Here is a 55,613-nt window from a genome sequence, read left to right on the forward strand (position 1 = left end):
GGGGCCGTTCCGGTCCGGGACCGCGTCCCCTGTCGGCCGACGTACACGGATACCGGCCGACGGATACAGACACCGGCCGGCGAACAGAACGACCGTGCAGGGGTCTGGACCACTCGCGTCGTATCACGCGAGGGTAACGGGTCTGGGCCCAGTCCGGCTCCGGCTCAACCCCCTCCATCCCCACAGGAGTTACGACGTGAGACGAGGAATACCCCGGCGCTCCGTCCTCATCGGCGCCGCCACCGTCCCCCTGGCCGCGACAGGACTCGCGGGCACGGCGACCGGGCACGCGGGTGCGGCGACGGCGGCCACCGGCACAGCGAGCCCCGCGACCCCAGCGGCGAAGAGACCGAAAGTGCTGGTCATCGGCCTGGACGGGGCGATGCTGCATCGCATCAGGGACGCCGAGGCGCCGCATCTGAAGCGGCTCATGGCCGACGGGCTCGCCGCGCCCTCCAGCCTGTACACCGCGCCCATGGCCAGGACCGAGTCGGGGCCCGGCTGGTCGACGGTCCTCACCGGTGTCTGGCCCGACAAGCACAAGGTGCGGGACAACAGCTTCAGCGGTGCCGACCTCGGTACCTACCCGGACTTCCTCACCTATGTGGAGCGGGAGAAGCCCGCGCTGCGCACCTACGCCGTCGCCTCCTGGGGCCCCATCCCCGACACGATCATCTCCGGCGAGGTGGACGACAAGGTCGCCACACCCGGCGAGGAGTACGACGCGGGCACCACGGAGCGAGCCGTCGCACAGCTCAGGGACGGGCAGCCGGACGCGCTCTTCCTCCAGCTCGACAACGTCGATCACGCGGGCCACGAGAGCGGCGGCGCCAGCCAGGAGTACCTGGACGCGCTCGCGGGCGTCGACGCACAGGTCGGCGAGCTTCTGGCCGCCGTCGAAGGCCGCCCCTCCTACGGCGAGGAGGACTGGCTGATCATGGTCACGGCCGACCACGGGCACACCGACGCCGGCGGTCACGGCGGCTCCGACTGGAACGAGCGCCAGACGTTCGTGATCGCCAACGGGCCCGGAATCGCCGCGGGTTCGGAGCGCGACGACGTACGCCTCGTGGATGTCGCCGCCACCGCGCTCGCGCACCTCGGTATCGAGGCCGATCCCGCGTGGAAGCTCGACGGCGTACCGCTCGGCGAGAAGGTGGCCGACGCCTTCGACAGCGTGCGCGGCGAGCTGGAGAAGGCCGTGGACGAGACCGGTATCGCCCCCTCCGTGCTCGGCTGGACCCATACGGCGCCCGACGGGTGGAAGGTCGACAACGCGCGGATGGGAGGCGGCGGTGTCACCGAGTGGCGCGGCTGGTCCTTCACCACCGACGCGTTCTGGACACGTACCCAGGCCGACCAGCGGCGCGAGTTGAATGTCCGCTCCCGCGGCGTCTTCGCCGTCGCCGACCCGGACGAGTGGGCCGACGGGCAAGACACCGAAGGCACGTTCGACTCGACCCTGGTCAGCCCCGCGTGGAAGGTCACGGGCGGCACCACCGCCACCCTCAGCTTCGTCTCCCACTACCTCCACGACCCGGGCCAGACGGCGCAGGTCCTCGTCGCGTACGACGACGGCGAGCCGCGGACCGTCAAGACCTACGGCGCCGACGCGGTCGCACGGCACGAGAAGCTCACGCTGGATGTGCCGGCCGGCGCGTCCAGCGCCAGGGTCAGCTTCCGCTGCGCGGGCGACAACACCTGGTTCTGGGCACTGGACGCTGTACGCCTCGGCTGACCCCACCGGCCGCTGCGGTTACGCTGAACGCGGCGGCCGGTTCCGTACACGGTTCCGAACAACTCCTCCGCCGACACCCACGACGACCTGGCAGGAGCTGTCACGTGGCAGAGCGCAAGCCCATCGAGTCCTGGCTCACCGATATGGACGGCGTGCTGATGCACGAGGGCATTCCCGTCCCCGGAGCCGACTCCTTCCTCAAGCGGTTGAAGGAGTCAGGTCGGCCCTTCCTGGTGCTGACCAACAACTCGATGTTCACCCCCAGGGACCTCCACGCGCGCCTGTCCCGTATCGGCCTGGCCGTGCCGACGGAGAACATCTGGACCTCGGCGCTCGCCACGGCGCAGTTCCTCGACGACCAGCGGCCCGGCGGCACCGCCTACGTCATAGGAGAGGCCGGGCTGACCACGGCGCTCCACGACATCGGCTACGTCCTCTCCGACGCCGACCCCGACTACGTCGTGCTCGGTGAGACCCGCACCTACAGCTTCGAGGCGCTGACCAGGGCCATCCGGCTCATCAACGACGGGGCCAGGTTCATCGCCACCAACCCCGACGAGACAGGACCCTCGGCCGAGGGCGCCCTGCCCGCGACGGGTTCCGTGGCCGCGCTCATTACCACGGCCACCGGGCAGAAGCCGTACTTCGTCGGCAAGCCCAACCCGCTGATGATGCGCGCGGGACTCAACGCCATCGGGGCGCACTCCGAGACCAGCGCCATGATCGGCGACCGGATGGACACCGACGTGCGCGCCGGCATGGAGGCAGGTCTGGAGACCTTCCTCGTGCTGACCGGGCTGACCAGGCCCGACGAGATCGAGCGCTACCCGTACCGCCCGTCGAGCGTCGTGGACTCCATCGCGGACCTGGTCGACAAGGTCTGAGCGCACCCGGCCCAGGTCCTCAGGGCCCCGAGCCCGGCGCCCCGGCAGCACCGCACCGCCCGGCGCCCCGGTATCACCACATTGCCCGACTCCCGGGCACCACAACGGAGTAACCCGCACCCTCTCCGGATGCGGCGGCGCGCCCGCGCGTGGACCGTCGGATTACCGATCCGGAGGTTCGCCATGCCACCAACCCGCAGTCAGGCACGCCGTACAGCGGTGCCGCTCGCATTGCTCGCCGCCGCCGCGCTCGCCGCGGCGTCCCCGCAGACCGCTGAGAGCAAGGAGAGCGAAGAGACGGTCGTGGGCACCGTCACCGTCGATCCCGACTCGGTGCGCGCGGGCAGCCACGTCGAACTGCGTGTGAACGTGTGCGCCGGGGGAACCGCCGTCGCACACGCCGGCCCGTTCGAGAGCGACGTGAAGCTGCTGCCCGAGGCGGGCGGCGGGCTCTTCGGACGCGCCACCGTGAGCGCCAACGCCGCGCCCGGCCCGTACTCGGTCGTCGCCGACTGCCAGGGCAGGCCGGAGGCGGCGCGCGGGAGCTTCACCGTCGTGGGCGGCCACCCCCCGGCCTCACCCTCGGCGCCCGTACGGGCAGGAGGCGGCGGCATGGCGGGCGAGGCCGGCGGCTCCGGGTTCGGCGCGGGCGGTGGGGCCGTGCTGGGCCTCGCAGCCGCCGCGCTGCTCGGCTACGCCGTACTCCGCAGGCGCCGTGCCTCAGCGCCGGGAGGCAGCACCGACGGCCCCGGCGACGCGTAGCGGGAACGGCGCACGATGGCGGGCAGGAGCGGCGGCCACGTCCGGGACAGGGACCGGCCCCGGGGCAGGGCGAGGCCCAGGCCCAGGCCCAGGACTACGGGCAGGCCGGGCGACCGGAACCGGCACCGGCACCCGGTCCAGGACCAGGACGGGAGCGGGCACCCGGACGAGGACGCGCGTGAGGCCGGAGGGCGTGGCGCAGGCAAGGGGCGGCTGCTCACGGGTGCCGCCTGGGTGATGGTGCTGCTCGCACTGTGGATGTGGGGGAGGGGACTGTCCGACGGGGCGGGGGGAGGCCCCCTGCTCGGGGACGTGTCCCAGGCGGGCCGCCTCGCCGCGGGGGTGCCGGCGCTGCCGCCCGCACACGCCCCGCTGGACGGCGGAGCGCGGCCCGTACGGGTCGACATCGACGGTATCGGGGTGCACGCACCCGTCATGAAGCGCGGCGTGGAGCCCGACGGCGGCATCGCGCCGCCGCCGTACTCACGCCCAGGCAGCGTCGGCTGGTACGCGCGGGGCCCGGCGCCCGGCGAGGCGGGCGCCGCGCTCCTCGTCGGGCACGTGGACACCGAGCGGCGCAAGGCCGTCTTCTACGCGCTCAGCACCCTCAAGCCCGGTGCCCGCGTCGCCGTGCGCAGGTCCGACGGCAGCACGGCCGAGTTCACGGTGGAGCGGTCCCGCGTGGTGGGGCGCGAGGACTTCGACGCGCACCGCGCGTACGGGCCGGAACGCCAGGGCAGGGCCGAGCTGCGCCTGATCACCTGCGGCGGCACCTTCGACCGCGCCCGCCGCGTCTACTCCTCCAACGTGATCGTCTCGGCCTACCTCACCGGATCACGCTGAACGCCCTCACCGCGCGCCTGCCGTGCGGCCAGGGTGGCGAAGACCGTGCCGAGCACGGTCCACAGCAGCACATGCGCGGCCAGGGACAGCACCCTGAAGTCCCACAGCAGCGCCGCCGGTACGGGAACGGCGTCGGGGTTGTCGGGCAGCAGGAACAGGGCGGCGAGCGTTGCCACCACCACGCCTGCCGCCGTCAACTGCCGGGCGGGCAGCCCGTGTCCTGCCCGCTCGCCCCGTACGTACAGGTGCCGCGCGAGCACCAGCCCGAGTACGCCGATCACCAGCGCCGCCAGCCACAGCCCCTGGCGCTCGGTCACGGTGCCGCCGTCGCCGACGCCCGGCGGGTTGGCCGGGTAGCGCAGCCCCGGGAGCAGCGACAGCGCGAGGAAGCCCGCGCAGGCCAGGCCCGTACCGCGCTTCCACGTCGACGCGGGCCCGTGGCGTGGGGCGCGGTAGAGGAGGACGTAGGCGAGCGTGAAGAAGACGCCGAGGGCGAGGCCGACCACGACGGCCGTCACCACGAGGCCGAGGTGCTGGGTGCCGCGGGTGAACAGTTCCTCGGCCTCGGCGGCGTGGGCGTGCCCGCCGCCGCTCGCCGCCGCCGCGCGCTTCTCCTCCAGGCCGATCGCCCTGTCCATCAGCGGCTCGGCCAGCAGCAGTGAGAAGAGCCCGGAGGCCAGCCCCGCCAGGCCGCCGGCGGCGAGGCCGCGGCCGAGAAGGGGCAGCAGGGGGTAGGGAGTTGTCTCAGCTGAGACGGTCATGTGTGCGCCCCGATCAGTGGCAGGGGGCGCCGAAGAGATGGCGTCCGTCGTGGGAGAACTCGTGCAGGTAGCCGCCTGTGGCGGAGACGAGATTGCCGTTGTCGACGAAGACGGCGTACAGCGCGATCAGCGCGAGGACCGCGGCGGCGGCCACGATCATCCAGTCGCGCGTCCTGACGGTCGCGGGGTGGGACGGCGCCTGCGGGGCAGCCGTCGTACCGGCGGTGTGCGGGGACATCCGCTTGCCTCCTCCTGGGGTTTCCACGCCCCATCGGTGGAGAAGCGACGGGTCAGTTCCTGACTCCCGTGCGCACGGCCGCCGTTGGGCGGTGCGCTGACGGACACAGTGGCGGGACCGTCCCGGATTCGCACCGGGTTCCTGCGCACCGTCGCCTCACTATGAAAATGTTCCGCCTGAGAGTCCCAGCCTTGGTCGTGCTCTGTCAATAAGGCCGCAGGTCAGCCGCGTGGGTAACAGGTGTTCGACAGATTTCACTGCTCCTGAAAGCCATATGACACGATGGAGCGACGTTTTGTCCCAGGGGGATCCGGGCGAGGGCCCGGAGTACAGCCAAGGGGGAGTGGATGTACGGCAGTCACGACGGCCGCGGGCATCGTTCGCGTGTCCGGCTCGTCGCGGGCAGCGCGACACTGGGGGCGATGCTGCTGCTGGCCGGCTGTTTCTCGTCCTCGGACGGTGGGTCGGGGGACGGCGGCGCGGAAGGGGGCGGGGCCGTCGAGCAGCGGCCCAAGTCGGTCTCTCCGTACTGGGTGGACCCCGAGGGGAACGCGGCCAAACAGCTCAAGACGTACCAGAGCGACGGCAAGGACGACAAGGCCGAGCTCATCAAGAAGATCGCGGAGCAGCCGGTCGCCGACTGGCCCGTGAGGCCCGATCCGCGCGGCCAGGTCGAGCGCGTGACGAAGGCGGCGGAGAAGGCGGACCGCAGCGCGCTGCTCGTCGTCTACAACGTTCCGCACCGCGACTGCGGGCAGTACAGCCAGGGCGGCGCCAAGAACGCCGACGAATACCGCGCGTGGCTGGACGAGATCGCCAAGGGCATCGGCGACCGCGAGGCCACCGTCGTGGTGGAGCCGGACGCCATCCCGCACCTGCTCGCCGAGGGATGTACGCCGCAGAAGTTCCACGACGAGCGCTACCAACTGCTCAACGAGGCGGTCACCAAGCTCAAGGGCCTGGAGAACACCAAGGTCTACCTCGACGCCGGCAACCCGGACTGGGTGCGCGACCCCGGCGGTCTCGTCGAGCCGCTGCGGCGCGCGGGCATCGACAAGGCGGACGGCTTCGCGCTGAACGTCTCCAACTTCCAGAGCACCAAGTCGAACGTGGCCTACGGCAAGAAGCTCTCGCCGATGATCGGCAACAAGCCGTTCGTCGTCGACACCAGCCGCAACGGCAACGGCCCCGTCGAGGGCGCCGGCGCCGACGAAGAGGCGTGGTGCAACCCCTCGGGCCGCGCGCTGGGCGAGACGCCGACAACGAAGACCGGCGACAAGCAGGTGGACGCCTACCTGTGGATCAAGCGCATCGGCGAGTCGGACGGCGAGTGCAAGGGCGGGCCCAAGGCGGGCCAGTGGTGGCCCAAGTACGCGCTGGACCTGGCACGTAACGCCAAGGGCTGAGCGTTCCCCGAAGTACACACGAAGTACACACGAGAGAGGCCCCGGGCTGAGTGCCCGGGGCCTCTCTTCTCGTGCTTCTCGTGCGGGGTGGGTCAGGGAGCCGGCTTGGGCTCGCTCGTGGTGATGCTGGTGTGCGGGGCCGTGGGGTCGACGTTGACCTTGACCCACTTGGCCTTGGAGGGGACGCCGTCCTTGTCGACGCCGTAGACCATCCACCAGCCCGGGGTGACCAGCGAGGGGTCGTCGGGGATGGAGGTGTTCACGGTGCCGTCCGCCGACTTCCGCATCTTCAGCGCCACGGACGACTGCTCGACGTTGGTGACGTGGGTGAAGGAGCTGGGGCGCACCAGCCGCAGCTTCTTCAGCCGTGCGGCGTCCTTGCTCTTGAAGGAGACCTTGTCGCCCAGGGACAGGGTCTTGCGGCTCTTGCCGACGTCCTGGAGATCGGGCTGCTTCTTGCCCTTGTTCAGGTACGGCGGCGTGTAGATCTCGATGCGCTGGTCGAACTCGCCCGGCTTGGTGTTGGCCTTGTCGGCGTAGAGCGAGTCCGAACCGAAGGTGACCACGCGGCCGTCGGGCAGCAGCAGCCCGCCGGAGTGGTAGTTACGGCCCACCAGCGGCTCGGCCGCTTCGTTGAAGGTGTTCTTCTTCGGGTCGTAGATCCCGGCCTTGAGGATGTTGCTGTCGCTCTTGCCGCGGTACTGGCCGGAGCCGTTGGTGGTCAGCACGGTGTCGTTCGGCAGGATCACGCTGCTGGGGTAGCGGACCTTGTCGTAGAGCTTGGGGCCGTCCTGGAAGCGGGGGCTGTCCGACTTGAGGTCCACGATGCGGGTCTTGTCCGTGCTCTTGGGGGACTCGCCGACCCCGCCGCCGCCCTCGACCATGAACTTGCGCGACTGCGTGGGCGGCAGCGGCACCGACATCGAGGTTTCCAGGGTGTCCGGGTCGCTCATGCCCGGGATCTTGCTGAACTTGTTGGTCTCCAGGTCCCAGACGCCCGGCACGCGGCCCTTGGTCGCGGGGCCGTATCCGGCGGTGGTGCCGCTGTAGAAGATGCGGTTGTTCCCGATGAGGTGCAGCCCCGGGTACGTCGGGAAGAAGCGGGACTTGGGAAGGTAGTTCCACTTCTTGGTGTCCGGGTTGTAGATCTCGTTCTTGCCCGGGACGACCTGGCCGATGTCGTCGAGCCCGGAGACGGTGAGCACCCTGCCGTCCTGGAGCGTGACCTGCGTGGGATACCAGCGGGCCTCGTTCATCGGGTCGACGGTGATGTAGCGCTCGGCGACCGGGTCGAACTCGTAGGCGTCCTTGATGCCCTGGAAGTCCTTCTTGTCGAAGGACATCTTCTGGGCGATGCCGTAGATGTTCTTCTTCTCGGCGCCGACCAGGCCGCTCACCTGGTACTTGTCCTCCGAGCCCGTCTGGTGCTTCTTGCCCTTCTTGGCCGCTTCGGCGTAGACGCGGCCCAGGCTGGGGGTGGTCTTCACCTGGCCCGTGGCGGGGTCCACGATCTTCTTGGCCTTCTTGACGATCACGTTGTTCTGGGCGATGAACGTCTTGCCGTTCGTCTTCCCCGTGAACCGGGTGCCCTTCTTGATCGTCTTGGCCTTGTCCGGGTTCTCGTTGTAGACGAACATCAGCCCGCCGGCCTTCTTCACGTCACCCTGGAGCGTCTCGTAGCGCTGGGTGCCGCCCGCGACCAGCAGCTTGCCGTCCGGGAGCTGGTTGTGCCCGGAGCAGAACAGGTCGTTGGGGGTCGGGATGTTCTTGAACGAGTTCTTCACCGGGTCCCACAGGACCGTGCGGAAGCTCTTCGCCTTGAAGTTCTTCGCGTCGTTGCCCGAGCCCGCCACCAGCAGCACCTTGCCGGTGTGCAGGAGCGCCGCGTGAATGGTGTTGATGCGGTACTTCGACGGGATGTCGACGACCTGCCAGTGGCCCTTCTCCGCCTTGTACTCGGGCTGATTGATCTTGTAGTTGTGGTACTTCTCCGAAGCGAAGCCGTACAGCGCGGGCCCGTTGAACCCGGCGATCACGAGCACGACCGCCGTGCCGATGGCTATTCGCCTGGCCCGGCGGCTCGGTCGGTAACTCATTCTTTCCGTCCCCCAAGGGCGATCTGCATGGTCTCGTCAGGCGAGGCGGCCCAGCTGGGGCGCTGCTCGGGCAGGGAGCCGCCCGGGAGCGGGGGCTGCCCGCCGCCGCCCTGGCCCGGCTCCGGGGAATCCTGATCGGGACCCTGCCGGTGTTTCCTCTGCTGCTGGCGGTTCTTCTTCTTCGTGGCGCGCACGGTCACGCGCCATCCGATGATCGGCGCCGCGGTGATGAGCATCGCGAGCGTGGCCCAGGTGAGCATCGCCGGATGGTCATGGCCCAGGTAGAGCGAGCCCACGAGCGAGCCGCCGAAGATCAGGATGAAGAACAGGTGCACCCGGAAGGTGCCGAAGAGAGTGTCCGGGCTCGACGAGTCGCCCTTCGGCGTGACCACGAACTTGCTCTTGCGTCGCAGCACGGTGTCGAACAGGGAACGGGCGTAGATCGGAGCCGAGAGTGCGGACATGAGCATTCCGGCGAGACCGCCGGAGCCCTCGGGCTCGTGGGGGGAGACGTTGTGGCGCCGGTTCCAGATGTAGAGGCCGATCTGGAGCGCGGTGGCGTTGCCGTAGAGCGCCATCCAGATGGTGGGGTCGATCTGGACACCGGAGGCGCCCATGCCGAGGAAGAGGGCACAGGAGAGCGCGGCGAGGATCCAGTTCAGTGCCGAGATCGGGTAGAAGATCATCAGCATCGTGTAGTTGAAGAGCTTCGGCAGGGGCATCGTTCCGATGCCGCGCCAGAACTGCTTGAGGATCGTCTCGTAGGTGCCGCGCGACCAGCGGAGCTGCTGGGTGAAGAAGTCCGTCCAGGCGTTGGGGCCCTCGCCGACCGCCAGCACGTCGGGCGTGTAGACCGAGCGCCACTTGTTGCCTGTGGCGGGGTTCTTGTGGCGGTGCATCTCGAAGCCGGTGGCCATGTCCTCCGTGATGGAGTCGTAGAGGCCGCCGATGGCCTTGATGGCCTTGATGCGTACGGCGTTGCTGGTGCCGACGAACATCGGCGCGTCGTACCGGTTGCCCGCGCGCTGGATGAGCGCGTGGAACAGGAACTGCTGGCTCTCGGCCGCCTTGGTGACGAAGTTGTCGTAGTTGCCGTAGACCTGGGGGCCGATGACGAAGCCCACGTCCGGGTCGCGGAAGTAACCGAGCATGCGCTCCAGGTAGTTGGGGAGCGGCACATGGTCGGTGTCGACGCCGGCGAAGTAGTCGTAGTTGTCGCCGTGCGCGTCGAGCCAGGCGTTGTAGTTGCCGTGCTTGGTCTTGGCGCGGAAGGCACCCTTGGAGGTGTTCCACTTCGCCACGCCCTTGCGGGAGAAGTGGTACACGCCGAGGCGTTCGCAGACGGCCTTCACATCCGGGTCGTCGCCCTCGTCCAGCAGCCAGACGTGCATGGTGCCGCGATGCCGGATCTTCACGGCCGCTTCCAGGGTCTTGGTGACCATCTCGATCGGCTCCTTGCCGGGCACGAACGAGGTGAGGAAGGCGACGCGGGTGCCGGTCTCGGGCACCACGGGTATCGGGTCGCGCGCGACCAGGGTCGCGTGCGAGTTGGAGATGACGTTCAGCGTACGGAACAGCTCGATCAGGCCGATCGCGACCAGCATGACGATGTCGAGCTTGAGCACGAGGTCGGAGACCTCGCCCGAGTCGCGCTTGGTCCAGTGGTTCGGCTGCATCAGCCACACGAGCAGCCCGGCGGAGAGCAGCGGTGCGAGACAGAGCAGGAAGGCCGCGCGTATTCGGTGCGGTTCGTCCGCCAGCAGACTGCGGTAGGTGACGCGGTAGGGCTTGTTCGGGTCGGGCTGGGAGAGCGGCCCCGCCAGTCGGCTGTAGTGCTCGTAGTCGTAACGGGGCAGCGCCTTACGGGTCCAGCGTGTGCCCCGGCCCGACGTACCGCGCTGCCTGTGCTGACGCTGAGGGATCCGGAGCTGCGTCGTCTGCGTCGGATCCTGGCCCGGCTGCGGTTGTGGCTGCTGCTGCCCGGCGCCGGTCGGCGGCGTCGACGTCATGAGTCCATCCCCCCGCACGCAGCGAACTGCGTGACTTGTGCTGACCCGCGTCCTTGGCCCCCTCGACTCGGGCGCGGCATGCTTCGGCCGCCGAGTCCTGAGACTGAGACGAGCCGACTTACGGTTCCATGATGGCGGTCACGTGTTCCTCACGCTGCCGTGCCCCCCGCGACACCTGGCGCGAACTTCTCTCACACGGCCCTCACCTGGGCGTCTGAGCAGAGTTCCCCGATTCGCAAACGGTTCCGTAGAACAGTGACCCCACGTTAGGTTCCCCGACTCCCCGCGTGATCGCAAGACGGATTAGGAGCTGTTTACCTGGGTTGTGGTGATATGGCCGTGACGGATGTGACAGATGAGTCATCGAACTGTGGCCTGTTCGCGCATGCTTCGGCCGTGGCGGAACGCAGCCGTTCCCTGATGTGCCCGAAGTGGTCGCGTACGGCCCGCTCCGCGCGGCCCGCGTCGCCGGCCCGCACGGCAGCGAGGATCTCCGCATGCTGCCGCCAGGTCACCATCGGGTCCTGCGGCAGCTCGGCCAGATCCGTGCGCACCCGGTGGAAGGCGTCCCAGAAGGCGTCCAGCACCTCGCTCAGCAGAGAGTTGCCCAGTCCGCCGTAGAGCGCGGAGTGGAAGGCGCGGTCGGTCTCGGCCCGTACGCCGCCTGCCCGCGCCTCTTCGCCCATCCGCGCGACCAGTTCCTCCAGTGCCCCGGAGCCCGTGCGGGACCCGGCCGCCTTGCCGGCTCCCTCGGTGACGAGCCGCGCCATCAGCCCGGTCTCGACCGCCTCCCGCAGCTCCAGGAGCTGCAGCAGGCTGTCCTCGCCCCGGTAGTGCCCGGCGACCGTACGGAAGGAGAGGCCCTCGGTCATCGGCGCCATCGACATCGCGCCGACATAGGTACCGAAGCCGTGCCTGATCTCCACGATGCCCATCGCCTGGAGCGCCTTGAGCGCTTCCCTTACCGAGTTACGGCTCACCTCCAGGAGTTCCATCAGCTCGGTCTCCGTGGGAAGCGGCGCTCCGGACGGCAGCCTTCTGTCGATGATCAGCTTCTTGATCTGTTCCTGGATCTCCCGCGACCTGCCCTGTGCGCGCACCCTGCCCCCTCATGCCGCCGTGGTGAAGACGATCCGGTGCGGCCCCGGCGCCCCGTCCGTGGCGAACGCCAGCAGCGCCTGCCCCTCCTTCTCCAGCGCGTCCCGGTCCTCGCCGGAGAGCGCGCCGAAACAGGTGAGGGTGAGCGTGGCCGACTTCTGCCCGGTTTCGGCCTTCCATGTGCCGTGCACCCTGCCGTCCACCAGGAAGGTCCCGGGCACCTGCCCGTTCTTGCCGGCCAGGGCGCGGCGCACCTCCTCGTCCATGATCCGGGTGCGGTCGGCGTGCGAGAGGATCGCGTTGTCGTACTCCGCCAGGAAGCGCACGGGCAGCGGGAGTTCGGGGTCGGGACGGGGCGCGTCCGGCAGGTCGAACAGCTCGCGTCCCGCCTCGTCGGTGAAGACCCGCAGCTGTGGCCGCAGCCGTTCGACGACCTCGCCGAGCCGGGTCAGCCCCGACCAGGTCTGCACATCGCGTACGGAGGCGGGCCCGAAGGCGCCCATGTACCGCAGCACCATCGTCTCCAGCGACGGTTCCACCGCCAGCGGCCGGTCCAGCCAGGACTCGACGGTGGCGAGGACGGGCCGGCCCGAGCGGCCCCACAGCCCGCGCGGCGGCAGCTGGACGAGGGGCAGCAGGTAGCGCGCCGCCATGCCCAGCGAACGCTCCTCCGCCTCGGGCCAGCGCCGGTGCAGGGACGGTCCGAAGTCGGCAGCGGCCATGGGCCCCTCCTTCAGCAGCTCGCGCGCCGCCTCGACGACCGCGGCGGGGTCGGCGCCGCCGAGCCGCTTGCCGTGCCCCGAGGCGAAGGCACGCTCGTGCGCGCTCCGGGTGAGGGGGTAGAGCTGGACGGCGTCGCGGTCGCTGACGAGGTGGACGGTGCCGCGCATGACGCAGATCCGGACCACGCGGCGTTCCTGGAGCAGCGTGGACAGCTCCCCGGCGTCGAACCCGGCGACCCGCGTCCACAGGCCGAAGTAGGGCGGCCTGGGCGCCTGGGCCTGGAGGCCGACCAGGTGCTCGACTGCTTCCAGCGGGGTCGTCCGGGCGCGCTCGGCGAGGAGTTGGCGCGCGAGGAACGCGCGGCCGAGAGCCCTGGGGGTCAGGGGTGCGGGCAGCATGGCCATGAGTCTCGCCCAATCACGCGCACCGCGCGAGGGTCCCGCGCGGTGCGCGCGTGGCACGTGCGAGGGCCGGACCCCGTGTGCGGTCCGGCCCTCGACGGTGTGGGGGGTGGCGCCTCGGTCCCGCCTGTGCGGGAAGGTCTGCCCGTGCGAGGGCGCTGCCCGCGCGGAAGGGCCCTAACAGTACGGAACGGTCAGAACTCGACGTCGGCGCAGGAGTAGAAGGCGTTGGCCGTGTCCGCGATCGTCCACACGCCCAGGATCACGTGCTTGCCGGACTTGCCCTCGGGCAGCTTGCCGTCGGCGGTCCACTCGGCGGGCGGCTGCTCGCCGTTCATGGGCACGGTCAGGAAGGGCTTGGACTCCAGGTCGGCGCGGGTGAGCGGCTTGCTCGGGTCCCAGCCGTCCTTGGTGATGTAGTAGCTGAAGTCCGTGGTGGAGTGCATGGCGGTCAGATTCCACTTGAACGTGAAGTTCTGTCCCGCCTGGAGCTTGGTCGTCGGCCACTCGCCACCGCGCGGGTCGTCGAGCTGCTTGAAGCCCTCGTTGCCGCCCGAGCAGATGGCGCCGTCCTTCGGCCCGGCCCCGGGGAAGCCCTTGGGGCCCTCGACGCTCTGCGGCTCGTGCTGGATGGGCCCGCAGTCCGCCACGTCGCCGTTGGCGCAGTGCGCCTGACGGCTCGTGGGGTCCTGGCTGTAACCGTGGCCCTGTGCGGAGCCGCCGGTGAACAGCATGGCCGCCCCGCCGAGGCCGAGTCCGACGACGGCTGCGGCGATCTTCTTGCGCATGCTTGCTCCTGGTGGATCGTGGGGGGTGCGGAGTGCTGCGGTCTAGACCATGCAGGAATCTACTGAGGGCGCGGACGTCATGTCCAGACCAATGCAAGGGGAACTTCTGATTCCCGGGGTCTCCGCTGCCGTGGATAAACGGGGCGATGGGGTATGGATGGAAAAAATCATCCATAAGGGATACATACGGGAATCACCACCAAGGGATTGGGATCATGCACAACTCCACCCCCGACGCCGGAGTCCGCGGCACCCTCACCCCCGGCGCCGTCGTACTCGTCGTCGGCGTGCTCTGCGTCCAACTCGGCTTCCTGCTCTCCTACATCGGCGCCTTCCACCACCCCGACCCCCAGCGCATCCCCGTCGCCGTCGTCGCGCCGGAACAGGCGGCCGACAAGCTCGACGCGCTTCCCGGACGCCCCATCGAGACCACCGTCGTCAAGAACGAGAAGGCCGCCCGCGACCGCATCATGGAGCGCGACGCCGAGGGTGCCTATCTGATGGACCCGCGCGGCAAACAGGACACCGTCCTCGTCGCCTCGGGGGGCGGCGGTTCGCAGGCCGACGCCGTACGCAAAACCGGCGAGAAGGCGGCGGCGCAGGAGGGGCGCCAGGCGAAGGTGGAGGACATCGCCTCGTCGGGCGACGAGGACTTCAACAGCCTCACCGCCTTCTACCTCATCGTCGGCTGGCTCGTCGGCGGCTATTTGATGGCCTCGCTGCTGGGCATCACCGACGGCACCCGCCCCTCGCGGCCGGGACACGCGGTGCTGCGGCTCGCGGGCGTCGCCGTCTACTCCGTGCTGTCCGGACTGGGCGGCGCGATCATCGTGGACCCGGCGCTGCACGCGCTGCCGGGGCACTTCGCCGCGCTGTGGTGGCTGGGCGCGCTGCTCGTGTTCGGCACGGCTGCCTTCACCATGGCGCTCCAGGCGTTCTTCGGCGTCGTCGGTATCGGCCTGGCCGTCGTCGTCTTCGTGGTGCTCGGCAATCCCAGCGCGGGCGGCGCCTTCCAGCGGTACATGATCCCGCCGTTCTGGCGTGCCATCGGCGACTGGATCCCGACGGGAGCCGGTACGACGGCCGTACGCAACATCGTCTACTTCTCGGGCAACGCGCTGGCCACCCCGCTCGTCGTGCTCGCCGCCTGGGCCGTTGCGGGGGTGGTGCTGCTGCTCCTGGGCTCCATCCGGCGCAGGGAACCCGGACTGGCCCTCCCGATCTGACGCCACGTCAGCTATGGTGCCCGGCCATGAGCGCTTCGGGACACCCTGGAAGCTCCGGGACCGCGCACACCCTCGCCGAACTCGTACGGGCCCAATGGGACGACCACAGCCCCGGCGGGCTCCGCTCCACCGACCTGCACCTCACCCACCACGCCACGGCCGCCGCGGCAGCCGCACGTGCGGCGCTGCTCACCGAACTGCTGCCCTCCGGCGCCGAACCCCACGTCGGCCTGCTCCTCGACAACACCCCCGAATACCCGCTCTGGCTCGCCGCCACCGCACTCGCGGGAGCCACGGCTGTCGGCCTCAACCCCACCAGGCGCGGCGCCGAACTCGCCCGCGACCTCACCCACACCGAGTGCGCCCTCCTCGTCACCGAGACAGCCCACCTCCCCCTTCTGCGCGCCCTGGAGGAAGAGGGCCTCGCACTGCCGCGCACCCTTGTCACCGACGACCCCGGCTACGCCGCGCTGCTGCGCCCCTACGAGGGTGCCAAGCCCGGCGAATCGACCGTGCGCACCCCGGCGCCCGACCGCCGGATGCTGCTCACCTTCACCTCGGGATCGACGGGAGCACCCAAGGCCGTCGTCGTCACCCAGGGTCGCCTCGCCGCGGCGGGACACGCGCTGGCCCGCCAGTTCGGCGTGCGCCGCGAGGACGTCCACTACCTGTGCATGCCGCTCTTCCACGGCAACGCCGTGATCGCCGGATGGGCACCCGCGCTCGCGGGCGGTGCGGGGGTCGCGCTGGCCCGCCGGTTCTCGGCGACCCGCTTCCTGGACGACGTGCGTGCCTACGGCGCCACATACTTCACCTACGTAGGCCGCGCCGTGCAGTACCTCCTGGCCACCCCCGAACAGCCGGACGACACCGACAACCCGCTGCGCCTCGGCTTCGGTACCGAGGCCGGGCCCGTGGACGCGGCCCGCTTCTCGGCCCGCTTCGGTGTACGGCTCGTCGAGGGGTACGGCTCCTCCGAGGGCGGCGCCGCACTCCAGCACTCCGAGGGCGCCCCGCGCGGCGCCGTCGGCCGCCCCGCGCCCGGCACCGACCTCGCGGTGGTCGATCCCGCCACGGGCGAGGAACGCCCGCGCGCCCGCCTCGGCCCCGACGGGCGGCTGCGCAACGGCGCCGAGGCCATCGGCGAACTCGTCAACCGGGGCACCTCACTCTTCGAGGGCTACTGGAAGAACGAGGCGGCGGACGCCGACCGTACCCGCGACGGCTGGTACTGGACCGGTGATCTCTTCTTCCGGGACGAGGACGGCTGGTTCCACTTCGCGGGGCGCGCGGAGGACCGGCTGCGGGTGGACAGCGAGAACCTCGCCGCCGCCGTCATCGAGAACATCCTCGCCCGCTGTCCCGGCGTCACCTCGGCCGCCGTCTACGCCGTGCCCGACCCCGTCTCCGGCGATCAGGTCATGGCGGCGCTCGCCCTTGAGCGCCCCTTCGATCCGGGCGGGTTCGCGGCCTTCCTCGCCGCGCAGCCCGATCTGTCCACCAAGGCCGCGCCCCGTTTCGTGCGCGTACTGGAGCGGATGCCGGTCACCGCCACCAACAAGATCGAGCGCGCTGCGCTGCGCCGTACCGGATTCCGCTGCGACGAACCCGTGTGGTGGACGCCCTACGAGGGCGAGGCACGCGCCGGCGGCACCTACCGGCGCCTGACCGCTGACGACATCGCCGGACTCCTCGCCGGCTACCGCGCACACGGCCGCGAGGACCTGCTCGGACGCTGAGGACGGGCTCGGACACCGGGGTGCGGACGGCCGGGGTGCGGCGACGGGGTGCGGACGGACGGGGTGCGGACACGCGTCGGGCTCCGTACACAGAAAGACCGTGGCCCTCCGGATTTCTCCGGAGGGCCACGGTCTGTGAGGTACGCCGTCAGGGACTCGAACCCCGGACCCGCTGATTAAGAGTCAGCTGCTCTAACCAACTGAGCTAACGGCGCCTGTCGTGCCGTCTTCCGGCCGACGGGGAGAAATACTACCCCCTCTCCGAGGGTGCTTCCCACCTGCTGCCGGGCCGGGCAGCCGTGCACGGAGCTGCTCAGAGCGACAGGGACAGCATCACGGGCGCCGCCCGCCTGCTGAGGGTCTCGGCGGCCCTGCGCAGCCGGTGTGCCTGCGCCACGGGGAGTGACAGCGCCAGGCAGCTCACCGACGAACCTGCCGTCACAGGCACCGCGGCGCAGACCGTGCCCACCGCGTACTCCTGCAGATCCAGCATGGGCACGGTCGGCGGCTGGCGGTCGAGCGCGTTGAGCAGCAGCCGCTCGTCGGTGATCGTGCGCGAGGTGAGCCGGGCCGTCTTGTGGCGCGAGAGATGGTCCTTGCGGCCGTCGTGGTCGAGCTGGCTGAGCAGGCACTTGCCGATCGCCGTCGCGTGCACGGCCGACCTGAAGTCCACCCACTGGTTGACGGCGGGGGTCTGCGGACCGTCCGCGACCTGCGTCGTCTCCAGCTCTCCGTCGTGGTACCTGCTGAAGTAGATCGCCGCGCCCAGCGTGTCCCGCAGGTCCGTCAGCGTCCGCTGGAGCTGCTCGCGCAGGGCGCGTGCCCGGTCGACGCCGGAGCCGAGGAGCACCAGCGACTCGCCCACGACGAACGAACCGTCGTCCAACTGCTCCAGATACGCCTCGCCGCGCAGCATCCGCAGCAGGTGGGCCAGATGTCCGGGCGGCAGCTCCGTCTCGCGCGCGATGACCTCCTCCGAGACGCCGTCCCTGTGCCGGGCGACCGACTCCAGGACGCGCAGCGCGTACTGCACCGAGTGGAACGGCGCCGTCGGCTCCCGCCTGGGCTCCGGAGGCTGGCCCCCGGATGGTGGTTGGAGTAGCGCCACGGTGTCCCCCTGGAGGTTGTGACCGTTTGCTCTGTGCCAGTGCCCTGACCACTTCCGTGCGTCACGGCAGTACGTCTTCACGATAGCGGTCAACGACCCACCGGAAAGGCGTTGTTGCTGCTATCGGCATATGCCGCGTGCGCGCGTACGCGGAATGCGCGCGAGCCCGCGCCGGGTGGCGCGGGCTCGCGGGTGCGGGGTGTCCGTGCGGCACTCTCAGAGCACGGCGCTCAGGAATTCCCTGGTGCGCTCGTGCTCGGGGTCGCTGAAGATCTTCTCCGGCGCCCCTGACTCGATGACCCGGCCCGCGTCGAACATCAGCACGTCGTCGGAGATGTCCCGCGCGAAGTTCATCTCGTGCGTGACACAGAGCATGGTGATGTCCGTGGTGTGGGCGATGTCGCGCAGGACGTCCAGCACTCCGGCCACCAGCTCAGGGTCGAGCGCCGAGGTGACCTCGTCCAGGAGCAGCACCTGCGGGCGCATCGCCAGCGCGCGGGCGATGGCGACACGCTGCTGCTGGCCGCCGGAGAGCTGGCTGGGGTACTTGTCGATGTGCTCGGTCAGGCCCACCAGTTCCAGCAGCTCACGGGCGCGCTGCTCCGCCTCGTCCTTCTGGAGTCCCAGCACGTGCACGGGTGCCTCGGTGATGTTCCGCAGCACCTTCATGTTGGGGAAGAGGTTGAACTGCTGGAAGACCATGCCGATGTTCTTGCGGACCTCGCGGCTGTACCTCTCGCTCGCCGGGACGAGCTTGCCGCCCCTGTCCTCGTGCGTGAGGTAGTCGCCCGCGACCTTGATGGTGCCCTCGTCCGGCTTCACCAGCGTCATCAGCAGCCGCAGAATCGTGGTCTTGCCGGAGCCCGAGGGGCCGATGAGGGTCACATGCTTGCCCGACGCCACGTCGAAGCAGAGGTTGTCGAGCACCACGTTGCTGCCGAACCGCTTGGTGACGTTGTCGAACTTGATCAGTTCGCTGCCGTCGACGGCCGGGTTGCCGGCCTCGTTCGTGGTCGTACCGGGGGTGTTCGGGGTCTCAGCGGACAAGACGACGCTCCAGGGCTCGCATCAGCAGGGATGCCGGGTAGGCGATGAGGATGAAGGCGACACCGATCACCGTGATCGGCTCGGTCGGCTGGAAGGTGACGGCGCTGAACTGCCGTGCCTGTCCCAGCAGTTCGAGCGCGCCGATGGTGGCGATCATCGGCGAGTCCTTCAGCATCGCGATGACGTAGTTGCCCAGTGCGGGCACGACGCGGCGGATGGCCTGCGGCAGGATCACGGCGCCCCAGACGCGGGTGCGCGGCAGGCTGAGCGCGGTGCACGCCTCCCACTGGCCCTCGGGAACGCCGTCGATACCGGCGCGGTAGACCTCGGCCGTGTACGTCGAGTAATGCAGACCCAGGCCGACGATGCCGGTGGTGAGCGCGGAGAAGGTGATGTTCCACTCCGGCAGCACGAAGTACAGGAAGAACAGCTGCACCAGCAGCGGGGTGTTACGGATGAACTCGGTGACGGCCGTGACCGGCCAGCGCACCACCCTGAGCGTCGAGCGCTGCGCCAGCGCCCACACCAGGCCGAGTGCGAAGGCGATCAGCGAGCCGAGTACCAGCGCCTGGAGCGTGACGAGCACGCCGTCCCAGAAGCGCGGCATGAAGTCGCCGACGGCGGACCAGTCCCACGTCATGCGCCACCTCCGGCGCTGCTACGCGAGATGGCGTCCTGCCGTCGGATACTGAGCTTGCCGCGCACGCCCGCGCCCTTCTCGGGAGTCTGGCCTATACCCGCCTTCGCCTGCCGCTCCAGCGCGCGCATGCCGCGCGTGAGCAGGAAGGCCAGGACGAAGTACATGACCAGGATGATCGTGTAGACGGGGGCGCTGTCGCCGAGCGCGTTGCGCACCAGCGAGGCCCCGAAGGTGATGTCGCCGACGCCCAGTACGGACACCAGCGCCGTCCCCTTGAGCAGCTCGATGAGCAGGTTGTTGGCCGGAGGGATCATCTCGGGCCACGCCTGCGGCAGCGTGATCTTGGTCAGCCGCTGCCAGGGCGAGAAGCTGAGCGCGATGCCCGCCTCGTGCTGGGCCGGGGCGACGGCCGCGATGGCTCCCCGCACGATCTCGGAGCCGTACGCGCCGTAGGACAGGCCGAGCGCCAGCACGGCTGCCCAGAGCGGTACGAGCTGCCAGCCGAACGCGACCGGAAGCACGAAGAACATCCAGAACATCAGGACCAGGGCTGAGGTGCCCCGGAAAATCTCCATGTAGAGGCCGGAGACGAACCGCACGATCCACAGGCGATTGGTCCTCGCGACGCCCACCACGAAGGCGACAAAGGCGCCCAGCGCCGCGCTGTAGACCGTGAGTTGCACCGTGACCCAGAGGCCCTGGAGAAGGAGCTCCCACAAACCAGCTGTGAGGTCCGTCATTTGCAGCGCTCCTTCGCGGTCAGGGTTGTCATCTCCGCCTCCAGGAACCCGTAGGGCTTCATGACGCGGAGAAGCTCACCGCTCTTCTTCATCTTCCGCAGTTCGCGGTTGAAGGCGTCGCGCAGGTTTTCCTCGTCCTTACGGAAGGCGAAGGCTCCCGTACCCAGTTCCGGCTTGCCGTCCAGCTTCGGGATGACGTTCTCGGTGGCCTCGGCCCTCGTGCTCTTCGTCTGCTTGACGACATTGCGCACGGTGACGGCCGTACCGGCGAAGACATCGGCCCTGCCCTGCTCAACGGCGAGCAGACCGGCCAACTGGTCGGGCAGGAGCAGCATGTCCTTCTCCTTGATGCCCTCCTCCTCGGCATACCCGATCTCGGCATATCCGGTACCCGTTGCCATCTTGGCCCCGGCCTTCTTGATGTCCGCGTATGAGCGAAGGTTCTTGGGGTTTCCCTTACGCACGATAAAGGCGTCCGGCATCTGGTACTCGGGATCGGCGAAGAGCACCTGCTTGCACCGGTCGGGGTCGATGTACATTCCCGCCGCAACGACGTCGAACTGCATCGAATTCAGGCCCGCGATCAACGAGTTGAACTCGGTCGGGAACGGCTGGACCTTGGGCACACCCAGCCGTTTGAAGATGATGCGTGCGATAGCGGGGCTACTGCCCGTCAGTTCGCCGTTCTTGTCGATATAGCTGTAGGGCTGTTCACCGGCGAGACCCAGGCGCACGGTGCCCTGAGCCTTCAGCCGTTCCAGCAGATCGCCCCCGTCTCCGGTGCCCGCACTGGACACCCGGCTGCATGCGGTCGTCGCCCCGAGTGCACTCACCGCGCCCAAAGACGCCGCGCCCGCGAGCAACGTGCGTCGGCTGAAACGTCTTCCGGCACTTCCGGTGTTGTTCCTTTGTGGTGGAGCCATGGGCGCGCGGCTACCCAAGCTCGCACGAGATATGCGGACCGTTTCCAGCCCTTGATGGGGTCGCGTCGAACCTGACGCTTGCGCCACCATTGACACGGAAATGACCAACCGCGGTGCGGAGGCACGATGACTGATCGTTTCATTGAAGTCTCGTTGGACAAGCGGGGGGTGAGCTGCACGGCAAAGCTGCTCGACGACCGCGCACCGATCACCTGTGCGGCCGTGTGGGACGCACTGCCGCTGGGCGGCGATGTGTATCACGCGAAGTATGCGCGCAACGAGATCTACGCCCTCATTCCGCCCTTTGCGCCCCAGGAGCCCCCCCTGGAAAATCCCACCATCACGCCCATTCCCGGTGACCTCTGCTATTTCACCTTCTCCGACACCCAGTTGAGTACGTCCTCCTACGGCTACGAGGCCGCGGCCGAACAGCGCGGCGCCGAGGCGGCGCACGCGCAGCGCGCCACCGTGGTCGACCTCGCGCTCTTCTACGAGCGGAACAATCTGCTGATCAACGGTGACGCGGGATGGGTGCCCGGGATCGTCTGGGGCTCGATCGTCGAGGGCCTCGACGAGATGGCGGAGGCGTGCCAGGACCTGTGGCGGGCCGGCGCGTTGGGGGAGACCCTGAACTTCCGGCGCGCGTAGCCGCCTTCGACGGCGGCCGGGCGTGTGGCCCGTGGCCGGGCGCTGTTTTGGCTGCCCCGCCGTCCCGGTATGCCGCCCGCGCTCGCGCCCGCGCTCGTCCTCACGTGCCGGACGGGCTGAAGAGCCAGCCCGTCCGGCACCCGGGACCGGGAGAGCGGGGGACGTGGAGCCCCGTCAGCCGGGCGGTGGCTGGATGGCCAGGCTGGCCTCGTACAGGGCGTGGGAGGCCGCGAGTACCAGGGCGTCCGCGTGGCGGGGGCCCACCAGTTGCACGCCTACCGGCAGCCCGTCCGCGTCCACCCCGCAGGGGACCGATGCGGCGGGCTGCTGCGTCAGGTTGAAGGGGTAGGAGAACGGCGTCCACTCGGTCCACCGCGTCAGCCCTGAGCCCTCGGGCACCTCAACCCCCGCCGAGAAGGCGGTGATCGGCATGGTGGGCGTCACCAGCAGATCGTAGGCCGAGTGGCTGTGCTTGCTGCTTCCCTCGCCGCCGCTCAAGAAGACCCCCATCGACTTCCCCAGCGCCATCCGTACGTCGACGGCGGCGAGATAGTCCAGCGCGCTGCGCTGCGCCCCCTCCTCGCACACCTCCCGCAGCCCGGGATCCAGACGCGCGCGCGTCTCGGGGCCGAAGCTCTGCGCCACGCGTGCGGCGCCGCTGAACCAGAGGGTGTGGAACGCCTCGATCGGGTCCTCGAACCCGGGGTCGGCCTCCTCCACGTGCGCGCCCAGCTCCTCCAGGAGCGCCACAGCGCTCCGTACGGCGGAGGCGACCCCGGGTTCGACGGCGACCCGGCCGCCGAAGTCGGGCGAGTAGGCGATCCGCAGGCCCCGCACGCCCTCGGCTCCGGCCGCGAGCGCGCCGCGGAAGCTGTGCGTGACGGGCCCGAGTTGGGACCAGTCGCGTGCGTCGGGTCCCGTGATGACATCCATGAGCAGCGCCGCGTCCTCCGCGTCCCGCGTCATCGGCCCGACGTGCGCCAGCGTCCCGAAGGCGCTGGCCGGGTAGATCGGCACGCGCCCGTACGTCGGCTTCATCGCGAAGATCCCGCAGAAGGAGGCGGGGATACGGACCGAGCCGCCGCCGTCCGTGCCGAGCGACAGCGGCCCGGCGCCCATGGCGACGGCCGCCGCGCTGCCCCCGCTGGAGCCGCCGGCCGTACGCGAGGGCGCGTACGGGTTGCCCGTGACCCCGTGCCTGGGGCTGTCGGTGACGCCTTTCCAGCCGAACTCGGGGGTCGTCGTCTTGCCGAGGAAGACGGCGCCGCTCTCGCGCAGCCGCCCGACGGCGGGTGCGTCCTCGTCCCACGGGCCCTCGGTCTCCACCGACCACGAGCCCCTGAGGGTCGGTTCGCCGCGCTGGAGCAGGATGTCCTTCACGGTCACGGGCACCCCGTCGACGGGCCCGGCCGGCTCGCCGCGGCGCCAGCGTTCCGTCGCTGCTTCCGCGCCCCGCAGCGCGGACTCGGCGTCGATACGGACGAAAGCGTTGACCCGCTCCTGCGCCTCGACCGCCTGTTCCAGCGCGGCATGGGTGACGTCCAGCGGTGTGAAGGCCCCTGTCTCGTAGCCGGCGACGAGCTGGGTCGCGGTGAGTGCGGTGAGATCGGACATGACGAAACCTCCCGAGGAGAGTCCGGACTGCGTCCGGGAAGGACCGGAGGGGCCGGGGTCAGGGTGCCGGGCTCTCCGGCTTCGTCGGCACGTAGCCCAGCTCCGTGTCCACGACGTTGAGCAGGGGCTCGCCCGCCTCCCAGCGGTCGAAATTGTCCAGGAACTGTTCGGAGAGGTCGTCGCGCCAGCCGACCGTGTCGCCGCTCATGTGCGGGGAGATGAGCAGGCCAGGCACGTCCCACAGCCCGCTGTCGGCGGGCAGCGGTTCCTCGCCGAAGACGTCCAGCGCCGCGCCCTTGATGCGGTGCCGCAGCAGCGCGTCCACGAGGTCGTCCTCGACGACGTGCTGACCGCGGCCGACATTGAGAAAATGGGCCTCGGGCTTCATGAGCGCGAAGGTGCCCGCGTCGAACATCCCCTTCGATTCCTCGGTGAGCGGAGCGACGCAGATGACCCAGTCAGCCTGGCCGAGCAGAGTGCGCATCGCGCCGGTTCCATGAACCCGGCCGAATTCCGCGTCGCTGTTTCGCGGAGTCCGTCCGACGAGGTCCACCTTGACACCCAGTGCCATGAGTGAGCGACCGATTTCCCGGCCGATTGGACCGGACCCTACGACCGTCGCGCGAGTTCCGCTCAAGCGGAATGTCTCGCGGTGCCGCCACCTTCGTTGTCGTTGCAATTCCCAAGTGCCACGGAAATCCTTGGCCATGGCTAGGACAAGGCCAAGGACGTATTCGGCAATGGGCCGGTCAAAGATGCCTCGCGCATTCGTGATGACCGTTCCCCGGCCGTCGGCGAGTTCCGGAAGCAACCGGTCCACTCCGGCGCTCGGGGTGTGCACCCAGCGCGGCCTCGGGCCCTCGCCAGGCCACGCATCGCGCACCGCGTCGGACAGGAAGTCCCAGACCAACAGTACGTCGGCGTGGGGAAGTTGATCAGCGAGCCTCTTCTCGTCGACGTGCACCACGCGAGCGCGCCCCGCCAGCCGGTCGAGCCGCGGCAGCGGCTCGTCGTCGAGCACAAGCAGGCATGTTTCGGACATAGGCAGGAAACCGTTTCGCAACGTCGGGACGGTTGGCTGTACGGGTGACCCGAGGAAGACGGGCGGATCCCTCAGATGGGAGGATTGACCACGGTAGGGAGCAGAAACTACCTTCGTCAACAAAGGCTCTACCCTCGGCGTACCGGCGTCCCGGCTTCAGACCGGCTTTGCTATTCCTCTCACTTCCCTCTGACTCAGGGGCCTTCTGGCCATGAGCCACCCCTCCGTTCTTTTGGGGCCCGAAAATGGACGTCTCCTTCCTCGGCGGACCGACGCCGCAACGCGGCGTGGGAATCGTCGCGCCCTTCGACTTCGCGCTCGACCGCGAGCTGTGGCGCTGGGTGCCGGACGATGTGTCCCTGCACCTCACACGTACCCCGTTCGTACCCGTCGAGGTCAGCCTCGACCTCGCACGGCTCGTCAGTGAGCACGAGACACTGCGCGAAGCCGTACGGGCCCTGTGCGCCGTGGCCCCCGAAGTGGTGGCCTACGCCTGTACGTCCGGCAGTTTCGTCGGCGGCACCGCGGGCGAGCGGGCCATGGCCGCTGCCATGACCCAGGCCGGCGAAGTCCCGTCCCTGACCACTTCGGGAGCGCTGCTCGAAGCGCTCCTGGAGATCGACGCACGGCGCATCGCGATCGTCACCCCGTACACCAAGTCGGTGACCGACTCGCTGGAGGAGTACCTCGACGAGGCGGGCATCGCCATCACGGGACGCAGCTACCTCGGCCTCACCCGTGAGATCTGGCGGGTGCCCTACCGCGACGTCGTGGACATGGCCAGGGAAGCGGTGGTGGACGCGCCCGACGCGCTGTTCATCTCCTGCACCAACCTCCCCACCTACGACGTGATCCCGCAGCTCGAAGCCGAACTGCGCATGCCCGTACTCTCCGCCAACCAGGTCACCATGTGGTCGGCGCTGCGCGGGATCGGCAAAGAGGCGGTCGGCCCGTACCAGGCGCTCCTCGACCCCGTGGCGCGGCGCGGCCCCGCGGCCATGACGCCCTCACCGCCGGCCCTCCACGACGCCGACGGCCTCGACGATCCCGCCGACACCCTCCAGGGCCACGGTCACCACGGCCACGGACACCATGAGCCGGAAGCCGCTTTCGCCGGGGCCGGCACCGAGTCCTCCGACCCGATGGAGGCCACCGACCTCGGATTCCCGCAGTCAGGGCACACCGATGAGTGGGGCGGCGGAGCGCAGCCCCCCGTCTGAGCCCCGCGCTCCGTACGCGTTCCCCGTACGAGCCCTCTCGTACGGTCCTGCGCGCACGACCTCGCACGCACCACATGCAGCACATGCACCACGCCACGGACCGACGCACCACAGGAGGCGTAGATGGCACACGCGGTGGGATTCCTCTACCCGGGGTACTCGGCCGAGGACGACTATCCCCGCCTGGAGCGGATCCTCGCGCAAGCGGGCGCCGACGTACGGCTCCCCCTCGTGCACACCGACATCGGCGAGGACGCCCACCGCGTCGACGCCCTCCTGGAGATGGGCTCGGCAGCGCGGCTCGCCGCGAAGGTGGAGGAGGCCAAGGGCCACGGCATCCAGGCCGTCGTGTGGGCCTGCACCAGCGCCAGCTTCGTCTTCGGCTGGGAGGGCGCGCAGGCACAGGTGCGCGAGCTGTCCGCCACGGCGGGGCTGCCCGCCTCCAGCACGTCCTTCGCCTTCGCGCGGGCCGTGCGGGACCTGGGCGTCGAACGGGTCAGCGTCGCGGCGACGTATCCCGAGGACGTCGCCGAGCTGTTCACCGGCTTCCTCAAGGCGGCGGGCGCCGAGGTCGTCGCCATGCGGGGCAGTGGCATCATCACGGCGGCCGAGGTCGGTACGTGGGGCGAGGACGAGGTCCTCGCGCTGGCGCGCGGGGGCGACCACCCCGAGGCGCAGGCCGTGCTGCTGCCCGACACGGCCCTGCACACCGCGGCCTACCTCCCCGCGCTGGAGGCGGCGCTGGGCAAGCCCGTTCTCACCGCGAACCAGGTCACCGTGAAGGAGGGGCTGCGGCTCCTCGACCTCTCCGTGCGCTGCCCCGAGCTGGGCGCCCTGTTCACCTGAGCCGGGCACCCGCTGGAAGAAACGGCGGACCGCCCGCGTTGTTCCTTGCCGTAGGCAACCAAAGCAAGGAAGGCGAGGGCCATCGTGGGCGACGGCGGAGTAGCGAGCGGGGTACGGGGCGAGGCACAGGGGAACGCACCCGTTCCGCTGTCCATCCTCGACCTGGCGAACGTGGGCAAGGGCCACACAGCGGCGGAAGCGCTCACCGCGTCCAAGGAGGCGGCACGCCTCGCCGACGCCAGGGGCTTCACCCGCTACTGGGTGGCTGAGCACCACTCCATGCCGGGGGTGGCCAGCTCCTCGCCGGCCGTCATCCTCGCGCACCTGGCGGCGCACACCACCCGCGTCCGGCTGGGCTCCGGCGGTGTGATGCTCCCGAACCACGCACCCCTGGTGATCGCCGAGCAGTTCGGCACCCTGGAGGCGTTCGCGCCGGGCCGCGTGGACGTGGGCCTGGGCAGGGCGCCGGGCACGGACGGTGCGACGGCCGCGGCGCTGCGCCGTACGGAGCGGCTGCGCGAGGGCGCGGAGGACTTCCCCCAGCAGCTCGCCGAGCTGCTGCACTTCCTGGACGACGACTTCCCCGACGGGCACAGGTACGCGCGCATCCACGCCGTGCCAGGACCCGTGCAGTCCGAGGACAGCGCGAGCGCGGCGCGTCCGCCGGTGTGGCTGCTGGGCTCCTCCGGGTTCAGCGCGCAGCTCGCGGGCAGCCTCGGTCTCCCGTTCGCCTTCGCGCACCACTTCTCGGCGGCCAACACGGTGCCCGCGCTCGACCTGTACCGCGACTCCTTCCGCCCCTCGGCCCTGCTGGACGAGCCCTACGCGATGATCGGCGCAGCGGCGCTGGCGGCCGAGGACGAGCGCGAGGCGTACCGCCAGGTGCTGACGGGGGCGCTCTCGATGGTGCGGCTGCGCACGGGGCGGCCCGGGCTGATCCCGACGCCCGAGGAGGCGGAGGCGTACGAATTCAGCGCCGTGGAGCGGGACTTCGTGGACAGCTGGCTGGGGAACGTCACGCACGGAACGCCCGACGCCGTACGCGAAGGGCTGGACGCGCTGGTGAAGCGGACCGGCGCCGACGAGCTGATGCTCACCGCCAACGCGCACTCCCCGGACGTCCGGGTCCGCTCCTACGGGCTGATCGCCGACGCCTACGCGCTGCCGACGTCGTGCGAGGACCAGGCCAGCAGCTCGGAGATCCGGTCGGCCTCCATCGGCTTGGCGTAGTGCCAGCCCTGGCCGGTGTCACAGCCGATCCTGCGCAGCCGTTCGGCCTGCGCCGGGCCCTCCACGCACTCGGCCGTCACGGTCAGGCCCAGCTTGTGCGCGAGCTGCACCAGCGCGGTGACGATGGTCTCGTCCGCCGGGTTCTGGTGCCGCGCCGTGCGGAAGCCGCGTACGAACGTGCCGTCGAGCTTCAGCGCGCGTACGGGGAGGCGGCTGAGGTAGGCCAGGTTGGAGTACCCGGTCCCGAAGTCGTCGATGGCGATACGGACGCCCATCTCCGAGAGCGCCTGGAGCGCCTGGAGGGGGCGTCCCGCCGAGCCCATGACGGCTGATTCGGTCAGCTCCAGCTGGAGCAGCCCCGAGGGCAGCCCCGTCTCCTCCAGGATGTCGGCCACGTCCCTGACGAGATCGGAGTCCCACACCTGGCGCACCGCGACGTTCACGCTGACGTAGAGCGGCGGCCCCGGATGCTCCCGCATCCAGCGCCGCGCCTGGCGGCAGGACTCCTCCAGCACCCAGCGGCCGAGCGGGACGATGGCGCCGTTCTCCTCGGCGAGGCCGATGAATCTGTCGGGGCTGAGCGTCCCGAACTGCGGGTGCCGCCAGCGCACCAGCGCCTCGACACCGCGCAGCGCGTCGTCGGCGAAGCCCACGATCGGCTGGTACTCCAGCACGAACTCCCCGCGTTCCACCGCTCTGCGCAGGGTGCTGGAGAGCGCCTGCCGCGTCATGCGGTGCGCGTTGCGCTCGGGATCGAAGAGCGTCCAGCGTGCCTTTCCGTCCGCCTTGGCCCAGTAGAGCGTGGTGTCGGCCGCCTGCATGAGTTCGGTGGGGCTGGTCCCCGCCGTCTCGCGTTCGACGACACCGATGCTGGCCGACACCGAGAGCCGCTGACCCGCCAGGTCGAACGGCCGTTGGAGCGCGGCGAGCACGGACTGTGCGAGCTGGGTCAACTGCTCCGTCCCTGTTGAGGATTCGACCAGCAGCGCGAACTCGTCGCCGCCCAGCCGCGCCACCAGGTGCCCGCCGCACTCCTCGCCCGCAGGGTCGCCGGCGCACAGGCTGAGGCGCTGTGCGACCGCGTCGAGCAGGCTGTCGCCGACCCGGTGTCCGAGGGTGTCGTTGACGGCCTTGAAGCCGTCCAGGTCGATGTAGCACAGCCCGGTCCTGCCGGTCGCCGAGTCGGCGAGCGCGCCGGCCAGCCGTTCGAAGAACAGCGTGCGGTTGGGGAGCCGGGTGACCGGGTCGTGCATCTGGAGGTGCCGCAGCCGTTCCTGGAGGTCGCGGCGTTCGCTGATGTCGGAGATCGACAGCAGCGCCTCACCCCCGCGCGAGGTGGGGGTCACGGTGATCTCGGCCCACAGGGTGTGCCCGTCGGCGTGCTTGAGCCTGCGGGTGCAGGACATCCGGTCGGTGCGTCCCTGGAGCGCCTCGTTGTAGGCGCTCCGTACGCGCCCGTCGAGGCCGAGGCCCGCGAGGTCGGCGAGGGGCCGCGAGGTGAGCCTGCGCGGGTCGGCGCCGAGCAGGGTGCCGAGGGCGCGGTTGGCCGTGAGCACACGGCCGTCGCGGTCGACGATGGCCATGGGGAGTTGTGCCGCGTGGAACGCGGCCTGGAAGTCGCTCTCGTGGTGCCCGTTGTGCGCCCGGCGTCGCCAGCGCTTGTGGTTACTTTCGGTGAGGATCTGCGGTGCCGTTCCGAGGGTGTCGCCGGAGTCTTTGCCCGGTCCTTCGAGGGGTCCGTTCACCGATCGCTCCGCGGGGGGTTCGTCTCGTGCGGATCGGACGGGGGGCTGCCCGTGGGCATCCCAGAGGAGGATCCGCGCTGGAAATGTGCCGATCATAGAGGTTGCCGCAAGAGTGGAGCCAGTGTCTCCGGGGCGGACACCGGTCGCTGTGACACCTGGGACAAAAGTGCGGGCGCGGGGGTGACCGTTTCTGCTCCGGCACTGAGAGCGCCCTGACCGCTTACGACCGAGCATTACAAAGAGTAGTCATATTGTGGTTGACTCGACCGGGCTACCGGAACGGGACATAGGGCCCCATACGGGGACAGTGTGGGGAGGGTCCGCATTCCTGTTCCGGTGAGGTCGAGACGTGGCGCAGCCGCATATACCCGAGGGGGTGGCCGCGTGGCGCGCTGGGCGTGTCACACGGCCTACCGGTCCCCGGAAGCGGCACCGCGTGGGCGCCGTCCTCATGGCGCTGACCGCGTTCATGGGCATGGCTCTTGTCGCGGGGCCCGTGAAGCCCGCCGCGGCGGTCACGTCGTGCGCGCTGCCGCGCACCGACGCGCACCACTCGCTGGGTCTGGACACTTGGAACGCCTCCTATCCGCGTCCCCGCGGGACGCTCGACGCCGCCCTTCTCTTTCTCTCTTTCCCCGATGCGCCACCCATGGCTACTACCAAGGAGCTGACGGCTGACCATTTCCCTTCCACTTCGGACTTCTTCGCCCGTGCCTCGTACGGGAAGTTCCGCCTACGGCCGCACCCGGAGAACCGCTGGATCAAGATGCCGTCGGCGTCCACCTCGTACGGCATACAGCGCGACTGGGACGCCGGGCTGCGCTCCACGTACCTGCATGACGCGGTCGCGGCTGCCGACCGGTACGTGGACTTCTCCCGCTACGACATCGTGTACCTGGTGGCCGATCCGGACGCTCCCGGCGTGAACTCGGACGCGACGAAGGTCGTCAACTTCGACGAGCCCATCGCCGTCGACGGCACCGAACTGAGCCGCCTGGTGGCCGTGTTCGAGCAGAGCCCGCCCGACCGCAATGTGCTGGCACACGAGACGGGGCACGTCTTCGACCTGCCTGACCTGTACTCGCGGCCCGCCGACGGCAAGGCGGACTGGGACACGCGGGTGGGGGACTGGGACCTGATGGGCAGCCAGTTCGGGCTCGCGCCCGAGCCGTTCGGCTGGCACAAGTGGAAGCTGGGCTGGCTCGACGACTCCCACGTCGACTGCGTTCCGGCCGAAAGAGGCCCCACGCTCCACACCCTGCGCCCCCTCGCCGCTTCGCCGCGCGACGGCGCCGTGCCGGGCGGCGGCACGCGCGGCACCCGTGCCCGCGGTCCAGGCGGCAAGCGGCTCGCCGTCGTGCGTACGGGCGACAACGAGGTCCTGGTCATGGAGGCGCGCGCCCGGCAGGGCAACGACCAGGGGCTGTGCTCCGAGGGCGTGCTGCTCTACCGCGTGCACGGCGACAAGCCCTCGACACAGGGCCCCGTCGAGGTGGTGGACGGGCACCCCGGCACCAGCGCGTGCGGCAGCGGATCCGTCCACCCGGCGCTCGCGGACGCGCCCCTGGGAGTGGGCGAGAGCTACGCCGACCCGCGCGACGGTGTGCGGGTCGAGGTCACGGGGCGTACGTCCGGCGGGGAGTGGGAGGTCAAGGTCACCCGGGGGTAGCGGGGGCCGTGGAGCGGACGAGGGCCAGGAGGGCGCGGCTGAGGGCCGTTTCCTGGTCGCGCAGGTCCAGGATCACGTCGTAGTGGTTCCGGCCGGGGATCACCAGCGGTCCTGTGTCGGCGGAGTCGGCACCGGCCTCCGCCCTCGCACCGGCCTCCGTTCGCGCCGCGGACTCGGCCCTCGCCGCGGACTCGGCTTCCGCTTCCGCTTCCGGTTCCGTTTCCGGTCCTGGTCCCGCTTCCGGTTCCGCACCTTCTGGCCGCCCTGCCCACAGCGCGGCGAACCTCCGCGACTGCTCCAGGAAGCCGCCGCCGTCGTGTTCGGCCACGGTCATCAGCGCCGGGAACCGGCGCCGCGCCAGCAGCAGGAGCGGGCTCAGCGCGGCGGCGCGCGGTACGTCCAGGCCCAGCCACGCGTTCACGTACACGCGGGAGAGCGGGCGCAGGTCGAACAGGCCGCTGATGGGCAGGGCGGCCTTCACCACGTCGCGGGGCAGGCCCAGTTCGCGCTGCCAGCCGTCGAGCATGAGCATCCCGGTCAGATGTCCGCCGGCCGAACTTCCGCCCACCACGATCCGGTCGGGGTCCAGCCCGTGCGCACGCCCGTTCCCGTGCACCCAGGCGATCGCGGCCCGCACCTGGCGCACGATCTCCTCCAGGGAGGCGGCAGGCGCCAGCGTGTAGTCCGGCACGACCGTGGCCACGCCGTTCTCGTGCAGCATCCGGGCCATGAAGGCGGAGTCGTCCCGCGAGAGGGCTCGCCAGTAGCCACCGTGCAGGAAGACGAACACGGGGCGCGGACGCGCCGGCTCGCCGGGGCCCCACACATCCAGCCGTTCGCCGCCGACCGCGTCGTACACCAGGCCCCTGTGTCCTGGCAGCCCGCGCACGGCGCGCTCGGACTCGCTCCTGTACTCCGCGAGAAGCTCGTGGAAGCGCTCGTCGCCCACCGTCTTCTGCACGTTGTACAGCTCGTCCAGCTCCGCGTCCTCAAGCGTGTCGCCCGGCCAGCGCGACGCGGAGGTCATCGGGTCTCCGCCGCGGCGAAGGTGAGCACGCACTCGGCGACGGTGCCCGGGTTCTCCAGCGTCGGGAAGTGGGTCTCACCGGCGATCCTGTGCGGCTCGAACCACGGGTGCTCGGCGGCGAAGGCGCGCTGCGCCTGGTGGTAGGACTCCTCGGCGGGCTGCGAGAACAGGTGTGCCACGGGCCGCGGCTCCTTCAGCGCCGCCATCCGCTCCAGCGGCGAGCCCCAGGTGGCGTACGCGTTCTCGATGACGCGGCACGAGCGCGCCCACATCTCGAAGCCGAACGAGGCCATCTCCCGGTCGAGATGGCGTGCGACGGCGGGGGAGTCGGCCATGGCCAGCCAGATGTCGAACAGCTCCTGGCGGCCCTCGCGCCAGGTGTCCGGGTCCTGGCTCCTGCGGAGGCTGGCAACGAACCCGGGTTCGGCGCGCGGCATCAGCCAGTCGACGACCATCGTGCGCGGCACCCGCGCGGCGCCGAGGCGGTCGGTGACCTCCAGGTTGGCCCAGCCGCCGTGCGAGGTGGAGACGGGGACGACCCGTTCGATCTCCAGCGCGTCCAGGAGTGCCACGGTGTCGTCGGCCATCTCGGCGACCCCGAAGTCCCCCGCGACGGCGCGCTCCGTGCCGTGCCCGCGCCAGTCGGCGCGTACCACCCGGTGCCGGGCGGCCAGCAGCGGCAGCACCGGGTCGAAGAGCCTGTGGTCCTGGCACCAGCCGCTGACCAGCAGCAGTGTCGCTGCTCCCGCGGGGGCGCCACCGTCGGGCTCGGTGATGTCGTAGTCGATCGTGTGGCCGTTGAGCTGTGCGGACTGCATGGTTCCTCCCTCTCGCCGGGTTCAGACTGGCGCGGTGAGGAATAGCGAGCAAATACCCTAACGGGTCGCTCCTATAACCGTCTTGGTATGTCTCAGTGCGCGGTGCCCCGCGCGCCGTCCACCCGCCGTCGCCGTATACCCGCCCAGCTATACCCCACGGGGGAACCGGTATTGGTCCGCAGGTGCCCCGACCACCAGCATCGGGGGCACGCGGCGCGCCGAGCAGCGCACCGTACGCCACCGAGGGAGGACCACCGTATGAGCACCGACCGCAAACTGGTGACCAACGGGCACGTGATCACCATGGACCCCGCACACGGCGAACTGCCCTCGGGCGCCGTCCTGATCGAGGGCGACACCATCGCCGCCGTCGGGCCTTCGGCCGAGGCGTTCGCGGGGGTCGAAGCGGAACGGATCGACGCCCACGGCGGCTACGTACTCCCCGGAATGATCGACAGCCACCGGCACACCTGGCTGTCCCTGCTGCGCGCCGTCTCGGCCGACCAGTCGCTCCTGGAGTTCCTGGCGACCACCTTCAACGGCATCGGCGCGCTCATGACGGCCGACGACCTCGCCGCCGCCTCCCTCACCGGCGCACTGGACGCGCTGGACTCCGGCATCACCACCGTCCTGGACTGCTGCGACTGCGTGGACAGCCCCGCGCACGCCGACGCGGCCGTCGGCTCGCTCAAGGCGTCCGGCATCCGCTTCGTCTACGCCTACGGGATGCAGGAGTACGACGTACAGCCGCCGGTCTTCACCTCCCACGCACAGCGCCTCGCCGACGCCGCACGGCTGCGCGGGGAACAGTTCGCCTCCGACGACGCGCTCGGCCGCATGGGCATGCTCCACAGCGACTTCGGCCTGCTCCCCTTCGAGCGGACCGCCGACGAGATACGCGCGGCGCGCGAACTCGGGCTCCTCGGTGCCTCCCACACCGGCGCCGCCACCGGCTCCGTCCTGCTGCGCGGGCTGCGCGAGCTGGACGACCACGGCCTGCTGCTCCCCGGCCATCTGCACATCCACTGCCCGGCGCTCAACGACCAGGAATGGCAGCTCGTGGCGCGGACCGGCGGCAAGGTCACCATCGCGCCGGAGACCGAGATGCAGATGGGCATGGGCCACCCGCCCTTCCGCGCCGCGCTCGACCACGGTCTCGCGCCGGGGCTCAGCACCGACATCGTCTGCGTGGGTTCCGGCGACCTGTTCTCACAGATGCGGCTCGCGCTCCAGTTCCAGCGCTGCCTGGACCACGACCGCGTACACCGCACGGGCACCATGCCCGTCGATGTCGGGCTGACCGTGCGGGACGCGCTGGAGTGGGGCACCCGCAACAACGCCGACGCGCTCGGCCTCGGCTCCGTGACGGGTTCGCTCACCGAGGGCAAGAAGGCCGACCTGATCGTCGTCGAGCCCCGCATGGACCTCGTACGCTCCAGCAACCCCGCCGGCACCGTCGTACTGCAGTCCACGGCGGCCGACGTCGCGACCGTGCTGGTCGGCGGCGCCTGGCGGAAGCGGGACGGCAAGCTGGTGGGCCACGACCTGACCGCCGTACGGGAGCGCGCCAACGCGGCGCTGGACCGCGTCCAGCAGGCCGCTTCCGCCCTGCCCGTCCCCGGCAGGGAAGGCATCCACGACTGGTTCACCGGCGCCGAACGCACCGCCTCGGCGCACTTCGCCCGCGCCTACGCGCCCACGGGGGCCTGACGTACACGCACGAAGAAGGCCCTCCGCTCGCGCGGAGGGCCTTCGACTGTCTGTGCGCCGTCAGGGACTCGAACCCCGGACCCGCTGATTAAGAGTCAGCTGCTCTAACCAACTGAGCTAACGGCGCCTGCTGACGTCGTAGACCTTAACACCACGATCGGCGGGAGCGGAAATCGATATTCCGAACAGCACCCTTCCGACCTGCGCCGTCGCGCTCCGTCCACGGTCCGTGACCGGGGCGGTCGGCACGGTCTAGGGGCGGGCGGGCGGCTGTTCGCCCGGGACGCGCTCCTTCAGGAGGTCCTGGCCGAACTCGATCATCTTGCGCGCGTACTCCTCGGTCCAGCTGGCGCGGTCGGCGATGGCCGCGTCAGCCAGCATGTCGAAGCGCTTCGGGTCCGCGAGCTGCGCCGCCGCCACCGCCTGGTACTCCATCGCACGGTCGGCCGCCGCGCGGAACGCCACCACCAGCTCCGTCGAGCGCTCCAGCAGCTCGCGGGGATCGGTGAGGGACTCCAGGCCGAAGAAGTGCTCGTCGTCGGCCGTTGCCTCGGACGGTTCGAACAGCAGGGGTGCGGGACGGCGGTACCGGGGACCACCGCCCTCGGCGCTCCCCCCGGTTGAGGAGCGGGAAGGGTCCGGAGCCGAGTGCGGCTCAGACATGTACATACCTCCAGGGTCGTGGGCCGCTCCCCATTGTGCGCCCGACCGCGCCCCGTCCGCACGGCTCGCGCGTATCGGCCCGCGTTGGCGGCGTTCAGCGCGAGGGGACCGCGTGCGCCGCCAGGTGCGCCAGCACCGCCTGGTGGGCCTCCCAGCCGTCGGGCGCCTTGAGGGTGGCACCGAGCCGCACGGGTTCGGTGGCCGGATGGTCGTCCAGCAGTTCCGGTACGCCCGCGCGGCACACCACCACGCACGCGTGCCGGTGCCGTGAGGTCAGCACGCACAGGCGGCCCGTCTCCAGGTGGAACTCGGTCGCGTCAGGCCGCCCCGACAGGGGGTGCAGCACGACCGTCACATCGAACTCGCGCCCCTGGAGCCGGTTCGCCGTGTCCACGGTGACGCCCTCCACGTCCATGTACGCCAGCGCCGCGCGTACCGCCGCCGCCTGGTCGCGGTGCGCCGTGCCCACGGCGATCCGGCCGGCCGACAGCGCGACCGGCTCTTCAGCGCGCTCGCTGTGCGCGACCCCCTCGCGGTCGAGCATCCGGCGCACCACCTGTGCCACGGCGCTGACCGCTTCCGGGTCCGTGCGGGGCGTACGCGCGGCGGGCAGCTCCAGCAGGCCCCAGCCGGACCCGGCCGCCTCGTCCAGTACCCGGTCGACCGGCGAGCCGTCGGGGCGCGCGGTGAACGCGAGGCGCCGGTCGCCGTGTCCCGTGCCGCTGCGGAACGGCGTGTACGGGTAGAAGGCGTCCGAGACGAGCGGTGCGGCCGAGGCCGGCAGCCGCCAGGAGACCGGCAGTCTGTGCTGCGGCAGCTCCGGGTTGTGGGACAGCAGCGTGTCCACGGCGCTGGCCGACGGGTCGTGCGAGAAACCGGCCCACTGCTCGGCGCCGACCTGGCTGAACGGGTCGAGCTGGCCCGGGTCGCCCACGAACAGCGCCCGCTCGAACAGCCCGGCGACGGCCAGCAGCGCGTCCGAACGCATCTGGTACGCCTCGTCCACGATCGCGTGCCGCCACGGCTCCTCGGGCTTCACCCAGGCCCACTTGGCGGCCGTGGACACCACGATGTCCAGCCCGGCCAGGTCAGCGGGCTTCGCCGACTTCCGTACGGAGGGATGCCGGTCCAGCGCCGGGTCGTACGGCTTCGGCTCGCTGCTGTGCAGCCGGCCGACAGGCAGCTCGGGGTCGGCCGATGCCAGCCGGTCCACGAGGTCGTCGACCTGCGCGTTCGTCTGCGCGATCACCATCAACGGGTGGCCTGCCGCGGCCAGTTCGCGTGCCGCGCGTACGACGAGGGTGGACTTTCCCGCGCCGGGCGGTGAGTCCACGACCACGCCCTTGTACGCGCCGTGCAGCGTGTCGGCGAGGATCGCCTCGGTGGCGCGCGCCGCCGCCTCACCGGGCGCGAAGCCGCCGTTCCCGTCCGCCGGTACGTCCGCAGGGCGCGCGAAGGGGGGCACGGCGGCGGTCACAGCACGTCCTCCGGGGTCAGCGGGTCGGGGTCCTCGGCCGTCTGTTCGCCCGGCGGGCCGCCGTGGGTCCAGGGGGTCTCCTCCGGTTCGGGCAGCCCGGGGCCACCGCGCGGGGAGTGCTCGAAGAGCGTCCAGCACAACAGGTCGCCCGGCTCGGGCACCGTTCCCTGAGCGGGTTCCTTGCCGCGCCCCATGCCGCTGAGCAGCCGCAGCACGAGGACGCCGGGCTCGGGCTCCGCGACCAGCTCGGCGCGCTGCTGTGCGCCCTCGGGCAGTTGCCTGTGCACCTTGTCGCCCTCGGCCAGCAGCGGGGTGTCCTCCGTGCGGAGCGTCACCAGAGGGCGCGGTGTGGGGCGCTTGCCCTCCGAGTACGCCATCTCCACATCCGTCACCGCGGCGGTGAACGCCTCGCCCGCCAGCCGCCGTACGGCCATCACCAGCGGGTCGTCCAGCGCCTCCTGCGCCTCCAGTTCGGCCTGGCGCTGCTCGCGCATGGCCAGCTTGCGCGCTGCCGTGACGGCGTCGTCCCGCCGGGGCTGCGGCGGCTCGCCCGCGCGCAGCCGGTCGCGGTGGTGGGTGTAGGACTGCCGGTCGCGGCGCCAGCGGTCGGGCACGTGCGCGCCTTCCGGGAGCGCGCGCAACAGGTCGACGCCCTGCCACATGGCCTCCCACGTGGGCCGCAACTGGGACGCGATCAGCTCCCGCAGCTCCTCGGCAGCGCCGGGAACCCCCGCGTCGTAGCGCGCGACGGCCGGTGCGAGCAGCCTGTTGTCGAATGCCGGATCGGTCGCGGGCCCTGCCGGTGGCCGTACGAGCTGGCCCGTGCCGTCCCGCTCCAGCTCGGCCCTGCGCGCCGCTTCGGCGCCGCTCTCGCCGTCCGGGGGCGCGATCCACGCGAGCAGCGTGCCGAGGTGCTGGTCCTCCAGGTGGCTCTGGCCCGTCGCCCAGTGCCGGGTCAGCAGTCCCGTCAGCGGCAGCAGCAGCGAGGACCCCGGCACCCGCGAACGCTCGGCGTAGTGCGTCAGCCAGCGGCCGAGCAGCGGGACCCTGGGCGGCGCGGGGTAGGGCGTGCCGGGGTCCTCCTCGGCCGTGCGCCGGAACCGCATCGAGCGGCCCAGCAGGCGTACGAAGTCGACGCCCGGCGCGGTCGGCACGAGGAGCTGCGGCGCGTCGGCGCACAGTTCGGCCTCGACGGTGACGCGCTTGCCGCTCTCGGGGTCGGTCTCCTTGCGCTCGATCGTCTCCACCTCGTCCTGGCAGGACTCCAGGTGCGGCAGCAGCGCCTCGGCGAGCCTGCCCAGGAAGGCGAACCGCAGATCGCGGTCGCGCGGCTGCGCGACGGTGAACACCTGGGGCGCCCCCCTGTCGGTCCCCACCATCGCGCCCAGCGGGGCACCCGTCTCGCCCGCGGTGGTCAACGGAACGAGCACGAGCGGCCGTTCGGCCAGATGCCGGTGGCGTACGGTCGCCACCGGCTCGGCCCTGCCCGAGGCCGCCGCCTCCATCCGGGCCAGCGCGGAGATCAGCGACATGCCGCGCCTCCCGGCTCCGCGTCACAGGTCCCGCTCGCACGGAGCGCTTCGGCCCGGGCTCTGCTCGCGCCGAGCGCCTCGGTACGCAGGGCCGCCGCACGGCGCAGCGCGGCAGCGGCCGGCTCGTCGGTGCCGGGGCCCTCGGGGGAGGCCGCAGCGAGTACCTGGTCCACCGTCGCGAGCCCGCCCAGCTCGCCCCGTACGGAGCGGCCGAGGGCCTCCACGGCTCCCCCGTCGCGTGCCCGGTCCCGGCAGTGGAACGCCAGCTCACAGGTGGCCAGGCACTCGGGCGCGTAAGCGGCGGGCACGGATTCGACGGCGGCGGTCAGCGTGCCGGGGTCCTGCCCGGGCGAGAAGCTCGCGCCGGGCGGCAGCTCGGCCGCGATCTCGTCCACGCGGGTCAGCCGCGCCAACTGGCGCTTCGTGGTGGCCACTTGCTTGCGCAGCGGGAGCAGCGAAGCGGCCGGGTGGTTGGAGAAGTCCTTCGGGCACACGAGCAGTGCCTGCTCCCGCACGGCCCACGCGGCCGTGGCGCCGGGCCCCGCGAGTGCCAGTGCGTACACCGCCGCCTGGCGTGCGGCGGCGCCGACCTTGGCCGGGTCGGCCGAACCGTCCAGGATCGGAAAGGACTTGATCTCGATGACCGTCACCCCGCCGTCCGGGTGCAGGGCCAGCGCGTCAGGTTCCAGATAGGCCGTCGTCCCCGCGACCTCCAGCGTCAGGATCGGATGGTCGAGCAGCGCCCAGCCGCCGTACGCCTCGTCCAGTGCCAGCCGGGTGCGCGCGGCACGTCCGGCGGGGCCGTCGGCCGTCAGGTCGGGCAGCGCGACCTCGGACGTGTCAGGGCAGTCCTCGCCCGTGTGCGCGCACAGCAGCGCGAGCAGCGCCGCCCCGCCGTCGGCCTTCACCCGCGCCTCGAACGCGTTGCCGCGCACGAAGGCGAACTGGGACTGCCCGAACGGTGCGGGGGAGCCCAGCGCCTGCGCCACGGCGCCCTTGTCCACGCCCGCGCCGTCCAGCAGCGCGCGGCGGCGGCAGCCGGGGTTCGCCGCGAGCGCCGCCAGGGCTCGCGCGTCAAGGGGGCGCTGCGGCACGTCGGGCCCGCCGCGCAGCTCGGCGAGCCGCTGCTGCGGTGTCCGTTCCGCCTGGTGCGGCAGGGTGGCCTTCTGGCCTTCCGTGCCGCCGAGGGTGGGAGTCATCGGCTGTGGCCTCTGAGGAGGGTGCAGTATCCGCCGCAGTCTGGCATCCCCCGCCGACAGCGGCTCCCCGAGACCCCGTACGACCCCGAGACCCCCGTACGACCCCGAGTCCCCGTACGGCCCTCGTACGTCTCCCGCGCGGCTACCGGGCGGGCCGTCGGCCCCCGAGCAGCCCGTCAAGGCCCCGGGCAGGTGCTCGGCGGGCGCGTGAGCGAAACTGGGAGGTGGAGATTCCGCCAGTGTCGTCGGACCGGAAGAGTTCAGTTCCAGAGTCGAGAGGTCCCCATGGCAGCGCGCATTCTGTTGGTCCGGCACGGTCAGACCGAGTGGTCCACGACGGGGCAGCACACGGGTCGCACGGATATTCCGCTGCTCGATGAGGGGCGCAGCGCGGCCAAGGTGCTGGGGGAGCGGCTGCACCGCGAGCCCTGGAACGGGCTGCCCGGCGTCGAGGTGCGCACCAGCCCGCTGTCACGGGCGCGCGACACCTGTGAGCTGGCGGGATTCGGCGGTGCCCAGGAGTGGGACGCGCTGATGGAGTGGGACTACGGCGCGTACGAGGGCCTGACGTCCGAGCAGATCAGGGAGCGGAACGGCCCCGACTGGTTCATCTGGCACGACGGTGTCGTGGACGGCGAGAAGCTGTCCGAGGTCGCGGCGCGCGCTGACGAGGTGGTGCGCTGGGCGCGCTCCGCCGAGCGCGACGTACTGGTTTTCGCGCACGGTCACATCCTGCGGGTGCTGGGTGCGCGCTGGCTCGACTACGACCCGGCCTTCGCGGCGCAGTTGAAGCTGGATCCCGCTTCGCTGTCGATCCTGGGCTGGGCGTACGGCCTGCCGGCCATTGAGCGCTGGAACGACACGGGGCACCTTGGGTGAGCCTGCGCCTGCCCTTGGGCCTGCGCTCTCCCGTGCTGTGAGCCCGTGGTCGGTTGCCGGGTACGGGGTGCCCCTGTCCGTGTCCTGCGGGCCGCTGGTGCTCTGTGACTGGTCGCGCAGTTCCCCGCGCCCCTTTCGGGCGCCCCGTTTCAGGCCAGGGCTGCCGTGTGGGCGTGGCGGGCCAGGAAGCCCGCTACTGAGGGTTCGCGGCGGAAGGCGCGCAGGCGGCCGGCTGCCGTCTCCAGCATCGAGCTGATGCGGGTGGACTGTACGGGGCCGAGGAAGTCCAGGGCACGGGAGCCGGCCGCCGCTGCCTCTTCGGCCTCGCCCTGAGCGGCCAGGTCTCCGGCGAGTTCGGCGGTGAACAGGGCGCGGTTGCGGGTGAAGTGCGGGTCTTGGAGCTGGACGGCGCGCTCCGCGTGCTCGGCGGCACGCTCCCAGTCGTGCAGCGCGGACCAGCACTGGGCCTCCAGGCCCTCCAGCTCGGCCTCGCCGAAGAAGGTCATCCACTCGGGATCGGCCTCCGACCTGCCGCGCGCGAAGAGGTGCTGGGCGCGTGCCAGAGCCTGTTGGCAGCCGGGCCTGTCGCCGAGCCCGGCCCAGCCGCCCGCCTCGCGCAGCGAGAGCAGCGACATCAGGTGGTCGGAACCGAGGCCCCTGGCCGCCTGAAGTCCGGCCTGCGCCGCGCGTACGGCCTCGCGGGGGCGCCCCGCGTCGCGGGCGAGGAAGGCGGTGTTGCAGAAGGCGTGCGCCTCCAGCGCCGCGTCCCCCGCGACCCGTGCGGTGGCCAGCGCCTCGGCGTAGTGCGAACGCGCGTCGTGGTAGCGGCCCGAGTCGTGGGCCAACCAGCCTACGGAGATGGCGAGTTCACCGGCGCCGGTGTGGAGCCGGTCGGTGACGGACTGGCGCCGGGTGCCCGCGTCGAGCAACTCGTAGGCCGCGCGCAGGGATTCACCGGCGCGGCGGTAGATCCCGGCACCGCCGTGCCGGTCGTCGAGCAGCCGGATCTGGCGCACGGCCTGTTCGACGGCGCGGGCTTCGGCGTCGCCCGCGTACGCCTTCGCCGCCGAGCGGGGTGCGGCGGAGGCGGGGGGTGCGGCCCCGGGGAAGGTGCCGCCGAGGGTGGCGGCGAGGGCGGTGGGGCCGCCGGTCATGAACGCGCGACGTAGCACGTCGCTCTCCTCGTCGTGCTCGGGACAGTGGGGAAATTCGATGAGATCGAGGCTGTCGGGGCGGTCGGTGGCGAAGGGGTGTCCGGGGTGGCCGTACTCGGTGTGTGCGAAATGGCCGTAGGGGACGGGGGTTTCGGGGTCGGAGGGCTGGGAGGGGAAGAGGCGGGCAGTGAGGTGGTCGGGGCGCTCGGTCGGCCCCGCCGGATCCTGGGGCCCGCGCGGGGCCCTGGGCTCCGCGCAGCGCATCGTGGATTGCGGGGGCGCTTCCGGGGACCCGTACGCCCCGCGAACGCGCGCCGAGCGACCGCGGACGGACTCCCGCGGAGCGAAGCCCATGTCGGTCAGCGAGTAGCCGGGGAACATGTGCAGAAACACGCGCTCGTAGGCGTAGTTGGGGCACCTGATCTCGCCCGACTCGACGCGGCCGACGTACCGCGCGTCGCAGGAGACCTGTTCGCCGATTTCGCGCGCCGAACGGCGCACTGCGGCGGCGAACTCGCCGGGTGAGAGGAGCCCTCTGAGCGCTCTGAAAGCGGTGTTGGGGCTGCACTGCGGACTTGGTGACGTTGAGGGTGACGACGCCATGGCGGAAACGTACCGGCTGTAATGGGGTCGCCACCCTGGGTTTGGCTACAAACCGGATATCTCACCCGCCTTCTGCCATGAACCGCCATCCAATGCGACGGTCCGCCGCCGTAGCCGTGGACAGGAAAGGGCGTTGGACCGTGCACAGCGACCGCGAGGAGGGGTCCCCTTGTTGGACACCGGAGCAGGTATCGGCGTCCCAGCCAGCGGCACGCGGGAGGCCGCCCAGGAGGCGGCGACCGCGCACCACACGACCCACGCGACCATCCCGTGCCCCCCACCGGAGGCGGCGTCCTCCGGTGCGGGTGAGGCCCCCTGCGATCTGGTGACCGTGCCCGCGCTGCACGGACTTGAGGCCGTCGACATCCTGCGCCTGCGTGACGGTGTGGGCCCCGTGCTGCACGACAGGGCGGGGGACACTCTCGGCTTCCTCGTACCCCCGGGCACGGCCGACTGCTGGGACCTGCCCGGCAGCGCGTGTACGCAGACCCTCGCGCACGCACGCGCCGCGGCGGCCGAGCCCCCTGTGGCCGGCGCCGGTTGGCTCGTGCCCCCCGAGGGCGCCTACATGGGAACCACCGAACCCGCCGAACTGCGCGCCGCGCTCGGCGAGGCCGCCCGCACCATCGCGGCGGCCGGGCACCGTCTGTAGCCCGCCGCGCGCCTTCCCCGTGCCCTGACCGATACTGGACGGGTGGCACGGGACAGGCAGCGGCGCGGCGGCAGAAGAACCAGGGAGCCCGTGACCACGCAGGTCGCGGGCGGGACGGCGTGTCTGGAGCCGGACCAGGACCGCGCACGGGCCTGGACCCTGCTGCTCGACGGCGCCCCCCAGTCCCATGTCGACCTCGACGACCCCACGTATCTGTCCTTCGCCTACCAGCGCAGGCTCGGCCACATCGCCGATCTCGCCGCACCGCCGGGCAGGCCGCTCCAGGTCCTGCACCTCGGCGGGGGAGCGCTCACCCTCGCGCGGTACGTCGCCGCCACCAGGCCGCGCTCGCTCCAGCAGGTCATCGAGGTGGACGGCGCCCTCACCCAACTGGTGCGCAGCGAACTGCCGTTGGAGCGCGGCTGGCGGATTCGGGTCCGCGAGGGCGACGCGCGTGCCGGGCTGGCGAAGCTCCCCGACGGCTGGGCCGATCTCGTGCTGGCCGACGTCTTCAGCGGTGCCCGTACTCCCGCCCACCTGACCAGCGTGGAGTTCCTCACCGAGGTGCGCAGGGTGCTGCGGCCCGCCGGCTGGTACGCGGCCAACATCGCCGACGGTCCGCCGCTGCGCCACCTGCGGGGCCAGATCGCCACCGCTGCGGCCGTCTTCTCCGAGCGCTGCCTGGTCGCGGATCCCGCCGTGCTGCGGGCCCGCCGCTTCGGCAACGGCGTGCTCCTGGCCGCCGACGGCGAGCTGCCCGTCGCCGAACTCACCCGGCGCAGCGCGGGTGACCCGCACGCGGGGAGGGTCGAGGCGGGGCGCTCACTGGACGCTTTCACCGGCGGTGCCAGGCCGGTGACCGACGCCACGGCGGCGGCTTCCCCGGCGCCGCCGGAGGGCACGTTCGACTGAAGGCCCGCTCGGGGTGCGGTAGTTGGGCCTGCCAGCAGTGAACCAGCGGGCGGCGGCACCGAGTCAGCGGGCGGCGGACCGGGGTGGGGGCGCTCCCGTGGGGGTTCCGTTCAGCCTCTGAAGGTTTCGATGCGGGGGTGTGCGCTGTCGTCCCAGCGGCAGAAGACCGAGGAGGACGCGTCCCCGTTGGTGAAGGTCACGCGGATCCAGGTCGAGGAGTTCCAGACCTTCATGTCCCAGCCCGAGTCGGGCGTCGCCGAGACCAGCGTCGCCGAGTCGCCGCCCATGTCGAAGACGGCACGGCCGCCCGGCACCGTGGTGCCCTTGACCGCTCCCGTCGAGGGAGCTTTCGCGGGTGGCGCGGGGTTGCCGGGTGTTGCGCGGGAGCGCTCGGGTGCCGGTTCGCGTGGTGCCTGGCTCTTCCCGTTCTCGCGCGTGGGGGACGTGGAGGGCTTGCGCGACGGGGAGGCGGACGGCGAGGGCGGCTTGGGGCGGTGGGTCGAGGACGCCTGCGGATCGGCCACCCCGGAGTGCTGGTCCTTGAGAGGGAGGGCGCGCGGCGGGTCGTACGAGGTGCCCGAGAGCACCGTGTGCACGCCGAACCATGAGAGCGTCACGGCGGCGCCGGTGGCCAGAGTCCAGGCCCCCGCGTGCACCAGCCGCAGTCGGAGGAGGCGTCGCATCCCCGCAGCCTAAGTGCTGCACCGGGAGTGCCGCGCCGGACCGTGGATCACATGCGGCGCCTCCCCCAAGCTCTTCGAGCAGGGAGGTACCCCCATGGCTGGTCGCGCGGCTCCCTCCCCGTGCCCCTCCGGAATGCGCCTGTGCCGCAGCAGCCTCACCGGAGCCGTTGGCCGCCGGGCGCATGACGTACGGTTCCGCCCATGGCACGAGTGCTCGTGGTCGAGGACGACCAGTTCGTACGGTCAGCGCTCATCCGGCACCTCACCGAAGCGGCACACACGGTCCGTAGCGTGGGCACGGCGCTGGAGGCGTTGCGTGAGGTCGCGCAGGTGGGCTTCGACGTGGTCATTCTCGACCTGGGGCTGCCCGACCTCGACGGCGCCGAGGCGCTGAAGATGCTGCGCGGCATCACCGACGTACCTGTGATCATCGCCACCGCGCGGGACGACGAGACGGAGATCGTCAGGCTGCTCAACGCGGGCGCCGACGACTACCTGGTCAAGCCCTTCTCCGTGGAGCACCTTTCGGCACGGATGGCGGCCGTGCTGCGGCGCGCGCGTACGAGCGGTGCGGGCGAGGACGGCGAGGAGCGGGTCATCCGGGTCGGTGGCCTCGCGATAGACCCGTTGCGCCGCCAGGCGGAGCTGGACGGGGCACTTCTCGACCTCACCCGCAGGGAGTTCGACCTGCTGGCCTTCCTCGCGCGGCGGCCCGGTGTGGTCGTTCCGCGCAGGGAGCTGCTGGCCGAGGTGTGGCAGCAGTCCTACGGTGACGACCAGACCATCGACGTTCACTTGTCGTGGCTGCGCCGGAAGTTGGGTGAGACGGCGGCCAGCCCGCGCTATCTGCACACCCTGCGCGGTGTCGGTGTGAAGCTGGAGCCGCCACAGCGGCAGCGGCCGGACGCCCCGCGATGAGATGGGCGCTGGTCAAGGTCTGCCTCGCCGTGACGGTGATGGTGGTCGTGGCCTTCGCCATCCCGCTGGCGCTCGTGGTCAAGGAGACGGCGCGGGACCGCGCGTTCTCCAACGCCGAGCGGCAGGCGTCCACCGTGGGCCCCGCGCTCGCGATCACCACCGACCGGCGCGAGCTGCAACGGGCCATCGCCATCACCCAGGCGGGCGCCGACGGCAGGATCGCCGTCCATGTGCCCGCCGCACGCAAGCGCACGGGGCCGGCCCGGGGCGCGAAGGGGGCCGCGCCGCACGGCGAGATGCGGGTCGGGCACTCGCGGGCGCCGAGGGAGCGGCTGGAGGCGGCGCAGCGGCTGGGGCGGGCCTCGACCGTCGCTGTCGAGGGCGGGTTCGCGCTGCTCAGGCCGACGGCGGTGGCGGGCGGCAGGGTCGCCGTCGTGGAGATCTTCGTGCCCGACGACGAGGTCACCAACGGCGTCGCGACCTCTTGGATCGTGCTCGCCGGGGTCGGCATCGCGCTGATCGTCGGCTCGGTCGCGGTCGCCGACCGGCTCGGCACCCGCATGGTGCGCCCCGCCGAACGGCTCGCCGGAGCGGCGCACGACCTGGGCGAGGGCAAGCTCGGGGTGCGCGTCCCCGAGGAGGGGCCGACCGAACTGCGGTCGGCCGCCGTCGCGTTCAACTCCATGGCCGATCAGGTCGTACGGCTCCTGGCCAACGAACGGGAGCTGGCGGCCGACCTCTCGCACCGGCTGCGCACCCCGCTGACGGTGCTCCGCCTCAACGCGGCCTCCCTGGGCGAGGGCGACGCGGCCGACCAGACCCGCGAGGCGGTCGCGCAGCTGGAGGGCGAGGTGGACACGATCATCCGTACGGCGCGGCAGCAGAAGGCGCAGTCGCCCGGTGCGGCCGTGACCTCGGCCTCCGACGCCGCCGAAGTCATACGCGAGCGGATGGGTTTCTGGTCGGCGCTGGCCGAGGACGAGGGCCGCGAGGCGCGGCTCGCCGGCGTGGACAGGCCCGTACGGGTGCCGGTGGCGCGGGGCGAACTGGCCGCGGCCGTCGACGCGATGCTCGGCAACGTCTTCCGGCACACGCCCGAGGGCACCGCCTTCTCCGTCGATGTGCACAGCGCCGAGGACGCGGTGATCGTGCTCGTCTCCGACGCGGGCCCCGGTATCGCGGACCCGGAGGCGGCGCTGCGGCGCGGGCACGGCGACGGTGGCCCAGGATCGACGGGCCTCGGCCTGGACATCGTGCGCCGGGTGGCCGAGTCGACGGGCGGGGACGTGCGGCTGGGCCGCTCGGTGCTCGGGGGCACGGAGATACGGGTGTGGCTGGCGCTGCATCACGGTGCCGGAGTGCGAGGTGGGGGGCGGGTAAGCCACCGTCTGCGCCGTAGACGGCGCGGTGCGTGACACCGTGCGGGCTCCGCCTCAGCGGGCCCTTTCGCCTTCCTTAAGCGAGCCATAAGGAGCCCAACGCCCGTCTGTTTTACGGGTTTTGCCCGGTTCACCGGCAGTACCGTGCTTCCGTTCCCTCCCGTAGACCCCCACAGATCGAGGCACCCGCACGATGACGAACCCCCAGGGACCCGGCAGCCACCGCCGCCGTACGAGCCGCAGGGCGAAGATGATCACAGGCGCGACGGCAGCGGCGCTCGTGGTCGGCGGTGGCTTCCTGCTCGCAGGCAACGCCACGGCGGGCGAGGAGCCGGCCGCCGCGCCGGAGGCCAAGGGCACGCCCTTCACGCCGTACGTCGACACCTCCCTGCAGCCCTCCTACGACCTGCTCAAGAGCGCGCGGAAGACCGGGGTCAAGGAGTACAACCTGGCCTTCGTCACCAGCGCGAACGGCGCCTGCGTACCCAAGTGGGGCGGCACCCAGGACCTGAAGGCGAACCCTGTGGCCCAGCAGATTTCCAAGCTGCGCGCCGAGGGCGGCGACGTGCGGGTCTCCTTCGGCGGCGCCAACGGTTCCGAACTCGGCCTGGCCTGCGACTCGGCGGCCGATCTCGCCAAGGCGTACGGGAAGGTCATCGACACCTTCGACCTGAAGAAGATCGACCTGGACATCGAGGGCGCGGCGCTCCCCGACACCAAGGCCAACAACCTGCGCGCCAAGGCCGTCGCCTCGCTCCAGAAGAGCCACAAGAGCCTGGACGTCTCCTACACGCTCCCCGTGATGCCGGAGGGCCTCACCCAGCCCGGCGTCGCGCTGCTGGAGAACGCGAAGAAGAACGGTGTGAAGGTCTCGGCCGTGAACATCATGGCCATGGACTACGGCCCGTCCTACGACGGCGACATGGGCACCTACGCCACCAAGGCGGCCACCGCGACCCACAAGCAGGTCAAGAAGTCGCTCGGCCTCAGCGAAGCCAAGGCGTGGAAGGCCGTGGCGCTCACCCCCATGATCGGCGTCAACGATGTCGTCGTGGAGGTCTTCACGCCCTCGGACGCCAAGCAGGTCAAGAAGTTCGCCGACAGCAAGGGCATGGGCTGGGTCTCGATGTGGTCGGGCACCCGCGACAAGGCGTGCCCCGGCGGGCCCAAGAAGGAGGCCGATCCCACCTGTTCCAGCATCGACCAGAGCGCCTACGCGTTCAGCAAGGCGTTCGCCGGATGACGCCGCCGGGCACCCGACCGGGCGCCCCACCCGGCACCCCGCACTGACCGCCAGAACCACGGCGGCCCGGTAGCAGCCACCGGGCAGCCCTCCCGGCCGGGGGTCACCCCCGCACCCCCGGCCAGGCGGGCGGGGCGCGACGGCCTTCCAACCCCCCACACCCGCCGCGCCCCGCCTCAGCCGAGCCCCCGTCCCAGAGGCCCCGTCCCAGAGGCCCCGCCCCAGAGGCCCTGTCCCCGAGGCCCCGTCCCCGAGAGGACCGAGGCCCGAGGGGCACCCCCCCCGGGCCCCTCCCCAAGGGCCCCGCTGAAGCGGTCAGGCCGCGTCCGGTATCCGTCCGCTCGCCGCGACCCGCGCGTACCACAGCGCACTGGACTTGGGCGTGCGCCGCTGGGTGCCGAAGTCCACGTGCACGGCGCCGAAGCGGCGGCTGTAGCCGTAGGCCCACTCGAAGTTGTCGAGCAGCGACCACAGGAAGTAGCCCCGCACATCGGCACCCTGGGTGAGCGCCTCGTGCACGGCGGTGAAGTGCCGTCGCAGGTAGGCGATGCGCTGCGGGTCGTGCACCATGCCGCCGGCGTCCGGCACGTCGTCGTAGGCGGCGCCGTTCTCCGTGACGTACAGCGGGAGCCCGGGTGCCTCGCGGTGGAAGCGCAGCAGCAGCTCCGTCAGCCCCGTCGGGTCGATGGACCAGCCCATCTCGGTCCGCTCGCCGGGGTGCTGGTGGAACGAGACGTGCTCGGAACCCGGCCAGGGCGAGTGCTCGCTCGCGCCGTGCCCGTCGTCCCGTGAGGGTGGCACGGGGTCGGAGCCGTTCCGGTCGGGGGCCGAGACCAGGGACGGCGTGTAGTAGTTCAGGCCGAGAGCGTCCAGCGGCTGTGCGATGTCCTTCAGATCGCTGTCCCGTACGCAGGACCAGTCCGTCAGGTGCGCGGTGTCGGCGATCAGGTCCTCGTCGTAGACACCGCGCAGCATGGGGCTCGTGAAGACGCGGGTGGCCAGCGCGTCGATCCTGCGTGCCGCGTCCTGGTCACCCTGCGCTTCCGAACGGGCCCGTACGGCGGCCGGGTTGAGGCTCACCATCAGCTTCGCCTCCGCCGGCAGCGTGGCACGCAGGGCCTGCGCCGCGAGTCCGTGCGCGAGGTTGAGGTGGTGTGCCGCGTGCAGCGCGGCGACCGGGTCGGTGCGTCCCGGCGCGTGCACCCCCGAGCCGTAGCCGAGGAAGGCGCTGCACCACGGCTCGTTGAGGGTGGTCCAGTTGACCACCCGGTCACCCAGCGCCTCGGCCACAAGCCCCGCGTACTCGGCGAAGCGCAGCGCCGTCTCCCGCGCCGGCCAGCCGCCCTCGGGACCCGACTCCAGGTCCTGCGGCAGGTCCCAGTGGTAGAGCGTGAGGAACGGGGTGATCCCGTGCTCCAGCAGCTCGTCGGTCAGCGCGCGGTAGAAGTCCAGCCCGCGCTGGTCGGCGGGCCCGCTTCCGGTGGGCTGTACGCGCGACCAGGAGACCGAGAAGCGGTAGGCGTCCAGTCCGAGCGCGCCCATCAGCGCCACGTCGTCGCGGAAGCGGTGGTAGTGGTCGCAGGCTTGGTCGCCGGTGTGGCCCTCGTGCACCTTGCCCGGCGTGCGGCAGAACGTGTCCCAGATCGAGGGCGACCTTCCGTCTTCCCGCGCTGCGCCCTCGACCTGGTACGCGGCGGTCGAGGTGCCCCACAGGAAGCCGCTGGGGAACTGCGGCTGGACGGGTCGGGCCTGAACTGTCATGGAAGCGCTCCCAGTTGTGTGCGAGGACAGAGGACAGCGGACATCGGAAGGGGGCGGGAAGAGGGCGGGGGCGAGAGGGGCGGCGGGGCGGCGCCAGGGCGCGGTCAGCCCTTGACCGCGCCCTGCATGATGCCGCCCACGATCTGCTTGCCGAAGACCGCGAACGCGACCAGCAGCGGCAGCGTGCCCAGCAGCGCGCCCGCCATGATCACGGACTGGTCCGGTACATAGCCCTGACCCAGCCCCGTCAGCGCCACCTGCACCGTCGGGTTGTCCTGGGTGAGGGCGATGATCGGCCAGAAGAACTCGTTCCACGCCATCACGAAGGTGAGCATGCCCAGCACGGCCATGGCGGGCCGCGCGGCGGGGAAGACGACGTGCCATACGACGCGCAGACTGTGCGCGCCGTCCATCCGCGCCGCCTCGATCAGCTCCGTCGGCAGGGCCTGTACGAGGTACTGCCGCATGAAGAACACTCCGAAGGCGCTCACCAGCATCGGCAGGATCACGGCCTGGAGCTGGTTGGCCCACTCCAGCTCCGCCATCGCCATGAACAGTGGTACGACGCTGAGCTGCGGCGGCACCATCATGGTGCCGATCACCAGCACCAGCAGGATGTTCCTGCCCCGGAAGCGCAGCTTGGCGAAGGCGAACCCGGCCAGCGTCGCGAACAGTACGGTTCCCGCCGCGATGCTGCCCGCCACCAGCACCGTGTTGAACAGGGCCTTGCCCATGTTCGCGTCGGTCCACGCGATCCGCAGGTTGTTCCCCAGGTTGCCGCCGAACCAGAACGGCGGCGGCGTGCTGGCCAGGCGCGCGTTGTCGCGCGAGGCCGCGATCGCCGTCCACAGCAGGGGAAGCAGCGAGCCGAGTGTGAAGACGATCAGTACGGTGTGGCTGAGCCACCCGCCTCGTAAGTGCTGGCGCTGTATTTTCAGCGGGGTCATCGTCGGCACCCCCTCAGTGGCTCTTGCTGAGCCGTCGGGCGATCAGCCAGTACACCAGGCCGACCACGATCAGAATCAGGAACATCGCCCAGGCGACAGCAGCCGCCCGGCCGAGATGGAAGCTGAACCAGCCCTGCTCGTAGAGATAGAGCCCCAGGGTCTGGTACTGGTGCGAGCCCCCGCCCGTCTGCGAGCCGCCGAACAGCAGCGGCTCGCCGAACAGTTGGGTGGCCCCGATCGTGGAGACGACCACCGTGAACAGGATCGTCGGCCGCAGCGAAGGCACCGTGACATGCACGAACCGCTGCCAGGCCGAGGCGCCGTCCAGCGCGGCCGACTCGTACAGGTCGTCCGGTATCGCCTGCATCGCGGCGAGGTAGATCAGCGCGTTGTACCCCGTCCACCGCCAGATCACGATGCTGGAGACCGCGAACTGGGAGGACCAGCTTCCGCCCTCCCAGTCCACCGGGCCCACACCCACCAGCTCCAGCGCCCAGTTGACCATCCCGTAGTCGCGCCCGTAGAGCATCGCGAAGACGAGCGTGGCCGCGGCCACGGAGGTGGCGTACGGGGTGAGCAGCGCGACCCGGAAGAACGCGCTGCCCCGTAGCCGGGCGTGCAGCAGATGGGCCAGGCCGAGCGCCATCAGCAGCTGCGGCACCGTCGAGAGCACCCCGATGGTGAACGTGTTGCCCAGCGCGTTCCAGAAGAACTCGTCCTCCAGCAGCCGCGTGTAGTTGTGCAGCCCCGACCACTCCATCTCCGTCGGGTTGTGCAGCGACACCCGGTGCAGCGAGGCCCAGCCCGTGTAGATCAGCGGGAAGAGCCCGAAGGCCGCGAAGAAGACGAAGAACGGCGTGATGAAAGCGTACGGGCTCCACCGCGCGTCCCACCTGTGGCGGCGGCTGGGACGCGGGCCCTGCGGCGGTGCCTTGACCTCCGTCGTGGCCACGGGGCCGCCGGCCCGCGCCCGCTCAGTCCTCGACAGCGTCATCGATCTTCTTCACCGCCGCGTCCCAGCCCTGCCCCGGGGACTTGCCCTGCTGCTCGACCTGGAGGATGCCGATGTCGGTGATGTACTGCTTGATGATCTGGTCCTTCGGGCCGAGCACGGCCTTGGGAACCTCCAGTGCCGCGTCCGAGAAGATCCGCCCGATCGGCGCGTTGTCGAAGTACGCGTGCCGTGCTCCGCGCACGCCGGTCGACTCCAGCGCCTTGGTCGAACTCGGGAAGCTGGCCTGCTTCTTGAACAGCTTCTCCTGCTGCTCGGGCGCCGTCAGCCAGGCCGCGAGCTTGACGGCCTCGTCCCGGTTCTTCGCCTTGGCGGGCACGGACAGGAAGGAACCGCCCCAGTTCGCCGGCTTGGGAGCGGGCGCCACGTCCCACTTGTCAGCGCCCTTGGTGCCGGACTTCTCCTTGATGTAGCCGAGCATCCAGGGCGGGCACACCACGGTCGCGAACGCGCCGTTGGAGTACGCCTGGTCCCACTGGGTGTCGAACTGCTTCAGCCGCGCGGTCGTCTTGCCCTTGACGGCCCGCATCGCCAGGTCCCAGGACTCCTCGACGGCCTGGCTCTTCTTGTAGATCAGCTTGCCGCCGGGTGCGTAGTTCTTACGCTCGTAGCCCGAAACGGAGGCGTTGTAGAGCCCGGAGGCGCCGTCCATGAAGCTGACACCCTTGGGCGCCTTGTCCATGAAGCGCTCGCCCGTCTCGACGTACTTCTCCCAGTCGCCGGCCCACAGCTTGCCGACCTTGTCACGGTCCGTGGGCAGTCCGGCCTTCTTGAAGTGGTCCTTGCGGTAGCAGACACCCATCGGGCCGATGTCCGTGCCGAGCCCGATGACCTTGCCGTCCTTGGTCTTGGCCTGGTCCCACTTCCAGTCCAGGAAGTCGCTCTCGCGCACACCGGGCGCGCTCTTCAGGTCCGTCAGCCGGTCGGCCTGCAGGGTGGCCATCTCGTTGACGTTGTCGACCTCGACGGCCTGGATGTCGTTGAGGCCGCTGCCCGCCGCGAGGTGGTTGAGCAGCGCCGGGTAGTAGTCCTCGTTCCGCTCGGTGGCGTTCTCCTTGATCCGGATGTCCGGGTGGTTCCGCTCGTACTCGTCGTAGAGCCCGGCCTGCTTGTAGCCGAAGACGCCGAAGACTCCGACGGAGACGGTGGTCTTGCCCTCTCCGCCGCTGTCACCGGCCGCCGAACCGGATCCGCCGTCGTCCGCGCACGCCCCCAGAAGCGTGGCACCGAGTAAGGCGGACAGGGTCGCGGCGGACAGACGCTTCAAGTGCCGTAGACGCGGCGAGATTTCTCTGCGGGTTTGCAGGGGCAGCATGATCGGTGGCCTCCCGAACGTACGGGTTGTGTAGGCGGAGGGAAGGTGGGAACACTATGGGAGCGCTCCCACGATGATGAGTTGAAGGGTTACGGAGCACTGGCGGGGTGTCAAGACGCGCGACGCCAACTCGCGGTGAATCGGTTGTAGTTGAATGATCCCGGTCACTCGGCCGCCGACGCCGGGGATCACAGCAGCAGCGGGGAGGGGCACCATGGCAGCAGTGCGCGACGGACAACCCGGCGACTCAGGAGCCGCGCGGACCGGCGAAGCCGCACAGGTCACGGCCGCCGCGCGCGGCGGCAAGGCGGCACAGCCCCGTCCCACGCTGGAGCAGGTCGCGCGCAGGGCAGGGGTGGGTCGGGGTACGGTCTCCCGCGTCATCAACGGCTCGCCCCGCGTCAGCGACCGCACCCGCCTGGCCGTCGAGACCGCCGTGGCCGAACTGGGCTACGTGCCCAACCGGGTGGCCCGCGCCCTCGCTGCGGGCAGCGCCGACGCCATAGCCCTGGTGGTACCCGAGCCGGAGACCCGCTTCTTCACCGAGCCCTACTTCTCCGGCATCATGCAGGGCGTCAGCGCCGAACTCGCCCGCACCGACATGCAGTTGCTGCTCACCCTGCTGCACGGCCAGAAGGAGCAGGACCGTTTCGCCCAGTACGCGGCCTCGCACCGGATCGACGGCGTGCTCCTGGTGTCGGTACACACCCACGACACCCTTCCCGACCTCCTCGCCGAGGCCGAGATCCCCGCGGTGCTCAACGGCCGCCGCTTCGCCGCCGAGCCCCTCCCGTACGTCGACACGGACAACCTCGGCGGCGCCCGCGCCGCCGTCGCGCACCTGCTGGAACGCGGACGCGAGACCGTCGCCACCATTACGGGACCACCCGACATGTACGCGGCGCACTGCCGCACCGAGGGCTACCGCGAAGCACTGCGCGAGGCGGGCCACGGCGAACCCCTCATCGCACCGGGCGACTTCACGGAGGAGAGCGGCCACAGAGCCATGTGCGAACTGCTGGAACGCCGTCCGGGCCTGGACGCGGTCTTCTGTGCCTCCGACGTGATGGCGGCCGGCGCCAGAATGGCGCTGCGCGAGGCGGGCAGGAGCGTGCCCGGCGATGTCGCGCTCGTGGGCTTCGACGACTCGGCCGTCGCCCGCCACATGGACCCTCCGCTCACCACCGTCAGGCAGCCCATCGCGGAGATGGGACGCGAGATGGCAAGGGTGCTGCTGGAACTGCTCGGCAAGTGGACGCCCGGCGCCGCCTACCCGGCAGGTACGGGCACCACGGAACCCACCCCGCGCCCCGTGGCGAAGGGCGACCGTACCCACCGCGTACTGCCCGCCGAGCTGATCCGGCGCGGCTCGTCGTGACCACCCCGGCCGTGACCCGCGCTCATCGTGACCGGCGCTCGTCGTGACCCGCGCTCGCTGTGCCCCCCCGTTCGTTGTGACCCGCGCTCGTCGTGATCACCCCGAAGGACGCGTTCGGCGTGCGGGGGGCACGCGGCTGCCCTTTGCTTCACTGGTATGGCTCGTACAGCGACAGCTTCGGCACAGGCCGGCACGGCGAGGTCTCCCCGCATGGCGCGCGGGGTCCTCGCGGCTGCCCTGCTCGCAGGGGGGTTCGCCGGAACCGGGGCACAGGCGCTCGCCGCCCCCGCACCCGGCCACGCGACGGTGCCCGTATCCGCGCCGGAGGCCGCACCCGCACCCCGTACCGCTTCCGCGACCGGCGCGTACGAGGGCACGTCAGCTGACCGCGCCCACCCGGGCGCCGCCCACGTCACGGCGCCCTGGACCCGCCCCGTGATGCTGCGGGGAGTCAGGGTCTCCCAGCGCTACGGGATCAAGGGCAACTGGGCGGCGGGCCACCACACCGGCATCGACCTCGCCGTCCCCACCGGGACCCCTGTCCGCTCCGTCGGCCCCGGCACCGTCGTCTTCGCCGGATGGTCGGGTGACTACGGGAAGGCCGTCACCATCCGCATGGCCGACGGCAAATACACGCTCTTCGCCCATATGTCGACCATCGCCGTGAAACGCGGCCAGCGCGTCAACGCCGGAACCTGGCTGGGCCGTTCCGGCAACACGGGCCGCTCCACCGGCCCGCACCTCCACTTCGAGGTACGGGCCAAACGCGGCTACGGCACCGACATCGACCCCGTCCGTTACCTGTCCCGGCACGGCGTCCGCCTGCTGTGACACCCGGGCGCTGGCCGGCGCGGGGCCACACCTCACTCGTGACAACGCCCCACTCGTGACAACGCATCAATCGTTACTGGCGCTCCGGCTCACGGTGGTCAGCAGGGACCCGATCACCAGACCCAGCACCAGATAGACGCCCGCCGTCCCCGCCTTCGACTCCCAGGACGCCTGCGAGGTGAAGGGCAGCAGCACCACCGCGACCGTGGCGAGCCCGACGATCCAGGCGAGGAACCCCTCGGGCCGCGTTGTCGCCAGGAGAAGCAGGTGCAGCACGGCGGTGGCGACCAGCGCAGCCGCCGCCGCGCCCGCCGCGAGCGAACCGCCCGTGGCCAG

General features: G+C 71.0%; 49 protein-coding genes, 2 tRNA genes and 1 riboswitch (1 of these 52 only partly in view). Of the genes, 21 read left to right on the top strand and 30 right to left on the bottom strand.

Annotation, left to right across the window (positions count from 1 at the left end; genetic code table 11):
- Positions 1–196 precede the first annotated feature (196 nt).
- The 4 genes from NMN56_RS15125 to NMN56_RS15140 all read left to right on the top strand — a co-directional run bounded on the left by NMN56_RS15125 (position 197) and on the right by NMN56_RS15140 (position 4,227).
- Positions 197–1,738, top strand: coding sequence for an alkaline phosphatase family protein (locus NMN56_RS15125; protein WP_274043768.1), 1,542 nt, complete (start codon positions 197–199; stop codon positions 1,736–1,738).
- A 104-nt stretch (positions 1,739–1,842) separates the two neighbouring features.
- Positions 1,843–2,622, top strand: coding sequence for an HAD-IIA family hydrolase (locus tag NMN56_RS15130; protein WP_274043769.1), 780 nt, complete (start codon positions 1,843–1,845; stop codon positions 2,620–2,622).
- A 183-nt stretch (positions 2,623–2,805) separates the two neighbouring features.
- The gene (locus tag NMN56_RS15135; protein ID WP_274043770.1) at positions 2,806–3,384 is read left to right on the top strand and encodes a hypothetical protein; all 579 of its coding nucleotides are present in this window, start codon (positions 2,806–2,808) and stop codon (positions 3,382–3,384) included.
- Positions 3,385–3,399: 15 nt separating this feature from the next.
- A complete protein-coding gene (locus NMN56_RS15140; protein WP_274043771.1) occupies positions 3,400–4,227 on the top strand; it encodes a class F sortase in 828 nt (275 codons plus the stop codon).
- Here the strand turns inward: NMN56_RS15140 and NMN56_RS15145 are convergent.
- Positions 4,206–4,988, bottom strand: coding sequence for a CbtA family protein (locus NMN56_RS15145; protein WP_274043772.1), 783 nt, complete (start codon positions 4,986–4,988; stop codon positions 4,206–4,208). The two genes, NMN56_RS15140 and NMN56_RS15145, sit on opposite strands and share 22 nt — an antisense overlap.
- A gap of 13 nt (positions 4,989–5,001) precedes the next feature.
- Positions 5,002–5,226 (bottom strand): CbtB domain-containing protein, encoded by a 225-nt coding sequence (locus NMN56_RS15150; protein WP_274043773.1) that lies wholly within the window; start codon positions 5,224–5,226, stop codon positions 5,002–5,004.
- A gap of 32 nt (positions 5,227–5,258) precedes the next feature.
- Positions 5,259–5,394: riboswitch (cobalamin riboswitch) on the bottom strand.
- Between the two features lie 179 nt (positions 5,395–5,573).
- Here NMN56_RS15150 and NMN56_RS15155 point away from each other — a divergent pair.
- Positions 5,574–6,632: a glycoside hydrolase family 6 protein gene (locus tag NMN56_RS15155; RefSeq protein WP_274043774.1), complete on the top strand. Its 1,059-nt coding sequence runs from the start codon at positions 5,574–5,576 to the stop codon at positions 6,630–6,632.
- Positions 6,633–6,724: 92 nt separating this feature from the next.
- Here the strand turns inward: NMN56_RS15155 and glxA are convergent, their stop codons facing one another.
- From glxA to NMN56_RS15180, 5 genes are all read right to left on the bottom strand, one after another.
- On the bottom strand, positions 6,725–8,728 hold the full coding sequence (glxA, locus tag NMN56_RS15160; RefSeq protein ID WP_274043775.1) for a radical copper oxidase GlxA: 2,004 nt from the start codon (positions 8,726–8,728) through the stop codon (positions 6,725–6,727).
- Positions 8,725–10,737, bottom strand: a complete 2,013-nt coding sequence (locus NMN56_RS15165; RefSeq protein ID WP_274043776.1) for a glycosyltransferase family 2 protein — start codon at positions 10,735–10,737, stop codon at positions 8,725–8,727. Before NMN56_RS15165 ends, glxA begins: the two co-directional genes overlap by 4 nt.
- 314 nt (positions 10,738–11,051) lie before the next feature.
- Positions 11,052–11,837, bottom strand: a complete 786-nt coding sequence (locus NMN56_RS15170) for a FadR/GntR family transcriptional regulator (protein ID WP_274043777.1) — start codon at positions 11,835–11,837, stop codon at positions 11,052–11,054.
- A gap of 9 nt (positions 11,838–11,846) precedes the next feature.
- Positions 11,847–12,956 carry a winged helix DNA-binding domain-containing protein gene (locus tag NMN56_RS15175; protein WP_274043778.1) on the bottom strand — a complete coding sequence of 370 codons (1,110 nt, stop codon included), beginning with the start codon at positions 12,954–12,956 and terminating at the stop codon, positions 11,847–11,849.
- Between the two features lie 197 nt (positions 12,957–13,153).
- Positions 13,154–13,747: a lytic polysaccharide monooxygenase auxiliary activity family 9 protein gene (locus NMN56_RS15180; protein WP_274043779.1), complete on the bottom strand. Its 594-nt coding sequence runs from the start codon at positions 13,745–13,747 to the stop codon at positions 13,154–13,156.
- A 215-nt stretch (positions 13,748–13,962) separates the two neighbouring features.
- On the opposite strand from NMN56_RS15180, the gene NMN56_RS15185 reads away from it, so the two are divergent.
- On the top strand, positions 13,963–14,973 hold the full coding sequence (locus NMN56_RS15185) for an ABC-2 transporter permease (RefSeq protein WP_274043780.1): 1,011 nt from the start codon (positions 13,963–13,965) through the stop codon (positions 14,971–14,973).
- A 26-nt stretch (positions 14,974–14,999) separates the two neighbouring features.
- Positions 15,000–16,712, top strand: a complete 1,713-nt coding sequence (locus NMN56_RS15190; protein ID WP_274043781.1) for an AMP-binding protein — start codon at positions 15,000–15,002, stop codon at positions 16,710–16,712.
- A 141-nt stretch (positions 16,713–16,853) separates the two neighbouring features.
- On the opposite strand, the gene NMN56_RS15195 is transcribed toward NMN56_RS15190, so the two are convergent.
- The 6 genes from NMN56_RS15195 to ehuB form a co-directional block, all read right to left on the bottom strand.
- A tRNA-Lys gene (locus NMN56_RS15195) sits at positions 16,854–16,927 on the bottom strand.
- Between the two features lie 98 nt (positions 16,928–17,025).
- On the bottom strand, positions 17,026–17,820 hold the full coding sequence (locus NMN56_RS15200; protein ID WP_274043782.1) for an IclR family transcriptional regulator: 795 nt from the start codon (positions 17,818–17,820) through the stop codon (positions 17,026–17,028).
- A gap of 216 nt (positions 17,821–18,036) precedes the next feature.
- Positions 18,037–18,867 (bottom strand): ectoine/hydroxyectoine ABC transporter ATP-binding protein EhuA, encoded by an 831-nt coding sequence (gene ehuA, locus NMN56_RS15205; RefSeq protein WP_274043783.1) that lies wholly within the window; start codon positions 18,865–18,867, stop codon positions 18,037–18,039.
- Complete coding sequence (gene ehuD / locus NMN56_RS15210; protein ID WP_274043784.1) at positions 18,857–19,507, bottom strand: ectoine/hydroxyectoine ABC transporter permease subunit EhuD; 651 nt, start codon at positions 19,505–19,507, stop codon at positions 18,857–18,859. The genes ehuA and ehuD overlap by 11 nt, the downstream gene beginning before the upstream one ends.
- Complete coding sequence (ehuC, locus tag NMN56_RS15215) at positions 19,504–20,247, bottom strand: ectoine/hydroxyectoine ABC transporter permease subunit EhuC (RefSeq protein WP_274043785.1); 744 nt, start codon at positions 20,245–20,247, stop codon at positions 19,504–19,506. Before ehuC ends, ehuD begins: the two co-directional genes overlap by 4 nt.
- On the bottom strand, positions 20,244–21,170 hold the full coding sequence (gene ehuB / locus NMN56_RS15220; protein ID WP_274043786.1) for an ectoine/hydroxyectoine ABC transporter substrate-binding protein EhuB: 927 nt from the start codon (positions 21,168–21,170) through the stop codon (positions 20,244–20,246). Before ehuB ends, ehuC begins: the two co-directional genes overlap by 4 nt.
- A 126-nt stretch (positions 21,171–21,296) precedes the next feature.
- Here ehuB and NMN56_RS15225 point away from each other — a divergent pair, with 126 nt between their 5' ends.
- Positions 21,297–21,818, top strand: coding sequence for a DUF3830 family protein (locus tag NMN56_RS15225; RefSeq protein WP_274043787.1), 522 nt, complete (start codon positions 21,297–21,299; stop codon positions 21,816–21,818).
- Positions 21,819–21,992: 174 nt separating this feature from the next.
- Here the strand turns inward: NMN56_RS15225 and NMN56_RS15230 are convergent, their stop codons facing one another.
- Positions 21,993–23,432 carry an amidase gene (locus tag NMN56_RS15230; RefSeq protein ID WP_274043788.1) on the bottom strand — a complete coding sequence of 480 codons (1,440 nt, stop codon included), beginning with the start codon at positions 23,430–23,432 and terminating at the stop codon, positions 21,993–21,995.
- A 58-nt stretch (positions 23,433–23,490) separates the two neighbouring features.
- Positions 23,491–24,474, bottom strand: coding sequence for a D-2-hydroxyacid dehydrogenase (locus NMN56_RS15235; RefSeq protein WP_274043789.1), 984 nt, complete (start codon positions 24,472–24,474; stop codon positions 23,491–23,493).
- Positions 24,475–24,719: 245 nt separating this feature from the next.
- On the opposite strand from NMN56_RS15235, the gene NMN56_RS15240 reads away from it, so the two are divergent.
- The 3 genes from NMN56_RS15240 to NMN56_RS15250 all read left to right on the top strand — a co-directional run bounded on the left by NMN56_RS15240 (position 24,720) and on the right by NMN56_RS15250 (position 27,770).
- Positions 24,720–25,694: a maleate cis-trans isomerase family protein gene (locus NMN56_RS15240; RefSeq protein ID WP_274043790.1), complete on the top strand. Its 975-nt coding sequence runs from the start codon at positions 24,720–24,722 to the stop codon at positions 25,692–25,694.
- 123 nt (positions 25,695–25,817) lie between these two features.
- Positions 25,818–26,540, top strand: a complete 723-nt coding sequence (locus NMN56_RS15245) for a maleate cis-trans isomerase family protein (RefSeq protein WP_274043791.1) — start codon at positions 25,818–25,820, stop codon at positions 26,538–26,540.
- 84 nt (positions 26,541–26,624) lie between these two features.
- Complete coding sequence (locus NMN56_RS15250) at positions 26,625–27,770, top strand: LLM class flavin-dependent oxidoreductase (RefSeq protein WP_274043792.1); 1,146 nt, start codon at positions 26,625–26,627, stop codon at positions 27,768–27,770.
- On the opposite strand, the gene NMN56_RS15255 is transcribed toward NMN56_RS15250, so the two are convergent.
- Positions 27,695–29,515 carry a putative bifunctional diguanylate cyclase/phosphodiesterase gene (locus tag NMN56_RS15255; protein ID WP_274043793.1) on the bottom strand — a complete coding sequence of 607 codons (1,821 nt, stop codon included), beginning with the start codon at positions 29,513–29,515 and terminating at the stop codon, positions 27,695–27,697. The genes NMN56_RS15250 and NMN56_RS15255 overlap by 76 nt on opposite strands.
- A 451-nt stretch (positions 29,516–29,966) precedes the next feature.
- On the opposite strand from NMN56_RS15255, the gene NMN56_RS15260 reads away from it, so the two are divergent.
- Positions 29,967–31,184, top strand: a complete 1,218-nt coding sequence (locus tag NMN56_RS15260; RefSeq protein WP_430542589.1) for a M6 family metalloprotease domain-containing protein — start codon at positions 29,967–29,969, stop codon at positions 31,182–31,184.
- On the opposite strand, the gene NMN56_RS15265 is transcribed toward NMN56_RS15260, so the two are convergent.
- Positions 31,171–32,211 carry an alpha/beta hydrolase gene (locus NMN56_RS15265; RefSeq protein ID WP_274043794.1) on the bottom strand — a complete coding sequence of 347 codons (1,041 nt, stop codon included), beginning with the start codon at positions 32,209–32,211 and terminating at the stop codon, positions 31,171–31,173. The genes NMN56_RS15260 and NMN56_RS15265 overlap by 14 nt on opposite strands.
- Positions 32,208–33,029: an alpha/beta fold hydrolase gene (locus NMN56_RS15270; RefSeq protein WP_274043795.1), complete on the bottom strand. Its 822-nt coding sequence runs from the start codon at positions 33,027–33,029 to the stop codon at positions 32,208–32,210. Before NMN56_RS15270 ends, NMN56_RS15265 begins: the two co-directional genes overlap by 4 nt.
- Before the next feature lie 258 nt (positions 33,030–33,287).
- Between NMN56_RS15270 and NMN56_RS15275 the strand changes: the two genes are divergently transcribed.
- Complete coding sequence (locus NMN56_RS15275) at positions 33,288–34,739, top strand: amidohydrolase family protein (RefSeq protein WP_274043796.1); 1,452 nt, start codon at positions 33,288–33,290, stop codon at positions 34,737–34,739.
- 53 nt (positions 34,740–34,792) lie between these two features.
- Here the strand turns inward: NMN56_RS15275 and NMN56_RS15280 are convergent.
- From NMN56_RS15280 to NMN56_RS15300, 5 genes are all read right to left on the bottom strand, one after another.
- Positions 34,793–34,866, bottom strand: a tRNA-Lys gene (locus tag NMN56_RS15280).
- Between the two features lie 125 nt (positions 34,867–34,991).
- Positions 34,992–35,402 carry a hypothetical protein gene (locus tag NMN56_RS15285; protein WP_274043797.1) on the bottom strand — a complete coding sequence of 137 codons (411 nt, stop codon included), beginning with the start codon at positions 35,400–35,402 and terminating at the stop codon, positions 34,992–34,994.
- A 94-nt stretch (positions 35,403–35,496) separates the two neighbouring features.
- Entirely contained in the window at positions 35,497–36,867 is a 1,371-nt protein-coding gene (locus NMN56_RS15290; protein ID WP_430542590.1) for an AAA family ATPase, read from the bottom strand.
- An 8-nt stretch (positions 36,868–36,875) separates the two neighbouring features.
- A complete protein-coding gene (locus NMN56_RS15295) occupies positions 36,876–38,411 on the bottom strand; it encodes a hypothetical protein (protein ID WP_274043798.1) in 1,536 nt (511 codons plus the stop codon).
- Complete coding sequence (locus tag NMN56_RS15300; protein WP_274043799.1) at positions 38,402–39,610, bottom strand: hypothetical protein; 1,209 nt, start codon at positions 39,608–39,610, stop codon at positions 38,402–38,404. The genes NMN56_RS15295 and NMN56_RS15300 overlap by 10 nt, the downstream gene beginning before the upstream one ends.
- A gap of 285 nt (positions 39,611–39,895) precedes the next feature.
- On the opposite strand from NMN56_RS15300, the gene NMN56_RS15305 reads away from it, so the two are divergent.
- A complete protein-coding gene (locus NMN56_RS15305; protein WP_274043800.1) occupies positions 39,896–40,489 on the top strand; it encodes a histidine phosphatase family protein in 594 nt (197 codons plus the stop codon).
- A gap of 149 nt (positions 40,490–40,638) precedes the next feature.
- On the opposite strand, the gene NMN56_RS15310 is transcribed toward NMN56_RS15305, so the two are convergent.
- Positions 40,639–42,246, bottom strand: a complete 1,608-nt coding sequence (locus tag NMN56_RS15310; RefSeq protein ID WP_274043801.1) for an NsdA family TPR-like regulatory protein — start codon at positions 42,244–42,246, stop codon at positions 40,639–40,641.
- A gap of 169 nt (positions 42,247–42,415) precedes the next feature.
- Between NMN56_RS15310 and NMN56_RS15315 the strand changes: the two genes are divergently transcribed.
- Positions 42,416–42,898 carry a hypothetical protein gene (locus NMN56_RS15315; protein ID WP_430542583.1) on the top strand — a complete coding sequence of 161 codons (483 nt, stop codon included), beginning with the start codon at positions 42,416–42,418 and terminating at the stop codon, positions 42,896–42,898.
- Positions 42,899–42,940: 42 nt separating this feature from the next.
- The gene (locus NMN56_RS15320; RefSeq protein ID WP_274043802.1) at positions 42,941–43,810 is read left to right on the top strand and encodes a spermidine synthase; all 870 of its coding nucleotides are present in this window, start codon (positions 42,941–42,943) and stop codon (positions 43,808–43,810) included.
- A gap of 110 nt (positions 43,811–43,920) precedes the next feature.
- Here the strand turns inward: NMN56_RS15320 and NMN56_RS15325 are convergent, their stop codons facing one another.
- Entirely contained in the window at positions 43,921–44,493 is a 573-nt protein-coding gene (locus tag NMN56_RS15325; protein WP_274043803.1) for a hypothetical protein, read from the bottom strand.
- Between the two features lie 201 nt (positions 44,494–44,694).
- Here NMN56_RS15325 and NMN56_RS15330 point away from each other — a divergent pair, with 201 nt between their 5' ends.
- The 3 genes from NMN56_RS15330 to NMN56_RS15340 all read left to right on the top strand — a co-directional run bounded on the left by NMN56_RS15330 (position 44,695) and on the right by NMN56_RS15340 (position 48,033).
- Positions 44,695–45,411: a response regulator transcription factor gene (locus NMN56_RS15330; RefSeq protein ID WP_274043804.1), complete on the top strand. Its 717-nt coding sequence runs from the start codon at positions 44,695–44,697 to the stop codon at positions 45,409–45,411.
- Entirely contained in the window at positions 45,408–46,826 is a 1,419-nt protein-coding gene (locus tag NMN56_RS15335; RefSeq protein ID WP_274043805.1) for a sensor histidine kinase, read from the top strand. Before NMN56_RS15330 ends, NMN56_RS15335 begins: the two co-directional genes overlap by 4 nt.
- Positions 46,827–46,983: 157 nt before the next feature.
- On the top strand, positions 46,984–48,033 hold the full coding sequence (locus tag NMN56_RS15340; protein ID WP_274043806.1) for a chitinase: 1,050 nt from the start codon (positions 46,984–46,986) through the stop codon (positions 48,031–48,033).
- A gap of 315 nt (positions 48,034–48,348) precedes the next feature.
- On the opposite strand, the gene NMN56_RS15345 is transcribed toward NMN56_RS15340, so the two are convergent.
- From NMN56_RS15345 to NMN56_RS15360, 4 genes are all read right to left on the bottom strand, one after another.
- On the bottom strand, positions 48,349–49,794 hold the full coding sequence (locus NMN56_RS15345) for a GH1 family beta-glucosidase (RefSeq protein WP_274043807.1): 1,446 nt from the start codon (positions 49,792–49,794) through the stop codon (positions 48,349–48,351).
- A gap of 104 nt (positions 49,795–49,898) precedes the next feature.
- Entirely contained in the window at positions 49,899–50,741 is an 843-nt protein-coding gene (locus NMN56_RS15350) for a carbohydrate ABC transporter permease (RefSeq protein WP_274043808.1), read from the bottom strand.
- A 13-nt stretch (positions 50,742–50,754) separates the two neighbouring features.
- The gene (locus NMN56_RS15355; RefSeq protein ID WP_274043809.1) at positions 50,755–51,735 is read right to left on the bottom strand and encodes a carbohydrate ABC transporter permease; all 981 of its coding nucleotides are present in this window, start codon (positions 51,733–51,735) and stop codon (positions 50,755–50,757) included.
- Entirely contained in the window at positions 51,716–53,068 is a 1,353-nt protein-coding gene (locus NMN56_RS15360) for an ABC transporter substrate-binding protein (protein WP_274043810.1), read from the bottom strand. The genes NMN56_RS15355 and NMN56_RS15360 overlap by 20 nt, the downstream gene beginning before the upstream one ends.
- 214 nt (positions 53,069–53,282) lie before the next feature.
- On the opposite strand from NMN56_RS15360, the gene NMN56_RS15365 reads away from it, so the two are divergent.
- Both NMN56_RS15365 and NMN56_RS15370 read left to right on the top strand, forming a co-directional pair.
- A complete protein-coding gene (locus tag NMN56_RS15365) occupies positions 53,283–54,446 on the top strand; it encodes a LacI family DNA-binding transcriptional regulator (RefSeq protein WP_274043811.1) in 1,164 nt (387 codons plus the stop codon).
- Between the two features lie 210 nt (positions 54,447–54,656).
- Positions 54,657–55,277 (top strand): M23 family metallopeptidase, encoded by a 621-nt coding sequence (locus NMN56_RS15370; RefSeq protein WP_274043812.1) that lies wholly within the window; start codon positions 54,657–54,659, stop codon positions 55,275–55,277.
- Positions 55,278–55,343: 66 nt separating this feature from the next.
- Here NMN56_RS15370 and NMN56_RS15375 read toward each other — a convergent pair whose 3' ends face one another.
- Positions 55,344–55,613: the end of a DUF6069 family protein gene (locus NMN56_RS15375; RefSeq protein WP_274043813.1), read on the bottom strand. It continues 369 nt past the right edge of the window; the window shows 270 of its 639 coding nt (coding positions 370–639); its start codon lies beyond the right edge, outside the window; the stop codon is at positions 55,344–55,346.

The sequence above is a fragment of the Streptomyces iconiensis genome (assembly GCF_028657195.3).
GTDB lineage: Bacteria > Actinomycetota > Actinomycetes > Streptomycetales > Streptomycetaceae > Streptomyces > Streptomyces iconiensis.

Excerpts from the sequence above, each read along its gene's own strand:
- NMN56_RS15185 (WP_274043780.1), top strand. The coding sequence starts at position 13,963 with ATGCACAACTCCACCCCCGACGCCGGAGTCCGCGGCACCCTCACCCCC.
- NMN56_RS15175 (WP_274043778.1), bottom strand. The coding sequence starts at position 12,956 with ATGCTGCCCGCACCCCTGACCCCCAGGGCTCTCGGCCGCGCGTTCCTC.
- NMN56_RS15150 (WP_274043773.1), bottom strand. The coding sequence starts at position 5,226 with ATGTCCCCGCACACCGCCGGTACGACGGCTGCCCCGCAGGCGCCGTCC.
- NMN56_RS15245 (WP_274043791.1), top strand. The coding sequence starts at position 25,818 with ATGGCACACGCGGTGGGATTCCTCTACCCGGGGTACTCGGCCGAGGAC.
- NMN56_RS15225 (WP_274043787.1), top strand. The coding sequence starts at position 21,297 with ATGACTGATCGTTTCATTGAAGTCTCGTTGGACAAGCGGGGGGTGAGC.
- NMN56_RS15340 (WP_274043806.1), top strand. The coding sequence starts at position 46,984 with ATGACGAACCCCCAGGGACCCGGCAGCCACCGCCGCCGTACGAGCCGC.
- NMN56_RS15295 (WP_274043798.1), bottom strand. The coding sequence starts at position 38,411 with ATGTCGCTGATCTCCGCGCTGGCCCGGATGGAGGCGGCGGCCTCGGGC.
- NMN56_RS15285 (WP_274043797.1), bottom strand. The coding sequence starts at position 35,402 with ATGTCTGAGCCGCACTCGGCTCCGGACCCTTCCCGCTCCTCAACCGGG.
- NMN56_RS15350 (WP_274043808.1), bottom strand. The coding sequence starts at position 50,741 with ATGACCCCGCTGAAAATACAGCGCCAGCACTTACGAGGCGGGTGGCTC.
- NMN56_RS15155 (WP_274043774.1), top strand. The coding sequence starts at position 5,574 with ATGTACGGCAGTCACGACGGCCGCGGGCATCGTTCGCGTGTCCGGCTC.
- NMN56_RS15360 (WP_274043810.1), bottom strand. The coding sequence starts at position 53,068 with ATGCTGCCCCTGCAAACCCGCAGAGAAATCTCGCCGCGTCTACGGCAC.
- NMN56_RS15310 (WP_274043801.1), bottom strand. The coding sequence starts at position 42,246 with ATGGCGTCGTCACCCTCAACGTCACCAAGTCCGCAGTGCAGCCCCAAC.
- NMN56_RS15275 (WP_274043796.1), top strand. The coding sequence starts at position 33,288 with ATGAGCACCGACCGCAAACTGGTGACCAACGGGCACGTGATCACCATG.
- NMN56_RS15265 (WP_274043794.1), bottom strand. The coding sequence starts at position 32,211 with ATGACCTCCGCGTCGCGCTGGCCGGGCGACACGCTTGAGGACGCGGAG.
- NMN56_RS15235 (WP_274043789.1), bottom strand. The coding sequence starts at position 24,474 with ATGTCCGAAACATGCCTGCTTGTGCTCGACGACGAGCCGCTGCCGCGG.
- NMN56_RS15370 (WP_274043812.1), top strand. The coding sequence starts at position 54,657 with ATGGCGCGCGGGGTCCTCGCGGCTGCCCTGCTCGCAGGGGGGTTCGCC.
- ehuB (WP_274043786.1), bottom strand. The coding sequence starts at position 21,170 with ATGGCTCCACCACAAAGGAACAACACCGGAAGTGCCGGAAGACGTTTC.
- ehuC (WP_274043785.1), bottom strand. The coding sequence starts at position 20,247 with ATGACGGACCTCACAGCTGGTTTGTGGGAGCTCCTTCTCCAGGGCCTC.
- NMN56_RS15145 (WP_274043772.1), bottom strand. The coding sequence starts at position 4,988 with ATGACCGTCTCAGCTGAGACAACTCCCTACCCCCTGCTGCCCCTTCTC.
- glxA (WP_274043775.1), bottom strand. The coding sequence starts at position 8,728 with ATGAGTTACCGACCGAGCCGCCGGGCCAGGCGAATAGCCATCGGCACG.
- NMN56_RS15190 (WP_274043781.1), top strand. The coding sequence starts at position 15,000 with ATGAGCGCTTCGGGACACCCTGGAAGCTCCGGGACCGCGCACACCCTC.
- ehuD (WP_274043784.1), bottom strand. The coding sequence starts at position 19,507 with ATGACGTGGGACTGGTCCGCCGTCGGCGACTTCATGCCGCGCTTCTGG.
- NMN56_RS15180 (WP_274043779.1), bottom strand. The coding sequence starts at position 13,747 with ATGCGCAAGAAGATCGCCGCAGCCGTCGTCGGACTCGGCCTCGGCGGG.
- NMN56_RS15135 (WP_274043770.1), top strand. The coding sequence starts at position 2,806 with ATGCCACCAACCCGCAGTCAGGCACGCCGTACAGCGGTGCCGCTCGCA.
- NMN56_RS15300 (WP_274043799.1), bottom strand. The coding sequence starts at position 39,610 with ATGACTCCCACCCTCGGCGGCACGGAAGGCCAGAAGGCCACCCTGCCG.
- NMN56_RS15140 (WP_274043771.1), top strand. The coding sequence starts at position 3,400 with ATGGCGGGCAGGAGCGGCGGCCACGTCCGGGACAGGGACCGGCCCCGG.
- NMN56_RS15305 (WP_274043800.1), top strand. The coding sequence starts at position 39,896 with ATGGCAGCGCGCATTCTGTTGGTCCGGCACGGTCAGACCGAGTGGTCC.
- NMN56_RS15240 (WP_274043790.1), top strand. The coding sequence starts at position 24,720 with ATGGACGTCTCCTTCCTCGGCGGACCGACGCCGCAACGCGGCGTGGGA.
- NMN56_RS15260 (WP_430542589.1), top strand. The coding sequence starts at position 29,967 with ATGGCGCTGACCGCGTTCATGGGCATGGCTCTTGTCGCGGGGCCCGTG.
- NMN56_RS15165 (WP_274043776.1), bottom strand. The coding sequence starts at position 10,737 with ATGACGTCGACGCCGCCGACCGGCGCCGGGCAGCAGCAGCCACAACCG.
- NMN56_RS15335 (WP_274043805.1), top strand. The coding sequence starts at position 45,408 with ATGAGATGGGCGCTGGTCAAGGTCTGCCTCGCCGTGACGGTGATGGTG.
- NMN56_RS15365 (WP_274043811.1), top strand. The coding sequence starts at position 53,283 with ATGGCAGCAGTGCGCGACGGACAACCCGGCGACTCAGGAGCCGCGCGG.
- NMN56_RS15330 (WP_274043804.1), top strand. The coding sequence starts at position 44,695 with ATGGCACGAGTGCTCGTGGTCGAGGACGACCAGTTCGTACGGTCAGCG.
- NMN56_RS15230 (WP_274043788.1), bottom strand. The coding sequence starts at position 23,432 with ATGTCCGATCTCACCGCACTCACCGCGACCCAGCTCGTCGCCGGCTAC.
- NMN56_RS15355 (WP_274043809.1), bottom strand. The coding sequence starts at position 51,735 with ATGACGCTGTCGAGGACTGAGCGGGCGCGGGCCGGCGGCCCCGTGGCC.
- NMN56_RS15270 (WP_274043795.1), bottom strand. The coding sequence starts at position 33,029 with ATGCAGTCCGCACAGCTCAACGGCCACACGATCGACTACGACATCACC.
- NMN56_RS15325 (WP_274043803.1), bottom strand. The coding sequence starts at position 44,493 with ATGCGACGCCTCCTCCGACTGCGGCTGGTGCACGCGGGGGCCTGGACT.
- NMN56_RS15345 (WP_274043807.1), bottom strand. The coding sequence starts at position 49,794 with ATGACAGTTCAGGCCCGACCCGTCCAGCCGCAGTTCCCCAGCGGCTTC.